Origin of the sequence: Acetobacter sp. DsW_063, from assembly GCF_002153745.1 — a bacterium.
Classification (GTDB): domain Bacteria; phylum Pseudomonadota; class Alphaproteobacteria; order Acetobacterales; family Acetobacteraceae; genus Acetobacter.
In genome coordinates, this window is record NZ_JOPL01000007.1 from 1 (window position 1) to 54,454 (window position 54,454).

Consider the following 54,454-nt stretch of genomic DNA (forward strand, 5'->3'; position numbering starts at 1 on the left):
CACAACCTCTCGCTCAATTCAATACATTAATAGGTCCTGAACCTAGTGCATAATGACCACATTCATGATCGTGTCTCGAAATATCTTACAGTGACCTAACCTTGCGCCAGATTAGGTCTTGCGCGATTAGGAACTCCAGACGGTAATTCAGGTTACCGCATCTTCTATTTCTCCCTAACGACATCAAGGATGCATCGCGATAGACTAAAGCCGTAAGAAAACAAAAACGCTCTTGAAGCATACCAAATAACAAGGCAGCATCCACTTGAACATTACGTGTGCTTACGGTCGATTATGAAAGACTCTTAATTCCCTTTCCAATGCTCTAATAAAATCATCCTAAAAAACCAACTGAGTAAATATTCATGAAATTCAAACAAATTATATGGGCATATGCTTCTTTTGCGATATTCGGCACTATGCCTGCTCTGGCTGCGCCAAACGAAACCGTCACTGTTTACGGCCTGTCACCGAAAATCGTGCTTCATGAAATCCGGAAAATGGCGTCAGGCCAATGGGACGCCCAACTGGCCCGGTGGGATTCGGCATTCTGCCCGGGGGTTCTGGGGCTGGACGAACCCTTTCAGGGCATAGTTCTCAAGCATCTGGACAGAGCTGCCCGCGCAGTCATCCCCGGATTGCCAGCTACCTGCAAGACGAAAAACGCGTTCATCGTCTTCAGCGAAAATGGCAGCGCCATGTTTGACGCAATCGACAAAGGCTTGCCCACGTTAGGCAACGGTTACGATTCAAGCAATGTCAGCAAGCAGGATTTCGAGCCGCCGGATCGTCGCATAGTCGCGCAATTACGGCAGGACCGCCCCGTGCGCTGGTATCGCAGCACCAGCGTACAGTATTTCAATGGCGCCTGGGGAGACGCCTCCGCCCAGTCGGCGAAATTTGACGAGAAGGGAACTCTGCTCCGCACGACGTTTACAATCGTGATCGTCGACCGGAATCTGGCTTCCGGCGCATCCTGGGGGCAACTTGCCGATTATGTGGCGTTCGTTGTGCTTGCCGCACCGGCGCTTGGCGAAAATTTCAACCAGAACTCGATCATGAGCCTGTACGACGAAGGACGTTTTCAATCGACGGCGCCCTCGCTTATGACGCCGCTCGACGACGCCGTGCTCCGCGCCTTGTACGCCGCCAATCCGGCGCAGGATGCTCATGCCGAACAGACTGAGATCGCTACGTCGGTCAGCAGCGAAGTCACGCACAAGACCCGCGCAACACATTAGGCGTAACGGGTCTTGACCCTCCGGCTCAAGTTAATTGCGCAAAAAAATAACGTTAAATATCAATGCTCTACAGCACAGAGCGCCGTCCTCTTGTTTTTCGATGACCGCTCCTCCATTCAGCAGGCATGCAACTGCAAAACTAAGCGCCTCGTTCTCGTAACCGAGCGGGCGTCGTCAACATCATGCCGACCAGATACGCGCAAAATGACAACCTATGGTGGTTGCGATTGCCAGCCCCCTGCCCGCCCCCATTCCATCGCGCGACGAACCGGCCCATAGTCCGGCCGCTCGCAGGTCGCAGCGCCCTGTGACGCGCCATAAATCATACGGCCCGCAGGTGGACGTCTCCCCTTGGGTCGCGCAGAAGGAGCCGCCGCATGTCCCTCGGACGTTTTCCCCTGACCCGCCTTCGCCGTAACCGCCATGACCGGTTCACGCGTCGGCTCGTGGCGGAGAACGCCCTGTCGGTGGACGATCTGATCTGGCCGATCTTCGTGATGGAAGGCGAAGGCGCAGTCACCGACGTTGTCTCCATGCCCGGCGTGCAGCGAGTCACGCTCGATCGGCTCGCGGCCCATGTGGAAGAAGCCGTGAAACTGGACATCCCGGCGCTCGCGCTTTTTCCGATCACACCGGCGGAATTGCGAGATGAGCATGGAACGGAAGCGCTCAATCCAGACAATCTGATGTGCCGCGCGGCGCGGCTGCTGAAGAAAGAATTTCCTCATGTAGGGTTAATCGGCGACGTCGCGCTCGACCCCTACACCAGCCACGGACATGATGGACTGATCCGCGACGGGTATGTAGTCAACGATGACTCTGTCGCGATCCTTGCCCGTCAGGCCACCAATCAGGCTGCTGCGGGCATAGACATCATCGCGCCCTCCGACATGATGGACGGGCGTATCGAGGCTATCCGTCGTAATCTCGACGAACATGGGCTGATCGACACACGAATAATGTCCTATGCCGCCAAATACGCCAGCGCCTTTTATGGTCCGTTTCGTGACGCGCTGGGTTCTGGCGGTCTGTTGAAGGGTGACAAGAAGACCTACCAGATGGACCCGGCCAACTCCGACGAGGCGCTGCGGGAAGTAGCGGTCGACCTTGCTGAAGGTGCGGACATGGTCATGGTCAAGCCGGGAATGCCGTATCTCGACATTATCCGCCGCGTTCACGAGCGCTTTTCCGTCCCGACCTTCGCCTATCAGGTCTCCGGCGAATACGCGATGCTGATGGCTGCTATCGTTAATGGCTGGCTGGATCGGGAACGCGCGGTGATGGAGAGCCTTCTGGCGTTCAAACGCGCTGGCGCCAACGGCGTGCTGACGTATTTCGCCGTCGAAGCCGCCGAATATCTGCGTCGGGGGTGATGCGCCCCCAACAGGGAGTCGCATCATTGGCATTGAAACCCGAGGCCCGTTATCCCACTATTGTAGAGGAGAAGGCCCGCGTAGGTCTCCAGCGTTCATAAAATCCGGGGGAAGCGTCGATCATGACCTATTCATCGCGCCATCCCCAGTTCTTCTACACAACGGCGCCCCTGCCCTGCCCCTATCTTCCCAACAGGATGGAGCGCAAGGTCGTCACGGATCTTTCCGGGCCTGACGCCGAAGCGTTACACGACAGGCTTTCCCGTGCAGGTTTCCGCCGAAGCCATACCATCGCCTATGCGCCGGTGTGTCACGGTTGCAATGCCTGTGTGCCGATCCGCATCGTCGTTCCTCAGTTCCAGCCGGACCGAACGCAGCGCCGCATCATGCGAGCAAATGCCGCCATCGACGGTTTCGACGTGCCGCCGCATGGAACGCCGGAGCAATTCGCCCTTTTTCGTCGATATCAATTGGCGCGTCACTCCGATGGCGACATGGCGTCTATGAGCTTTAACGACTATCGCGCCATGATCGAGGACACGCCCATCAACAGTTTCCTCATTGAATTCCGCTCCGAAGAGGATCAGCTGATCGCTGTCAGCCTCGTGGACGCGCTTATCGACGGATTTTCGGCGGTCTACAGTTTTTTCGACCCGGATCTCGCCAACCGCTCACTGGGCGGCTTCGCCATCATGTGGCTGATAGAGAAAGCCCGTGCGCGTGGGTTACCGTATGTCTATCTTGGCTACTGGATCGCGGAGAGTCGAAAGATGTCCTACAAGTCGCGTTTCCATCCTGCGGAGATTCTGACGCGCGGGTTGTGGCGCGAACTCCCTCCGACGTCCGCGACTCCCTGAAATTTATTTCGAATTTATGCGCCTTCCGCCCGCAGCCACGCCACGGCCGTATGGCGTATGGCGTATGTTCCGGCGCCGCGCGACGCTGACGCTCACCATCCAAACGGATACGAAAGCCGTAACTCCCCGTAAAATGGCGGCCGGAGCGCAATGCCAGTAGAATTTGGATTTTACGCAGCCACATGACAAACCCGTTCCGATGACCATTTTGCGCATAGACGAGATCGAATCCTCACCTTGGAAAAACGGAGGCGGCGTCACCCGCGAGATCGCCGTTGCCCGCGACGACGACGAACGCGTGCTGTGGCGTCTCAGCGTCGCAGACATTGCGCGAGACGGCCCGTTCTCGTCATTCGAGCAAACGGACAGAAGCATGGCGCTTCTGAACGGATCAGGTCTTGATCTTATATTTTTCGATTCCGGAAACACTCTTTCCCTGGATCGTCGCGGAACCATACTGCGCTACCCCGGCGCACCGGGGCCATTGGCGCGGCTTCGCGCAGGTCCATGCCGCGCAGTCAATTTCATGAACTCGCAGGGCGCAACACCGATGGCGTTGACCGTGTTTCGCGAACCTGAATTTCATCGCAGCAGTCAGTTTATCCTGATTCCTGCCGAGGGAGCATGGCTCGTCAACGACGGACAGGAAGTGGTCCACCCGGGAAGCTTACTCATAAGCCGAAACGGCTGCGCCGTGAGCGCTGCGGCGCCGAACGGCGATAACCTCGCCTACCTTCTGGCTTAGACGCATTGATAAGGTGAGCTGACTGACGTCGCGTGACGCATCAGGGCATCTCCGCCGGGCATATCCATAACGTATATTTAATTCGACTGAATTGGCCGGGCGGGCCGAAAGGCGCGGTTTGGCGCGCATCTTCCCGCCTGCCGCATGGCAAGGCCGTAGCGTGACACGGCGGCGACGCCACTTTACAATACCAACGTAAGGCCAGCACCGTGGCCGTCGACGTCGCTGGAGTATTTTTATGCGAATTCTTCTCGTCGAGGACGATCCGACTGTTCGGGGCTTTGTCAGCAAAGGGTTGTCTGAAACGGGGCACCTCGTCGAGCAAGCCGACAATGGCAAGGACGGGCTGTTTCTGGCGGTAAGCGAGAAATTTGACGTCGTTGTCCTCGACCGAATGCTCCCCGGCGGCATCGACGGCCTGCGAATTTTGGAAACGTTGCGGAGTCAGGCCAACGCGACGCCGGTGCTGATTCTTTCAGCGCTCGCCGACGTCGACGACAGGGTGGCTGGCCTTAAAGCTGGCGGCGACGATTATCTGACCAAGCCGTTCGCGTTCTCGGAACTGCTCGCACGCGTCGAGGCTCTGGGCAGACGTGGCCGCAACGAGTCTGCACCGCAAACACGCCTTGAGGTCGGCGGGCTTGAAATGGACCTTCTGGCGCGCAGCGTGCGACGCGACGGCCAGAAGATCGACCTGCAACCTCGCGAATTTCGCCTGCTCGAATTTCTTCTTCGTCATGCAGGACAGGTCGTCACGCGGACAATGCTGCTCGAAGGCGTGTGGGATTACCATTTCGACCCTCAGACCAACGTCATCGACGTTCATGTTTCGCGCCTGCGCCAGAAGGTCGACAAACCTTTTCCGCAGCCTCTTATCCATACGATCCGCAACGCCGGCTATATGCTGCGGGCGGAATAGGCTCGATCCATGCGCGCCGTTCCCCACGAGCGTCCAGCTGATCGTCTTTCGTCGACCGGAGACCGCTGGCGCGATGAAATGCGGGAGCGTGCCCGCCAGTGAACGGGTTGCGCCTCCCCGTGCGCGCCTTTGGGCGCAATGGAACAAAGGCGCCATGGCGCCGCCCGTCACTGCGCGCCGCTTTGCGACGCACCGGGGGCTTTCGATCCGCAAGCGTGCGGTTCGCCATCGGCTACGCCGTGCTCTTCTCCGCGTCCGCCGTGTTGTTTCTCTCGGTCATCTGGTGGGGAACCGCAGGACTGATAGAGCGACAGGTCGAAGCCTCCGTTGCGGCTGACGCCCGCGCTTTGTCAGAGCGCTGGACGGATGGCGGGCTGTCGGCTCTGGCGCTTACTATTGAAGACCGGCTTGAAGACAACGTGGATGACGACGCGATCTATCTTCTGGTCGATCCGCACGGTCAGCATGTCGCAGGCAATCTCCCGTCCTGGCCCGCCGACGTGGCGATGAGCAATGTCTGGTACCAACTTTCTGTCCGTCGCGCTGGCGCTCGTGGCGTGGCCGAAGTGCAGGGCTTCGATTTGCCCGGCGGTTACAGGCTGCTCGTTGGGCGCGACGTGCGCGGTCGGGCGATGTTGCGCAGGCTTCTGACAGACCTGCTCCTCTGGGCGTGGATCATGATTACCGCGCTCGCACTGGGTGGCGCATTGCTCGTGCGCAGTATGTTTCGCCGCATGATCTCCCAGATCGCCCGCACCACCACCGCCGTCGCGCATGGAGACATGACCCGACGCATGCCTCTGCACGGCAGGGGCAACGAACTCGATGAAGTCGCGGAAGCGATCAACGAGATGCTGGATCGCATCGCGCGTCTGATGGACGGGGTGAAGCAGGTTTCCAACGCCATCGCCCATGATCTTCGCACGCCAATCACGAGGGCCAGAGCACAGCTCGAATACGCGGCGCTTCACGGGAAGGATGAGGCCACGCTCCGCTCCGCCATCGAAGACGGCGTGGCGGATCTGGACAACATAACGGCTGTTTTCGAAGCCCTGCTGCGCATCGCCCAGATAGAAGCGGGTTCGCGGCGATCCGCCTTCGCTTCGTTCGACCTGATTCCCGTGCTGCGTGACATCGCTGAACTTTACGAACCAGCGGCTGACGAGCATGAAATCAAGGTCGTCATGCGGCTACCCGAACATCTGCCGTTCTACGGCGATCGCTCGATGATCCAACAGGCCGTGTCCAATTTGCTCGACAATGCCATCAAATTTTCTCCGCACGGCGGCTCGATTACCGTTGCTTCCGCAGTCGGTCCCAATCTTGGCATGGAGGGCAGCCCGGCGGGCCGGGTCGCCACGATAGCGATCAGCGACGAGGGAATGGGCATGAGCGAGGCCGATATCGCTCGCGCCTCCGATCGATTCTTCCGCGCCGATTCCGCGCGCAATACGCCGGGTTCGGGTCTTGGCCTCTCACTCGTTCAGGCGATCGTGCAACTCCATGGCGGTACCATGCAATTCTCCCGGCGAGATCCGGGCCTTACGGTTCGTATGCAACTCCCTCTGCCAACTGCTCGGGGAAAGACCGTCGGCGCCAACATGAAGCAGGATTCACCGCGGCCACACTCTGGCGATAGCTCCCCGGTAGTAGTTTCAGCACCATGAGACGCACATTTCTCTACGCGGTCGTCCCGACCCTTTCGATCGAACTTTGCGGAGCTGCAGTGGCGCCAGATCCGGCTCCGTCCGCAGAGCAGGTCGTTGCGAATCAGTCCGCTCCTGCTCCGGCTGCGTCCACGAGCGATGTTGGGGCCATTGAGTCATCCGCGTCGGCGGGAGCAAGCGGTGTCGGACACGCGCCCCGTGAGCGCAGTCTGGCCATTACATCGGACAGTCAGGCGTTCTGCACGCGTCTGGTTCACGCAATAGAATCCCACGGCCTGGACACATCGCGTGACGTGCAGGCCTTGCGGAGCGAGGGCGAGCAGCTTTGCGCCGAAGGTCGGGTGCGTCTTGGCGTCGCCCGCCTCAGAGAGGCTCTGGTCGCATTGAAGGAAGAAAAAGATCCATGATTCACTTGGAAAATAAATTGATTATCCAAAGAATTTTCAGACAAAATTATACCATCGCCATACTCGGCTGCGCTCTTGCATTTACCGTAACAGCCCCCGCCCAGGCCGAGACTACCGCTGCCGGAACGCAACTCGAACTGACCGGAACGGGGACCGTCGACGCAAGTCCCGATCGCCTCACCGCCACTCTCGTCGCCAGAGGAGTCGCGCCGGACGCCGCGACCGCGCAGTCGCGCGCAAACGACATTGTCCGCAAGGCCATGGCCGCTATCGCAAGCGTCGATGGAGTGAACGGTGCGGCTGACTCCTACTCTGTGTCGCCCCCGGGCGCGAATGACACTGCAAAAGGCTGGGAAGCCCGACAGACGATCCACGTCGTCGCGTTCGGCTCAGATGCGCTTCTACCGCTAGTCGGCCGTCTGCAGGCTCAGGGACTTCTTCTTGATGGACTCGGCTGGTCGCTCTCTCCTGCGCGCGAGAAGGAACTAAGTAAACAGGCAACGAAGCTCGCGCTTGACAACATGCGTGAGAAAGCTCGGGACGCGGCGACTGACCTGGGCATGAAAGTTGCCTCCATCGCCGAAATTTCCCTCGAAACGCCGTTCGGCCCACGGCCAGTCATGCTGATGGCGGCCCGTATGGCTTCCGCGCCGACCTCAACCCCGGAGGAGCAACACGTCTCTGTCACGGCGCGTGCGAAAATCATCCTCGGGCAGTAATTCAAGGCCGGGCTGCGAGCCGCACACCAGCGTAAGAAGCGGCAACTTCTACTCTCCCGACACGTTAACGTGTAAAGTGCTGGTTGCTCCCTCGTTCTGAGGGGGCGGTTTATGGCGACAACCTTGTGCAGCGGGCGGCCGCGCAATCTACGCTTGATGGCGGTTTTCGCCCAACTCAGGCGACCTCGGTTCGTGCCCTACATCGGCCAGATCATTCGTCTTCTGCCGTGGCTGTCGTCAACAACAGATCACAGAGGAGAATCTCCGTTTTGAAATTAGGCAGGTCCAATTTTCAAAAGGCGCCCGACACCGTCTACAAACCCAATTTCGATCCGGCTATGCTACGGCCCGGTATAGTTCACCTCGGCTGCGGCAATTTCCATAGAGCCCATCAGGTCACTGCGACGCAGGCCGCGATCGGAGCCATGGGCGCCGACGGGCTACAGTGGGGCATCGTGTCGGCGACCATGCGGCGACCAGAACTGGCGCTGGAACTGGTTGAGCAAGACAACCTCTACACCTTGCTCACGCGCGAGCCGAACGGCACGGTGGCGTCAATCATGGCCGCGATATCCGAGGCTGTGTTCGCAAGGGACACGCATTCGACGCTCGCCGCGCGAATCGCCGATCCGCGCACGAAAATCGTGACGCTGACTGTCACAGCCAGCGGCTACTACCTGACGGCGGACGGCTCCATTGACCCGGAAGCAGCCGACCTTCTCGCCGACCTGAAAGCCAAATCCCCACGCACAGCGCCCGGTATACTGGTGCAGGCGATGTCTCTCGTCCGTGCGAAAGGCGGCACGCCGCCGGTTATTCTCTGCTGCGACAATGTGGCGAACAACGGTCGCACGTTACGGCAAGCTGTCATGGATTTCGCCGCTTGGCGTGGAAACGACGAACTCTCGACCTGGATTGGGGAGAATGTGCAGTTTCCGGACACCATGGTCGATCGAATCGTTCCGGCGCCCCTATCTGACGACAAGGACGACGCCAGAAGGCTGCTTGGCGGGCTGGAAGACTCCATTCCCATTTCGGCGGAACCCTGGTTCCAGTGGGTCATTCAGCGCTTCGACGGCCCGCGCCCATTGTGGGAAGCGCACCCCGGCGCGCGGTTCGTCTCCGATGTCGATACATTCGAGCGCGCCAAACTCCAGATGCTGAACGGCGCGCATATGCTGCTCGCCTACGCCGGGGGTTTGGCAGGCTTGAACACCATCGCTGAAGCGGCGTCCGACCCTGCACTCGGCCCCGTCGTCGAGCGCTTCATGCGGCGCGAGCAGACAGCCGACGTTGATCTGCCGGAAGATACTCTCGACCGCTACGCAGCCGACCTCATGACCCGTTTCCGCAATCCCGGAATCGTTCATGAAGTCGAAAGGATCGGGCGTAACGGATCGGTCAAGATGGCCATGCGCGTCATCCGTCCGATGCGCGCCAATCTGGAGCGTGGTGAACCCACACCTGGAGCGATCCTGCTTATTGCAAGCTGGATACGGTGGTTCGCCCTGCATGAGCAGGAAGCTTTGGAAATCTCTCTGACCGACCCACGTGCGGATCACTTGCGACAGATTTGCGCAGACGCTCGAGATGATCACATGGCTCAAGCCGAGGCGTTTCTCGCAATGGAGGAGGTGTTCGGCCCCCCCCTCCCCGACCATGAACGTCAGGTCACCGCAGTGGCGAAAGCGCTTGGCGATCTGACGAGGCTGGAAGCGTCAGAAGTTCTGCGCAAGCTCGCGGCAACCGGCTAAAGTAAAGAAGCGCGACGGCGGCCCGTCAGGCCGCCGCATGCTCTATATAGGCCCTGACCACAGTAAGGTCCTCAACCACCGCCAACGCCTTTGCGCGGACGTCGTCTACCGGCTCGAGAAGATCGGGGACGATGATGACACGAATGCCTGCCGCCTGAGCCGCACGCGCACCGGAGTTGGAATCCTCCAACGCAAGGCAATCAGCAGGCGCCACGCCAATTTTTTCTGCTGCTGTCAGGTAAGGTTCCGGATACGGCTTTCCTTGAGACACGTCGTCCCGCGTAACAATCGCGTCAAACCGCTCGAATAACCCTACAAGTTTCAGGTGATGATCCGTGCGGTAACGGCTTGACGACGTGGCGATCGCACGAGGTATTTCAAGCTTGTCGAGAAGATCGAGTAGCGGCTCTACGCCTTTCTTGAGCGCGAGTTCACCCGCGTCCACCAAACCCCGTAGATGCTCCTCTTGAAGCGCGAAAAAACGCTCTAGAGGAAAATCCTCTCCATATGTTTCACGGACCAGCGCCCGGCACCCATCGGCAGGAACGCCAATCATGCGGCGGCAAAACGCCATGGGCATGTCGTGCCCGAGATCTTTCGCCGCGAGAATCAACGCGTCCATCGCAAGCGTTTCGCTGTCGAGCAGCAATCCGTCCATGTCGAAAACCACACCCTTGATTGGGTCCGGTCTGGCCGTGGTCAGATCGGCAAGACGATTACGTTCAGTCATTAAGCGCGCCCTTTCAATGACGTCAGGGGTATTGGGGTACTACACCGGTGCGGCAGAAAAGTTGCGTCCTCGCTCCGTCCCAGCCGCGTACGCTGTGCTGAGAAGCCAAACCGACGCAACCTCGCCTCAGGGGGAAACGGTCGCGCCCAGCACCTTGAGGAACTGCGCCAGCCAGGCCGGATGCGCGGGCCAGGCCGGAGCTGTAACGAGTTGATCATCCGTGATGGCTTCCGTCACAGCGATATCCGCATAAGTCCCGCCCGCCAATTCGACCTCAGGACGGCAAGCCGGATATGCAGAGACACGACGTCCCTTGACGAGGCCAGCAGCGGTGAGAATTTGCACTCCGTGACAGATGCAGGCGATGGGCCTGTCAGCAAATGCCCTGACGAGTTTGAGCACATTTTCGTCAAGGCGAAGATATTCGGGCATCCGCCCGCCCGGGACGACCAGCCCAATATAGTCGTCTGTCGCAACCGTGGCAAAATCCGCGTTCAACGCGAAATGATGTCCCGGCTTCTCGCTATAGGTCTGCGCGCCTTCAAAATCATGAATGGCGGTGATAACCGTGTCGCCTGCCTTCTTCCCCGGCGACACAACGTCCACCTTGTAACCGACCATCGTGAGCGCCTGAAACGGCACCATGATTTCGTAGTCTTCGACATAGTCGCCGGCTAGCATCAACAGCCTGATTTCGTCGGACATACGCTTATCTCCTGTCGTTCGTATCTTGAGCGGACGCTTCGGCTCAACGTTCCTGCAGGCGCGGCATCAACTCCACGAAATTACAGGGCTGAAACCGACTGTCGAGTTGGTGGACCAAAATGTCGTCCCAGCCGTCTTTGACGGCCCCGGTCGAGCCAGGCAGGGCGAAAAGATAGGTTCCTCTGGCGACGCCCGCGAGCGCTCTCGACTGTATCGTCGACGGCCCTATCTTCTGGTACGACAGCATCCGGAAGAGTTCGCCAAATCCCTCGATCCGCTTTTCCAAAACCTGCTCGAACGCCTCTGGCGTCACGTCCCGACCGGTCACGCCAGTGCCGCCGTTGGTGATCACGACGTCGATTTCCGGGTCGCCTATCCAGCGCTCAAGGGTCCGAACAAGCCGGACGACATCATCGGGCTCGATCGCGCGATCCGCCACTACGTGCCCTGCGCGCTCTATTCTTGCGACCAGAGTAGAGCCGGAGGTGTCCGTTTCGAGGGTTCTGGTGTCCGATACAGTCAGGACCGCAATCCTGACACGAAGGAATGGTTTTGTGGCGTCGATCTGGGGCATGCCGGAGGATATTGATCCACAATCGAAGCACGTCAACCACGTGCAAAAATGTCACGCGAAGCGCCTATTGCCGTCGAAGCCGCGAGTTGAACCTGAATTTCACTATGACACAAAATGATTAAATTGTAAGAAACTTATGCACTTGGGGTTAGTTAGAACCTCCGATGAGACAAAGAAAAGTAACAGCAATCAAGAGTCCTCGTGCTATGCTAAATAAAAATAAAAATAGCCGCACTCGGCGCTCAGTGAACGTTTTCCTGCGTTCCTTTGCCCCTGCGCCTCTGGCATGCGCAGGCTACCTTGCGCTGATCGCGCCCGTCGCACACGCACAGTCGGCCAGTCAGGCGCCAGCGTCAGTGGCTGCGACGCCGACCGGTTCCGTCTCAGATACAAAGGCGGTGTCGAAGCCGGTCCGACCTGTTAGCTATGCCCCCCCAGAGCCGCGCTCCCCTCGACGCCGCCTCAGCGACGCCGATCTCCATCTTTATGTCACCCTGAACAAGCCGCCGCCGATGACCGGCTCGGACCGTCAGGGCCCGACGGAGATGCTGATGTATGGCAACCCGCATCTGTTCGGCGATTGGGGCGGGATACAGCCTTGGCTAACCAAACGCGGCATTTATCTGACTGTCGGCATCAACGAAGAATTCATGGGCAACGTCACGGGCGGCAAGCAGCGCGCCTACTCTGACGCGGGCCAGGTCGCAGCAGAACTCGACATTGACTGGGATAAACTCGCTGGCATCAACGAGTTCTGGACGCATATGCTGGTCGTTAACGGTCACGGTAACAACCTTGGCCGCCTTATCGGCGAGAACATTGCGCAACCCCAGCAGATTTACGGCGCACGGGGAAACGTAGTCGCCCATCTGGTCGCGCTTTACGGAGAAAAAGGCCTGTTTCGTAACCGGCTGAACATCGCCGCCGGATGGATTCCGACAGGAACGTTCTTCAACTACGATTATCTGGCCTGTTCATTTGTCAACGTAACCACCTGCGGAAACCCTGCTCCCGGAAAATACGTTCCCGGCGGTCGCGATTGGCCATCTGGCAACCTCGGCGCAGTCGTCCGAGTGTGGCCAACCCGGCAAGTTTACCTGATGGCCGGTCTTTTCGCGGTCAATTCGAGCAGCAGTTACAACGGCGGCATCTCAGGCTGGGCCTGGGCGCAACCGGGCCTCGGCAAGTTCTCGTCGCAGTTTGAAGTTGGCTGGCTCCCATCGTTCGGAAAGAACGATCTTATCGGTCATTACAAGCTCGGATACTTTTACGACAACGCTCGTTACCCGCATCTCTACGAAGACATCAACGGGAACTCCTATCAGGCAACAGGCCTGCCGCGCCGATATCGCGCCGGTATGAATGTTGCGTGGTTTCTGGCTGACCAGATGCTTGTTCGCTACGGCAAAGGTCTCACAAACGGCCTGATCGCGTTTGGCGGGGCCGAGTATGCGAACGGCGCGACGGTCGCCATGCGTGATCACGCATGGATCAGCCTTCTGAGCGGAGGCTCCCCGTGGCATCGGCCGCTCGATCAGGTCGGCATCATGTACCACCACTTTGACATGAGCCACTCTGTCGCGCTGCAACAGGAGTCGTCTCAGGCCCTCGGCCTGCCTTACGTCTCAAATCAGTGGGGCGAGCCTTATGGCGTTCAGGGACATGAAAATGTCTGGGAAGCTTTCTACAGCGTGCATGTGCTGACAGGAACCTCGGTTCAACCTGATTTTCAATACATTAACCACGTAAACGCCACGACCAAATTTCGTGACGCTGCGGTGCTCGGCGTGCAGATCAACACCATCCTGTAAAGCGTGTCGCATTGCTAAAAAGCAGGGCGTCTCCACATTTATGGAGACGCCCTTTCTGTATCCGCTGCTCAGAAATATCGAGCAATGCGTGACAGTAATCTGTCATAACGCACGGTGGCTTCGACGTCGCAAGCTCATGCCGAAGATGATTACTGCGTGAAATACCCCCTGAAAATGAGCGAGCAGTGCACGCAAAGCCCCGCCCACAAATAAAAAAGGCGCAAGAAATAAATCTTGCGCCTCTTCCTTTTTCACTCCCTACGCCTCGCAGGGAGATGAACAGGGTCAGATATAATGCTCGGTCAGCGGCGCGAAACCATTGAAACGAGTCGAGCAGTAGGTCGACACATACGCCCCGGTCGATAAAAGTTCGACGCGATCGCCAGCGTTTAGTGCGTCCGGAAGCGCGTAGGGACTCCGCTCATACATGATGTCAGCTCCGTCACATGTGGGGCCAGCGATGGCTACAGCCGAAACGGCTCCACCGTCATGTTGCGTGCGGATGTCGTAACGGATGGACTCGCCCTCCGTCTCAGCCAAACCGCCGAAGCGTCCGATATCAAGATACACCCAACGCGGACCATCCTCGCGGCCACGGCGACTGACGAGCACGACTTCCGCAGACACCACGCCCGCAGCGCCGACGATGAAGCGTCCCGGTTCGACCAGCATTTCGGGGAGCGCATTCCCGAAATGCTTGGTCATGGCGGAGCAGATCGCGTCGCCGAACTGCTCAATCTCCGGCACGTCATCGCGATAACGAATGGGAAAACCGCCGCCGAGATTCACCATACGCAGATCAAGGCCAGTCGCAGACAGATCTGTCACCAGCGAAGCCACACGAGCGATTGCGGCTTCGTAAGCGTCCGCCGACAACTGCTGGCTTCCGACGTGGAACGACAGACCGTACGGGTCGAGGCCCAATTCGCGAGCATGCAGCATCAGTTCACGCGCGCTCTCGACCGTTGTCCCGAATTTGCGCGAAAGCGGCCACTCGGCGCCATAATTGTCGACGAGCAGGCGGCAATAGACCTTCGAGCCAGGCGCGTAACGGGCAATTTTCTCTAATTCCTCGAGAGAATCAAAGACATACAGCCGAACGCCGACAGCGAAGGCAGCCTGAATGGCGGATACCTTCTTTACGGTGTTGCCGAAGGAAATGTCGTCAGGGCTGGCGCCGGCGTCGAGGCAGAGACGAATCTCCTCCCACGAAGCCGCGTCGAAACGGGAGCCGAGCGACACCAACCGCTCAAGGATGGGGCGAGCGGGATTAGCCTTGACGGCGTAGTAGATCAGGGCGAGCGGGAGCGCGCCCTGCAGGCGACGAAAACGATCCTCAACCTCATCAACGTCGACGACCAGGCAAGGCGTAGCGGGCTGCTCGTCGGCGAGGAATTGTGAAATTTTGGGTGTCATCGCACTTTAATCCCTGTCTGGACCTGCAATTTGATGCAGGTGAGTTGCGAAACGGTCTAACGGACCAGCGACCAAAAACGAGCTCCATCCAGGAGCCCCGATTGCCAGAACGCTTGACGTCGTTGCGTAACCTCAGTGGGCCAGTGGCACGTGCGTTGTTGCGTGGGACGCGCATATGGGGCCAAACAGCCCCCAACGCAACAGGATTTTTATGAAATTCGAAAAAAACTGGCGAAGACGATAATAACCCTTATAATAGCTGGAGATTATTGAATTTTTTAAGACACCTTCATCTGTGCGGCCGGGCTATATGGATCGCCGCTCCAAGCGAGGCTCCTTGACCTTAACTCCCCCTATCGAAAACTCCATGCAAGACACGCCGCACGGCGATTCCGATGTGCGACTGGCCGACGACATAGTTCAGCCTAGCGCCGATAGCGCAGCACATGGCGAGGCAGCGCAGGTTATGGAGCCCGTTCCCTCACCGCTTGCACTGACAAAGCGGCAGTGGGCCTGGGCAGCCAAGGCTACGGTAAAAGCGCTGCTCTCCGGTCCGACCACCCTCGTCTCCGCCGGTTGCGCTTTTTATACGACTCTCGCGCTCTTTCCTTCGATCAGCATTCTGATTTCTATCTATGGATTGGCGTTCGACGTTCAAAGCGTCGCGACGCAGCTCAATACTGTAAGGCGCCTGCTCCCGCCCGCTGCGTTCACACTTATTGAGGACCGGATTCAAATTCTTGTATCGGAGCCACACAGCTCCCTTACGCTCAATCTTCTGATCTCAACGCTAATCGCGCTCTGGTCCGCCTCCGCTGGCGTAAAAGCGATCCTTTCCTCCCTGAACATTGCCTATGACGCTGAAGAAAAGCGCGGATTTCTGGCCTTTCAGGCTCTTGCGCTAGGGATGACGCTCGCGTCGACGATCGGTGTCTGCCTCAGCGTGGCGATCCTTGTTGCGATCCCCGTTGCACTCAAATACTTGCCTGCACTTTTACTAATAGACCCACCCGCAGGATCTATCGAATTCGCCGTGCGTATGAGCGGCTTGGGCGTCATGACCGCGTTTATGATCACGACCCTGATGGCGCTCTATCGCTTCGGCCCGAGCCGTACGCATGCGCAATGGCGTTGGGTCGCCCCCGGCGCCGTGATTAGCACGATCTTGTGGATCGTATCGGCATCGGGGTTTTCCTACTATGTTGCGCACCTCGCCAACTACACGAGCACCTATGGACCGCTCGGGGCCGTAGTGGCGATCATGATGTGGTTCTTTGTCAGCGCTTGGGTTGTGCTGCTCGGCGCGGAGCTGAACGCCGAACTTGAGGCGTTTTCATTGTCGTCCGGACCTCGCAAGGTCGGTCCCGGCGACACCCGCCTACACGGGGGACGAAAAATTTGAGCACTCCCCTTAATCAGATTATTGCATCGCTCCTACGAGATCTGGAACCAAGCGCATCACCGTTCACGCCGCACCACAGTAAGAGGCTTCAAGCTTTGTTCTGATGGGGTATGCGTCACGCAAGGCGCTCGGCAGGTTGGACGCTGTCTCAACCTTAAACGGGCGCGCTCTGTGCGTATTTTGGTTACGAGATTGCGGGCCTCAAACGTCTCAAAACGAGGTGCGGTGACCACTTATAGCCGTTTGAGGGTCGATTTCGACGAGAACAAGGCCAAGCGTATTTCTGCTTCGGAAACTAGTGCTCTGGCGCCTGCGCAACCTCAAGCGGCTCTACATCGCTTCCGGAGGCCGGAGTGACTTTCACATGTGCGACACCAGCGCCAAGCATGCCAATTCGCGCGGCGGCCGCGTGAGACAGGTCGATAATGCGTCCGCGCGCATAAGGTCCACGGTCATTCACGGTCACGACGACCGAACGACCGGTCTCTTCCGATTCGACAAGGAGTTTGGACCCTATTGGAGCGGTTGGGTGCGCCGCGGTCAGTTCAGCCTGATTGAAGCGGCCGCCCTGCGCGTTCCGACGGCCGGAAAACCGCCCGCCATACCAACTCGCAACACCTTTCTGTGTCCATGCGTGAGTGGCCGAGGCCAATTCGTGCGCCCTGCGGGAGAGAGCTTCACGTACCGAAGCGGCCCAGGACGTGTGAGCAGGCGTCGCATCAACCGAAGGGCCGCTCGCCGTGGCGTCGGCCGCCGCCAGGAAGCCAGAAAGGGCAAGGGTAAAGTAAACGCCCCGCTGAATTTTCCCGCGTTGTAACCGCACCCAACTTTCTCACACCTGTTTCAACCAGCGACCACCAAAGCCGCCCTTGAACGCAATTACAAGAAAAAAGCGTAATTACATGGTTTCAAAGGCGCTCCGGCGCGGGGTCTATCGTGGATTTTCACCATGCAGGATCGTCAATCCCAACGACGCTGTCGGCGCAAGAGAACACGCTGCTCTTGGAGTGGATCGCGCGGCGTGCTAACGGCCCGTCATCATGGAGCGCCCTCTCATCGCCGTATTCAACGGCCCCAACCTCAACATGCTTGGCCTTCGCCAACCGGAAGTCTACGGACGCGCCACGCTGGACGACGTAGAACTGTTATGCGCGCAGACGGCCGAACGCCTCGACGTGGCGATCGATTTTCGTCAGACCAACGGCGAGGGCGAGCTTATTTCCTGGGTGCAGGAATGCAGGGGACGAGCGCAAGGCATCATCATCAACCCGGCGGGCTACTCACACACATCGGTGGCTCTGCTTGACGCGTTGCTGGCCGTCGATCTGCCCGTTATCGAGGTTCATATCTCGAATATCCACCGCCGGGAGCCTTTCCGCCACCATTCATACGTTTCGCGGGGCGCGCTCGGCGTGATCTGCGGGCTTGGCGTGCCGGGCTATGCGCTGGCGCTTCAGGCCATGACTGACATCATCATTAACGAGGACCTTCAATGAGCCAGATGCTCGTGGACGCGGATGCCATACGGGCATTGGCGAACATTCTGAACGACACCGGACTGACCGAGATCGAGGTTTCGGAGAAAGACAGCCGCATCCGCGTCGTCCGCGCCGCCGCCCCCGTCGCCGCTCACGCAGTCGCCCCCGTCGCGGTGGCGGCGCCCGCCGCCCCTGCACCTGCCGCTACGCCAGTTCCAACGGCTCCGGCAGATCTGTCCAAACACCCCGGCGCCGTGAACAGCCCGATGGTTGGCGTCGCCTATCTCGCGCCCGACCCGTCGTCTCCTCCGTTCGTCGCCGTTGGACAGACCGTGACCGCAGGACAGACGCTGCTGCTTATCGAAGCGATGAAGACCTTCAACCAGATCAAGGCCCCGAAAGGCGGCACGCTGAAGCAGGTCCTCGTGACGTCCGGCGATCCGGTCGAGTTCGGTCAGCCTCTCGTCATCGTCGAGTGATGTTCTCCAAGATCCTCATCGCCAATCGAGGCGAAATCGCCCTGCGCGTGCTCCGCGCCTGTCGCGAAATGGGCATCCGCACCGTGGCCGTCCACTCCACCGTGGACGCCGACGCAATGCACGTCCGCCTCGCGGATGAAGCTGTGTGCATAGGCCCGCCGACAGCGCGCGAGTCCTATTTGAATGTCGCGGCGATTCTTTCCGCCGCCACGATCACCGGCGCCGAAGCGATCCATCCCGGATACGGCTTCCTGTCGGAAAACGCGGATTTCGCCGAAACCGTGGAAGCACACGGTCTGACCTTCATCGGCCCGACCGCGCAGCACATCCGCACGATGGGCGACAAGATCAGCGCAAAAACGACTATGCAAGCGCTTGGCGTGCCGTTGGTCCCCGGCTCCGACGGCGAACTGGTCAACCTCGATCAGGCGCGCGAAGTCGCGGCTCAGATCGGCTATCCCGTGCTGATCAAAGCCGCGGCTGGCGGCGGTGGGCGCGGCATGAAAGTCGCGCATGACGAGAGCGAGATCGCCGAAGCCTGGAGCGTAGCCCGCACCGAGGCTCTGGCCGCGTTCGGCAACGACGCTGTCTACCTTGAGAAATACCTTGATCGGCCGCGCCACATCGAGCTGCAGATTCTCGGAGACACACACGGCAACGTGGTGCATTTCGGCGAACGCGACTGCTCGTTGCAGCGCCGTCACCAGAAGCTGCTCGAAGAAGCGGGGTCCCCTGCTCTGACAGCTGCCGAGCGCGACGCGATCGGCGCCACGGCGACAGCGGCGCTGTCGAAGATGGGTTACCGCAATGCGGGCACGCTGGAGTTCCTGTATCAGGACGGCCAGTTCTGCTTCATCGAGATGAACACTCGTCTGCAGGTCGAACATCCAGTGACCGAAATGGTCTGCGACATCGATCTGGTCCGCGAACAGATACGCATCGCGGCGGGCGAGCCTCTTGGCTACGAGCAGAAGGACATCACCTTCTCCGGTCATGCCATCGAGTGCCGCATCAACGCCGAAGACCCTGAGACGTTTGCGCCGAGCCCCGGCTCAATCACCATGTTCCACCCGCCCGGCGGGCCGGGCGTGCGCATGGACAGCGCGATCTTCACGGGATACCGCGTGCCGCCGTATTACGACAGCATGGTCGCCAAACTGATCGTCCACGCCCCGACGCGCGACGCCGCCATCCGACGGATGCAGCGCGCGCTGGACGAAATCGTCGTGGAAGGCGTTAAGACGGTCATCCCGTTGCACCGCCGCATCATGGCGGATCCGGAGTTCCAGAAGGGCGACTACACCATCCACTGGCTTGAGCGGTTCACAGCCCGCAAGGGCTGACCATTGCGGTCGCCCCTGATCAGGGGCGACCGCTTAGGAAATCCTGCAGCGCCGCGTGAAACAGGCTCGGCGCCTGCAAAAAGGCGAAGTGGCTGGAATCCGGCAGGATCAACAGATACGCGCCCGGAATCATATGCGACATGGCCACCGTGTGCTCCTGATGGATCATCTCGTCATGATCGCCGTCGACGATCCAGACAGGCGTATGGATCGTCGCCAGACGCCCCGCGTCCCAATGGGGTTCCCGCCCCCACATCGCCTGCACGCTTGCCGCGAACGTGTTGAACTTCCCCGGCGTCGGCGAAAGTCGCTGATATTCTGATCGCGCCCGATCAAAAAAACATCTTACGACCGTCGATTGCCCCGCGTTCGGATCGTTGCCGCCGGGATCGACATTGGCGCCGAAGGCGAACACGCGGCTGATGCGATCCGCGTGATTCAGCGCCAGATTAAGCCCCACGATGGCGCCGTCGCTCCACCCGATGATCGCAGCCTTGTCTATCCGCAGATGATCGAGCACCGCGACCGCGTCCTCCATCATCAGGTCATAGCCTAGCCGCTCCGTTCCTGCCGTGCTCCGCCCGTGCCCGCGGCTGTCGAGCAGAATGACCCGGTAGCCATCAGCGACCAGATTCCGCGCCTGAGCCGCAAGGAAATTCGCGTTGGCCATCCCTCCGTGCAGCATCAGCACGGGCTCGCCTGTTCCCGCTTCCGCATAAAACAAAACAGCGCCGCGATTGCCCAGATGGCCGGTCCGAAATGTCGGTCCGAGGTCTGGCGTCGGCGGGAGCGTTCGCCAGCGTGGCGCCGACGGCTCGTCACAAGCGTCGGGCGGCGCCGCGAAAAGGCCGGCTGGCGCAAGGTGAAGGCCCACAACGACAGTCGCCGCGAACCGGAACAGCCGCGATTTCGGGCGCGGTGGCATACGCGGCGACAGACGCGAAGGCGGTGAAAACATTCGAAAGCTCCTGGCGCTGCGTCGACAGGGGCGTCGCCGACGTCTTCTCTCCCATGTCAGCATACCGCCGCCGCACCGGTCGAGCCGCGCAGCGGGGCAGGCGCCAGCCCATCGGCGGTTGCCACACGCAGGATGCACGGTTAAACGCCCCGTTTATTGCGCCAGATCCGCCTCCGTTCGCGCACAGGGCGGCGCGCCAGACGTTACGAAAGACCCGCCCTTATGGACCAGTCCGCACCGCTGCGCGTCTCGCGCGCTCTCATCTCGGTTTCCGACAAGACCGGCTTGATCGACCTCGGCCGCGCGCTTGTCGCGCACGGGGCGGAAATCCTGTCCACAGGCGGTTCCGCCAAGGCGCTGCGCGACGCAGGGTTACCCGTGACCGAGGTGTCCGACCACACCGGCTTCCCGGAGATCCTCGACGGCCGCGTGAAGACGCTGGTCCCCCAAATTCATGGCGGCATCCTCGGTCGCCGCGATCTTCCCGCCCATGTGGAGCAGATGCAGGCGCATCAGATCTCCCCAATCGATCTGGTCGCGGTGAATCTCTATCCCTTCGAGGCAACTGTTGCTTCAGGAGCTGGCGCCGAGGACTGCATCGAGAACATCGACATCGGCGGCCCCGCCCTGATCCGCGCAGCGGCGAAGAACCATGACCATGTCGCAGTGCTGACCAGCCCGACGCAGTACGCCGAAATCATCACGGCGCTGGAACAGGGCGGCACAACCTTGCAGGCGCGCCGCGCCCTTGCAGGCGCCGCTTATGCTCGCACCTCCGCCTACGACGCCGCGATCTCGGCGTGGTTCGCAAAAGAACGGGGCGACCTGCTGCCAGAGCGCCTGACCATCGCCGGCGAACGCGCCGAAGTGCTCCGTTACGGTGAAAATCCGCACCAGCAGGCAGCGTTCTACCGCAATGGCGAGGCGCGGCCCGGCGTCGCAACCGCGCGGCAGGTTCAGGGCAAGGCCCTGTCCTACAACAACCTCAACGACACGGACGCCGCCTTCGAAGCGGTGGCCGAGTTCAGCGAACCGGCGGTCTTGATCGTCAAGCACGCCAACCCGTGTGGCGTGGCTACGGCTTCCAGCCTGTCCTCCGCATGGGATCTCGCGCTCCGGTGCGATCCTGTCTCCGCTTTCGGCGGCATCGTGGCCCTCAACCACGCGCTGGACGAGGAAACGGCCGAGAAGATCGCCTCGATCTTCACCGAAGTCATTGTCGCGCCAGATGCCACAGAAGGCGCCATGAACGCGCTGGCGCGGAAGAAGAACCTCCGGCTGCTGCTGACCGGCGCGCTACCAGACCCGTCTCAGGGCGGGCTTGTCGTCCGTTCGCTTGCTGGCGGTTTTCTGGCGCAGACCCGCGACAACGGGCGCATCGGCGTAGCGGATCTGAAGGTCGTCACGAAGAAGGCGCCGACCGAGACCGAGATGGCCGACCTCCTGTTCGCGTTCCGGGTGGCCAAGCATGTGAAGTCCAACGCCATAGTCTACGCAAAGGACGGCGCCACGGTCGGCGTCGGCGCCGGGCAGATGAGCCGCCTCGACTCCGCGCGCATCGCCGCTAGTAAGGCCGGGGACATTGCCAGGACGTTAGGTCTGGACGCGCCGCTGACGCAGGGAAGCGTCGCCGCTTCTGACGCGTTCTTCCCCTTCGCCGACGGGCTTGAAACCATCGTCGCGGCAGGTGCCACTGCGGTTATCCAGCCTGGAGGATCGATCCGCGACGATGAAGTCATCGCCGCTGCGGATGCAGCCGGAATCGCTATGGTCTTCACCGGCATGCGTCATTTCCGGCACTGACCCGCACGCGCGGCCATTGCCTGCCGGGAGCGAAAGTGGCGAGATTGCTGGTCTCACGCGTCTGAGGCTGATCCGTTAGCGTTCTCGCCCGGATCGGCCTCAGACTTCTTGTTCGACATGCATCTTTTACCCGATCAAGGTTCCAGTCTGATCGGGTGGCGTTCTAACGGTCGCGTCTCTGCGTTTCTCAGCGAATCGCATGGATCGCGGCAAGTCGAGGCGATCATGCGTCACTTTCTCAGGTCAACGTTTACGACTCTGCTCTTGTCTGCCGCTGCGTCCGCGCTCGGCGCAGGCTACGCAAGCGCTGCGAGCGGCCCAACGGCCGATTCTGTCTACGATCTCTCTGGCCTGCCGACCTTCAGCGGGGTTGTCTCCCAATATTTGCCTTCGCCAAACGGGAAACTTTCGGGTTTCGTGCTCTCTGACGGCACTGAGGTTTTCCTCTCCCGACAGTTGGCCGAGACGCTCCCAAAGCTGGTTAAACCGGGCGAACGCGTCAGCGGGTCAGGCCTCAAGGGAAAATCCCTCCCCATCTTCCGCGCAGTCGCCGTTTCGGGCCCCCATGGGCAGGGCTCAGACGATACGGCGATCACCATGCCGCAGCACGGCCCCGAAATGCTGGCAGGACCGGATCTGGTCGTCAGCGGCGTCGTTGGGCAGCAGTTGTATAACGTGCGCGGGTTACTGGTCGGCGCCATCCTGAAAGACCATACCGTCGTAAGCCTCTCTACCGGCGCCGCCGCCAAAGTGGCTTCCTGGCTTTCTCCCGGATCGAAAATCTATGCGGTGGGACCCGGCGCGGCCGGCGATCTCGGGAAGGCGCTGTCCGCGCGGGAAATCGGCCCGAGTGCGGATCATCTTGTCACCGTGGTCGCGGACGACGCGCCGGAGGCAGGCAATCCCCCCGGCTCGCCGGGCTACGACGTGATCCCGGCCTCGGAGAGTCACTGACCTAATCTGAAGATACGCGTGAGCGGGGCATCTCCACTGGCTCGGCGACTTCGCTGGAGATGCTTCCTGCAACTTGAAGCTGCGGCGCAGCGTAAGGCCGCCCGCCACGAAAATGTAGCGACGGGGGCACGTTCTCGGCGGGATACCCGGAACGCTTCAAAATCTGTTTCGAGAGAAATCTTGCCGAGCAATCGGGTTAGGTGCGTCTGCGAAGAATACGAACTCCGCAGATACGCTCACCCCCGTGCGCCAGCGCGCCTCAGACGCCGTGGCGGCGCGTGAAGCTCCAGTATAAAGGCTGCCGCCCTGCCGCCAGAGCTTTCGCTTCATAGCGGGTGGGAGCCCAATCATCGGGTCGTGTGGTGGCTGGCGCTTCCACATTGAAGAACGTCTGGGCCGCCATCACTTCCTCAACCCAGTTCTGATAGGTCGGATCGTCGCTGGCGACGCGCCAGATCGCGCCCGGCTTAAGAGCGCGGGCGACCAGCGGCAAATTCCCCGGGTGAACGAATCTTCGCTTGGTGTGGCGCGCCTTTGGCCAAGGGTCGGGAAACATAAGGAACAGTCGGTCCAGAGACGCCTCAGGCAGCGCCGCAAGCAATTCCCGCGCGTCCTCGTCCCAGATACGCAACATCGGCGGCGTTGACGCAGTCGCCTCCTCGGCCTCCGGAAACAGACGGCCCAGTAATGAGCACAATCCGTTTTCGAAAACTTCAGAGGCGATATAGCCGACCTGCGGATGCGCCGCGATCTGCGCAGCCGTGTGCTCGCCGCCGCCGAAACCGACCTCCAGCCATACCTGCTCCGGACGGACGTCGAACGCCTCGGCAGGGTTCGTCGCATTGGAAAGGGCGAATCTCATGCGGGGCAGAGATTCGTCGATCAGCCTCTGCTGCCGGGGCCGCAGTGGATGACCACGTTGCCTCCCATAGAGGCGTATGGCGGGGGGCTTGAGGGTAACGGAGGAGGACTCAACCTCCTCCTCAATCGCGGTCCGGACCAAGTCTGCGGCCTTATTAACGGACGTGAATATCAGCGATTGAACGCGCCGCGCAGCGCGTCGACCAGATCGGTGCGCTCCCACGGGAAGGTGTCGCGCGCTTCGTCCGGGGTGCGTCCGAAATGCCCGTATGCCGAGGTCTCGGCATAGATCGGACGGTTCAGACGCAGATGCTGACGGATGCCGCGCGGCGACAGGTTCATCACCTCGCGCAGGACGCGGCCGAGCTTCGCCTCGTCAATGTCCTTGCCCGTGCCGTCGAGGTCTACGTAAACCGACAGAGGGTGCGACACGCCGATAGCGTAGGAAATCTGCAGCGTGCAACGGTCGGCGAGGCCCGCAGCCACAACGTTCTTCGCCAGATAACGGCAGGCGTAAGCGGCGGAACGGTCGACCTTCGTCGGATCTTTGCCGGAGAATGCGCCGCCGCCATGCGGGGCCGCGCCGCCGTAGGTGTCGACGATGATCTTGCGGCCGGTCAGACCGGCGTCGCCGTCCGGGCCACCGATCACGAAGATGCCGGTCGGATTGACGTAGAATTCGTCTTCCGGCGGCAACCAGCCTTTCGGCAGCACATCGGCGACGATCGTGCGCAACTCATCACGTAGTTGCTTCTGGTTCATACCCTCGTCGTGCTGCGTCGAGATAACCACGGACGTCGCGCCGACAGGCTTGCCGTCGACGTAACGGAGGGTCACCTGGCTTTTCGCATCGGGCTGCAGGCCGAAAGCGCGCTTGTCGCCCGCCCGGCGCAGGTCACGCATGGTCTTGAGAATGCTGTGCGAGTAGTACAGCGGCGCCGGCATGAAGGTGTCGGTTTCGTTCGTCGCGAAACCGAACATGATGCCCTGATCGCCCGCGCCCTCGTCTTTCTCGCCTGCGCTGTCGACGCCGACAGCGATGTCCGCGGACTGCGCGTGCAGATAGTTGCTGATTTCGGCGTTCTTCCAGGAGAAGCCAGCCTGATCGTAACCGATGTCGCGGATCGCCTCGCGCGTCAGTTCGATCAGCCCTTCGGACGTCACCGACGCCGGGCCGCGGACCTCGCCTGCGAGGACGACGCGATTGGTCGTCACCAGCGTTTCGCAGGCGACGCGGGCTTCAGGATCGGCACCAAGATAGGCGTCAAGCACCGTATCGCTGATGCGGTCCGCGACCTTGTCCGGATGACCCTCGGACACTGATTCCGAAGTAAACAGGAACTCGCCGTGCTTGAGCATGATTGTGCTGAACGCCTCGCAAAAAAAGAATTACGCCGCGACCTCGCGCGCCGCTGCAAATAAAAGACCGACGTCGTTTGGCCGAGGACGGGGGCGGGGTCAAGTTAAGACCGATGCAGTCACGCATGAGCGCCTATTCACGTATTTCTGACGTGAATAGGCGTGGACGTTCGCGTGACGCCCACAACCATCGCCAACCAGCAACCTGACAATGAGCGCCGTGTAGAGGCCGCACATGCCGGAGCGCCACCAAGAAAAGAGTCTTTCCTCTGTCCTGCCGCCGCCAATTATCACCGACGACGAGGCGCATAAAACTTCGCGCAGGCGGGCCTTACGTTCAGATCAGGCCGAGCACATGCTCCATCGAGTAGAGGCCCGCGGCCTGTTTCGCCGCCCACGCCGCCGCCATGACGGCGCCGTCGGAAAACACCCGCCGGTCGAACGCCCGGTGCGTAAGGCCGATCTGTTCGCGCGCGGAGGTAAAGAGCGCCGTGTGCTCGCCGACGATCTGCCCGCCCCGCAACGCCGCAAAACCGATTCCGCCCGTCGAACGCGCGCCGCAATGCCCTTCCCGCGCCGGCTCGCGCACGGCGTCGAGCGTGACCCCGCGCCCCGCCGCGACGGCTGCGCCTATGGACAACGCGGTGCCGGAAGGCGCATCGACTTTCTGCCTGTGATGCATCTCGACTATTTCAGCATCGTAGGTCTCCGCCGGAAGCGCCGCGCCCATCTGCCGTGCAAGACGCTCAACCAACGTGACTCCGGGCGAGAAATTGGCTGCCTGAACCACCGGCGCCCGTTCGCCGGCCACCACCACCGCAGCCTGATCAATGGCGGAGAGACCGGTCGTTCCCAGCACCCAGGCGACCCGAGCTTCTGAAACAATTTCCGCGTGACGAACCACGGTCGACACGTGGGTGAAATCGATCACGACGTCGACATTCGCGATCAGTTCGCTCAGGTCGCTGGCGATTCTCACGTCCGCAATCGGGGAATCCGCGCGCGAAGTGCCGCCGACCAGCGCATATCCGGCTTCCCTAACGCTCAGGACCAGATTTTTGCCCATCCGGCCCGTTACGCCAGCTATGGCGACCCGCAACGTATTTTTGGTCATGTCCTGAAAACGCCTTCAACCATCATCACAACCCGCGGCCCCATTGTAGCCGCCATGTTCATCGGGAAGCGCTCAAGGCGAAACAATACCCAAGGTGGCGGCGCGATCCGGGGGGAAGATCACGCCGCCGGTATTCATCCACGGTGCGATTTGGGGGGATCACCATGGACCCCTCCTCCTACGACGTTTGCCCAACACGTTCAACGCCAATACGGATCGATTTCGATATGAGGGCGACTACCGACCCAGCAGCGAGGCCAACTTTTCATTATGGAGCGTGGCTAAACGCGTCGCCGCCATAACGATCCAGCGCCCCCTGAAGCATGTAGGCGGCCGCCATCTTGTCCACGGTCTCCTGCCTTCGCTTACGCGACATGTCAGCCTCCTGAATCAGGAGGCGATTGACCGCGCTGGAGGACAATCGTTCATCCCACAACGCTGCGGCCACACCTATGCGCTGCGACAGATCCTGCGCCCAGTCGCGCGCAGCCTGCGCAGCCGGACCGAAATCGCCATCAAGCGATAAAGGCAGACCGACGACGATGCCGCCGACATCGTGCTCACGCACGATCGCGTCGACGCGAGGGGCCATGGCGCCCAACTTGTCCCGCTTGAGAACGGAGTAAGGCGACGCGACCATCCGCATCACGTCGGACAGCGCAAGGCCAACGAGGCGTGCGCCCGGATCGATGCCGAGGAGCCTCTGGCCCGGTGTGAGCTCAGCGAAGAGCCGGTCCATGTTGAACAGTGCCATAGGCTGGGGGTATGTTGCCGCTCCGCCGGCCACGCCAGCGTTTTTTTCCTCTGATGAGAGTTTTTGCTGCATGTCGCTTGATCTCGCGACCACGAGACGCATCGCCAAACTGGCCCGGATTGGCCTTGACGATCAGGAAATCGAAACCGTGCGCGCCCAGATGGGCGGCATCCTCGGCTGGATCGAGATCCTGAACGAGGTCGACGTTGAGGGCATCCCTCCGATGGTGGGCACCTCCCAGACGACCGCCCTGCCCCAGCGGCAGGACGCAGTGACGGACGGCGATCGCCAGAGCGATGTGCTGGCAAACGCTCCGGACCGTGAAGGTCCATTCTTTACCGTGCCGAAGGTGGTCGAATGATGCTGACAGATCTGACCATCGCACAGGCCGCAGAAGGCCTGCGCAAACGCGACTTCACAGCCGTCGAGCTGACGAACGCACATGTCGAGGCGATTGACGCGCTGAACGGGCGCCTGAACGCCTACATCACCGTCACCGCCGATCAGGCGAAGGAAGCGGCCGCTCACGCTGACAAAACACTCGCTGCTGCCGACGCTCCAACGCTGACCGGCATCCCGCTGGGGATCAAGGACCTGTTCTGCACGAAGGGCGTACGGACCACGGCGGCCAGCCGCATCCTCGGCGATTTCACGCCGCCTTACGAGAGCACGGTGACGGCCAACCTCCTCGCCAATGGCGCGGTGTTCGTCGGCAAGACGAATCTCGACGAGTTCGCCATGGGCTCGACGAACCTGACCTCCGCGTTCGGCGCGGTTGAAAACCCCTGGCGGCGCAACGGCGACGACACTCCGCTGGTGCCGGGCGGTTCCTCCGGCGGCTCGGCCGCAGCGGTTGCGGCGCACCTCGCCATGGGCGCGACGGGCACGGACACGGGCGGGTCGATCCGCCAGCCTGCGGCGTATTGCGGCATCGTCGGTCTGAAGCCGACCTATGGACGGTGTAGCCGCTGGGGCACGATCGCCTTCGCAAGCTCGCTGGATCAGGCGGGTCCGATGACCCGCACGGTCGAGGACGCGGCCATCATGCTGGCGGCCATGGCCGGGCACGATGTGAAGGACAGCACCAGCGCCGACATCGCCGTTCCGGATTACCGCGCCGCCTGCGGACGCAGCCTGAAGGGCCTGCGCGTCGGCGTGCCCGCAGAATATCGCGCGCCCGGCATGTCCGCCGAGCTTCAGGCGGTATGGGATCGCGGCGTCGCAATGCTGCGTGAGGCCGGATGCGAGATCGTGGACGTGTCCCTGCCACATACGAAATACGGTCTGGCGACGTACTACATCATCGCCCCCGCCGAGGCGTCGTCCAACCTCGCCCGCTATGACGGCGTGCGATTCGGAGACCGCCGCGAAGGCGCAAGCCTGGACGAGCTGTATGAGCGCACCCGCCATGACGGCTTCGGCGAGGAAGTGCGCCGCCGTATTCTGGTCGGAACCTACGTGCTCTCGGCCGGGTATTACGACGCCTACTACCTGCGCGCACAGAAGATCCGCACGTTGATCCAGCGCGACTTCACGCAGGCGTTTGAATCGGTGGACGTGCTGCTGACCCCCACTGCGCCGACCGCCGCGTTTGGGCATAACGAGAAGCCGGAAGACCCCGTGCAGATGTATCTGAACGACGTGTTCACCGTGCCCGCGAGCATGGCGGGCCAGCCTGCCCTGTCGGTGCCGGTGTCGCTGGACAGCACAGGCCTGCCGCTTGGCCTGCAGTTGATCGGACGGCACTTCGACGAAGAAACGCTGATCGCTGTCGGGTCGGCGCTTGAAAAAGCCGCCGACTTTACCGCGCGTCCCACCTTCCGCGCAGGAGCAGCGGCATGACGTACACTCTGGAAGGCTCCACCGGCACGTGGGAGATCGTTGTCGGTCTGGAAGTCCACGCGCAGGTCATCAGCCAGTCGAAGCTGTTCTCTGGCGCCTCAACCCTGTTTGGCGGCGAGCCGAACACGCAGGTCAGCCTGATCGACGCCGGATTTCCGGGCATGTTGCCGGTCATCAACCATGAATGCGTAGCGCAGGCGATCCGCACCGGGCTCGGGTTGAAAGCGCATATCAATCTGGAAAGCCACTTCGACCGGAAGAACTATTTCTACGCCGATCTTCCACAGGGGTATCAGATCAGCCAGTTCACCCACCCGATCGTGGGCTCGGGCGTGGTTGAAATCGAGCTTTCTGACGGCTCCACGCGCCAGATCGGCGTCACGCGTCTGCATCTGGAGCAGGACGCGGGGAAACTCTTGCACGATCAGGACCCGAAGCGCTCCTTCGTGGACCTGAACCGCGCGGGCGTCGCGCTGATGGAGATCGTCAGCGAGCCGGACATCCGCTCTCCAGAGGAAGCAGGCGCGTATCTGCGCAAGATGCGCCAGATTCTGCGTTACCTCGGCACTTGCGACGGCAACATGGACGAAGGCTCCATGCGCGCCGACGTGAACGTGTCGGTCCGCAAGGCGGGCGAACCGTTCCGCACGCGCTGCGAGATCAAGAACGTCAACTCGATCCGCTTCGTCACACAGGCGATCGAGATCGAGGCCATGCGCCAGATCGAGGTGTGGGAGTCCGGCGGCTCCGTCGATCAGGAAACTCGCCTGTTCGATCCCGGTCGTGGTGAGACGCGCTCACTCCGTTCCAAGGAAGATGCGCATGATTACCGCTATTTTCCGGACCCGGATTTGTTGCCGTTGGTCGTCGAACAGTCCTGGGTGGATGAGCTGAAGGCTTGTCTTCCTGAACTTCCCGATGAAAAGCGTGCGCGATTCCAGACGGAATACGGAATCACCGCGTATGATTCTGGCGTTCTGGTCGCAGAGCAGTCCATGGCGGATTTTTATGAATCCGTCGCCAAGGGTCGTGACGGCAAGATGACCGCCGCGTGGATGACCGGCGATTTCTTCGCGGCTCTCAACCGCACTGGCAAGGCGATTGAGGAGAGCCCGGTCGGCGCAGACAAGCTTGGCGGGATGCTCGATCTGATCACCGACGGCACGATCAACGGCAAGATCGCCAAGGAAGTGCTGGAGACGATGTTCGAAACCGGCGAGGCGCCGCTTGAGATCGTCGAACGTAAAGGCCTGCGGCAGGTCACCGACACCGGTGCTATTGAGGCGGCGGCTGACGAAATCATCGCAGCCAATCAGGACAAGGTCGAACAGTATCTTGGCGGCAAGGACAAGCTGTTCGGCTTCTTCGTTGGGCAGGTGATGAAAGCGACGCAGGGCAAGGCGAACCCCGCGATCGTCAACGATATCCTCAAGAAGAAAATCCACGGCTGAGGCTGGGGCGAGAGAGTTCAACCTCTCGCCGGTTCTTTTCAACGTGACGCCCGGAAGCGGGCGTCACGTGTTTCTCTCGAAAGCCTGCCCTCCCCTGGCCGCTTCGTGTCTGCACGGCGGTTACTCCTTGCCGCACGCACGCTCGGAGTAATTGCCCGGATTATTGGGCGCTCCTCACGATATGAGCCGCTTTTGACGTGAACGCGCTTCGGCAGACACCCTCAAAATTTCAGATCATTCTTCCAAAATTCATGTATTTTAAAAAATTCATTCGTCAGGCGACAGGGAAACGCCGCCTGTCCAGAAGCGCCAAATTTTCGTGTATGGCCTTGATTAGGGCCTCGACCGCCGCGTTTCCCTCTGATCCTTTCTGCTTTTCCAAAATGAAAGGCAAAGCGGGGAGCGGCGGAAGTCCGACCGCTTCGTGATCCAGCACTTCCAGTCCTTCAGGCACGAAACTACGCCCGAACACGGACAGACCTAATCCTGCAAGGACACCCGCGCGTAAACCGGTGATGCTAAGGCTCGTATGGGCGATACGGAATGGAATCGAGCACCGTTCCAGCGTCTCTATCACCATGGCGCGACTGATGCTCGGTTCGGGATGCAACGCAAGCGGCAACGGCCGCAACGTTCCGATTTCAGGCTCCTCAGGTGCGGCGACCCAGACCAGCGGATCGTCCAGCAACGGTTCAGCGTCTTTCGCGGACTGACGCGCTTTTGCGAGCACGATGTCGAACACGCCTTCATGGAGTTTCTGGAGCAGGTTCACGCTCAGACCGATCTCGATCTGCAACGTCACATCAGGGTAGATTCTTCGAAATCGCCTGAGAATATCAGGAAGACGCGATGTCGCGAAATCCTCTGCGACGCCCATATGTACGAAACCGCTCACGCCGGGCGCGTTGAACTCTCTTTCGGCGTCCTGAATTGCGCCGCAAATGCGGCGCGCATGAACCAACAGTCTCTCACCGTCCGGCAGCAAGGTGACCTTATGGGTCGAACGCTGAAGCAGCCGCCGTCCGACCTGGTTCTCCAGACGCTTGATCTGCTGGCTTACCGAAGATTGCGTGAGACCGAGGCGATCCGCCGCCTGCGTGAAACTCGCCTCTTCAACGACCGTCAGGAAACTTTCCAGAAGCGTAGTGTCGATCATGATAACAACATTAATTACATCACTCACCAAGCTGTCAAAAATTTATTCTATCACTGACAGCCCCATGAGCCTACTGTCGCCTTATTCGCTCGCCTGACAGGATTGGGAGCAATGCGGGACTGGACTAGACAAAAAACGGAACGCGCAGCGCGGATGGATGCCGCGGCGCCGTTCGCTGACGGCAAGGTCGTTGCAGCGGATGACGCTACGGATATGCTGCGGCGCGTCATAAAATCAGGCGACCGGGTGTGCCTTGAAGGCGACAACCAGAAACAGGCGGATTTCCTCGCCTCTTGTCTGGCTCAGGTCGACCCTGCCGATATTCACGATCTGCACATTGTGCAATCGGGTCTCGTGCTGCCGGAGCACCTTGACCTCTTTCGCCTCGGGATCGCGAAAAAACTCGATTTTTCCTATTCGGGTCCGCAGTCGGGCGCCATCGCCCGCGCGCTGGATCAGGGCAAGATCGAACTCGGCGCCATTCATACCTATATCGAGTTGTTCGCCCGTTACTATATCGATCTGACGCCCAACGTGGCTCTGATCGCTGGGGTATGCGCCGATCGGAATGGCAACCTCTATACCGGTCCGAACACCGAAGACACGCCGACGATCGTCGAGGCGACAGCCTACAAGAGCGGTATCGTTGTCGCGCAAGTCAACAAAATCGTGGACGAAGTTCCCCGCGTTGACATTCCAGGGGATCAAATCGACTTCGTGGTCGAGGCTCCGCGGCCCTTCTATGTAGAACCCCTGTTTACCCGCGATCCCGGCGCCGTCACGGACTCCCAGATCCTGATGGCCATGATTGCGCTGAAAGGAATATACGCGGAATACAGGCCGAAGCGGCTGAACCACGGTATTGGTTTCGCTACGGCGGCGATCGAACTGTTACTTCCGACATACGGAGAAAAGCTGGGACTGCGCGGCGAGGTCGCCACGCACTGGGCGCTGAATCCGCACCCGACGCTCATCCCCGCTATCGAAAGCGGCTGGGTGGAGCAGATCCACTGCTTCGGCAGCGAAGTCGGCATGGACCGCTATATGTCGGCGCGACCGGATGTCTATTTCACAGGCAAGGACGGAACGCTGCGCTCCAACCGCCTGATGTGTCAGAACGCCGGACTTTACGCCTGCGACATGTTCATCGGCTCCACGCTGCAGATCGACCTTGCGGGAAACTCCTCGACGGTAACTCCTGACCGCATTGCGGGCTTCGGCGGCGCGCCAAATATGGGCTCAGACGCTCATGGCCGCAGGCACGTTTCCGACGCCTGGCTGAAAGCCGGACGGGAGGCGGCGGGCGATAGCGGGCCACTCGTGCGCGGGCGTAAGCTTGTCGTGCAGATGGTTGAAACTTTCGGCGAGGGTATGAAGCCCGCATTCGTGGAAGAACTGGACAGTCTCGCTCTGGCTCGCAAGTTGAACATGGAACTTGCGCCGGTCATGATCTTCGGAGACGACGTCACACACATTGTGACGGAAGAGGGCATCGCCAACCTCCTTCTGTGCCGCAACGCTGACGACGTGGAGCAGGCCATTCGCGGCGTCGCCGGCTATACGCCAGTTGGCCTGGCCCGCGACAAAGCGAAAGTCGAGGCCCTGCGCCAACGCGGCGTGATCCGTCGTCCGGAAGATCTGGGCGTGGACCCGATGGAAGCAAGCCGCAATCTTCTCGCCGCGCGCTCCATTCGTGATCTCGTGACCTGGTCGGACGGGCTTTACAGCCCGCCGTCGAAATTTCGCAACTGGTGAGAGGTTATGGAAACATTCACCATTCGCGCTCAGGCGCGAGCACCACTTCCCGGGGCCGGACGGCAGGCGATTGTCGGCGTCGTGGCGTCCGGAAATCTTGAGGTGCTGCTTGAGCGCAGTGAAACTGGCGACGCCGTCGTTGTGGACGTGACCACATCGGCCCGAGGATTTCGGGCCGTGTGGGAAGCTGTGGTCGCGGATTTCATCGCCCGCTCTTCGCCCGGGGGAGTGCGGTTCTCCATCCATGACAATGGCGCGCGGCCCGACACGGTCACGTTGCGTCTGCTTCAGGGCGTAAAACTTCTGGAGACGCAGCCATGATCCCGGAAGAAATCGTCCGTAGCCCAAGTTGGTACGAATCCAGCGCCCGCAACCGTATCTCGGGTTTGCTCGACGCCGACACATTCCGGGAAATTCTCGGTCCGGCCGAGCGGGTCATGAGCCCGCATCTCGAATTGTTCGACCTGCCGCCAGCTTTCGACGACGGTGTGATCGTCGGGCGCGGCCAACTTGATGGCAAACCTGTTGCGGTCATCGCACAAGAAGGCCAGTTCATGGGCGGGACGTTCGCGGAAGTCAGCGGCGCGAAAATCGTCGGGCTGCTGCGCGCCGTCGCGGCAGCGGCGGGAACGCCGAACGGCGTCAGCGCGGTTCTTTTGCTTCTCGATACGGGCGGCGTACGTCTGCAGGAAGCAAATGCAGGAGAACTCGCTGTGTCGGAGACCGTTCGCGCGCTCATCGACGTACGCGCCGCCGGTGTCCCGGTCATAGCCCTTGTCGGCGGACGCGCGGGGGCGTTCGGTGGTGGTGGCATCGTTACGGCCTGTTGCTCTCACGTCGTCATTTCCGAACAGGGGCGCATTTCCGTTACCGGGCCGGAAGTCATCGAAACCAACAAGGGAGCGGAGGAATTTGACTCACGCGATCGCGCTCTTGTCTGGCGCGTCACCGGTGGTCGCAGCCGTGTGCTGCTGGGCGGAGCTGACAGCTACGTAAAGGGCGACGTCGCCAGCTTCCGCGCCGCCGCCGCCCGCTCCCGCAATGCTGCGCCGCCGTTCACGCTGGAGACGATGGCGGCGGAACAGGAGCGTCTGGAAAAACGCCTTTCAAGTTACGGAGATTGCCGCGACACTCCAGAAATCTGGGCGCGCGCCGGGCTTTCAGACCCGACATCGGTTCCCGACATCGACGACGACGCCTTCCTTGCGCTTCTTTCCGAACGGGAGATCAAACATGACGCCCGTTGAGCTTCTTTCACGTCTGTTTCCGTCCGGCCATGACGTAGTCGCGGGGCCTTCCAACACTCTCGCCGGTCGAGCCAAGCTTACGGACGGAGCCGCGGTCGAGGTTGTCGGGGTCACGGACGGCGCGCCGCTCAGCCCCGAAACCGCTATTGAACTGGCAGGCGTTATTATCCGCATCGTTCAGGACGGCAAGAAAACGCCGATCGTGCTTCTGATCGACACAGCCAGCCAACGCATGACACGACGCGACGAGATGCTCGGCCTGAACGAATATCTCGCCCACCTGGCGAAAGTCGTGACGCTCGCCGGGCTGTCGGGACATCGCACTGTGGCGGTGCTCTATGGCGCAGCGGCGGCGGGTGCGTTCATCGCCACGGCGCTCGCGGCGCAAACCTTGATCACGGTCGATGGCGCACACCCCAGCGTTATGGACCTTCCGTCGATTGCTCGCGTGACCAAGCTGCCTCTGGAAGTTCTGGAGAAGAAAGCCGAAACCACGCCCATATTCGCGCCCGGCGTAACGCCTCTCGCCGCGACCGGAGCGGTCATGGAAAACTGGACGGTGGCGGACAATTTTTCAGACCGCATCGAATCAGCCCTGACGCTGGACGCCTCCTCCGACACGCGCGACACACTTGGCGAGGAGCGCGGCGGCCGCAAGGTCGCCCACTCCGTCGCGTTGAGAGTTGCTGCGGAATTCGGGAAAGCAGCGCGCTAAATGGTGCTTGTCCGGCGCCATGCGTTGGTCACCGTCTCGCCCTCAGCATGGCGTGAGGTCGCGGGAGACCATCCACTTAAGGAGGTCCGCGACTGGGCTGCCCTGCGTCGGCCTCTGGTCTGTCGGCGCCCTGCTCCGGACGAGGACGCTGGCGTCGCCCTCGGGCTGCCGCTGCCGCCTTCGCTCGGAAAACTCAGGCTGCCTTTTCTCTTGCCGGTGGATTGCCTTGCACCGTTCGACGGCTCCACGGCTCTGTCCGCACTGGACGCAAAGCCAGATTCGTTCTGGCGGCCGGACGTTACGAAACTGCTCCAGCTGGCGACTCGTCACGACATCGCTCCGGAGGCGACCGGCAGCCTGCTTTGGCAAAGCATCACTGGTCTGGATTATTTATCCGCGACCTCCGATCTGGACATCCTGTGGCGCGTCGATCCCGTGCGGCATGACACGACCTCCCTCCTTCGCGATCTGGCCGCCCTGACCGGCGCATTGACGATGTGTCTTGATGGCGAAGTCATATTTCCGGATGATCGGGGCGTTCAGTGGCGGGAGTTGCACGATTCGGCGAAGCACGGCGGCGGCGAGACAGTACTTGCGAAATCACTGTGCCATGGCGTGGAGATTACCACGGTCGCGTCTCTCTTCACACGCGACGCGGCGCCATCGCGAGAAGTTATGGCGTCATGAATTTCCTGAGCGCCCCTCCCCTTGCTCAGCCAGAGCTCTCCAAAGCAAAAATCGTAGCCCAGTCTGCGCATGATTGTCTGATCGATGAAATAATGACCTGGCCTAAGCCGGGATTGGTCAGCCACGTCGACAGCGGCAGCCACCGAGACATGTCGGTGACAACGTTCATAAAAAGCGCTTCGGCAATAGAGCCCTTTTTTGAATCTTTATACGCTGCAGGGCATCGGAATGCCGCTCTTTCCGAACTGCGCCGTATAGGACTTGCCGCCGAACGCGCGATGCTGGAGGCGACCAACGGCGTCAACACGCATCGCGGCGCAATCTGGGGACTGGGTCTGCTATGCGCCGCCGCAGGCTGGCGCGCCGGAAACGACGCCACGATGTCGTGTGGAGAAGTCGTGCGGACCGTGTGGGGCGAGGCCATTCGGGCCACGCCGGTCGTGGCGACCAGCAACGGCGGTCGCGTCTGCGCTCAGTATGGTGTAGGCGGCGCCCGCCTTGAGGCGGCGAACGGCTTTCCGGTCGTGCACAAAATCGGGGTCGCCGCGCTGCGCAGCAGCCGTCACGCTAACCCGACGCATACGGAAGCGGCGCGCGTGCAATGCTGCATGGCGTTGATCGCCGCCGTAGACGACACAAACCTTCTTCATCGTGGCGGCGTCGAAGGGCTGCGCCACGCTCAGGAGAGCGCACGCGCGTTTCTTTGCGACGGCGGCGTCAATGTTCCGGGGTGGAAAATTCGCGCGGCGGCTATGCATGCGGATTTTGTGGCCCGTAACCTGTCCCCCGGCGGCGCCGCCGATGGACTGGCGATGAGTCTATTTGTTGAAAAAATCGACCCATTCGACGAGCGTTTTTAAATAAATAAAAACTGTCACAAACAGAGGTCAGAAAATGATCCAGGTGCTTCTTACATCTCTCGTTCCAATATTCGCTATCATGGCCGCCGGTTATGTTGCTGGCAAACAAGGAAAAATTGACAACCGCAATGTCGCCAGCCTGAATGTGCTGACAATGGAGTTCGCTCTTCCCGCTGCTTTGTTCGCGACGACAGCCCGGGCTTCCCGTCAGGTTCTGGCCGAACAATGGCCGCTGCTCCTGACACTGCTCCTTGGAATGCTCCTCATATTTGCGCTGGTGTGGTGTTTGGCGCGGTTCGTGTTCGGCGCATCGGCCGCGGTCTCGGCGGTTATGGCGCTCAGCGTATCGTTGCCGAACTATGCGGCCGCCGGAATACCGCTCGCCTCCGCCGTGTTCGGAATGACCGGAAAACTCTATATTACAACTGCGATTGTCTCCGGCGCCATCGTCATGTCGCCATTGACCCTCGCCTTTCTTGAAGCCTCCAAGGCTCAGGGGGACATCAGCGGCGTGCGGCTGCTCTTTCAGTCCATCGGTCGCTCGATGCTCAAGCCCCTCGTCGTGGCGCCGTTTCTTGGCGTGGCGGTCGCCCTTGTCGGGCTTGAACTTCCGGTTTTTATAATCCGGTCGTTCGATCTTCTCGGACAGGCGACCGCCGGCGTCGCGCTGTTCGTCACCGGTCTGATCCTGAGCGCGCAGAAAGTCTCCTGGTCACCGCGCATCATCGGACTGTCGGTTTTGTGCAATATCATACAGCCGCTGCTCGGCGTGTTGCTTGTCAGCGTCATCCCTATGCCGGCAGAAATGGCGCACGCCGTCATTCTGCTGCTCGCATTGCCTGCAGGGTTCTTCGGTCTTCTCTTCGCCTTGCGTTATCAAGCCGACAGCCGGGACGCTGGTTCGATCATGGTGGTAAGCACATTGCTCAGCCTCATCACCCTGACGGCCGCGCTATGGCTTACGGCAACGCCACTGGCTCACGCCGCTTCTTGACGACGACGAGGCGTCCATGTCCGATCCGTCGCCGCCAACTTCGGCAGCACACCGGGAGGACGCCGGATCTTGACTATCGTCGCCATACTTTGTTCCGGGCAGGGAACGCAGCATCGAGAGATGTTTTCGCTTGTCGAGAGCGATCCCTCCGCGGAACCCGTGTTTCAGGCCGCTAGGACACTTCTTGGCGCCGACCCCCGCGCCTTCGTTCGCACAGCCCCAATGGAGCAACTGTTCTCCAACCGAACGGGGCAGATTCTATGCTGCTCGATGACTTTGGCCGCGCACGCGGCGCTCGGACCAGTCGACGCTCGCATCGTTTGCGCAGGATATAGCGTAGGCGAACTCGCCGCCTGGGGCGTCTCCGGGTGTCTGAAGCCCGAACAGGTTCTCAAACTGGCCGCCACACGGGCGGATTTGATGGACGCCGCCAGCCCCCGTGACGCGGGACTGGCGGGAATTGTCGGTCTTCAACCCGACCGGCTGCAACGCATTCTTGCCCAGACGGGACTTTTCATCGCTATACAGAATGCCGCAGACAACGTCGTGATCGGCGGACCCATCGCCGAGTTGGATGTCGCGCTGGCTCGGGCCATGCAACAAGGCGCGTCGGTAGCCCGCCGGCTGCGCGTCTCGGTCCCATCGCACACGCCATTGCTGCGGAACGCCGTCCAGCCGCTGAAGCAATCCATAATGGAATTACAGCCGAAAGCGCCACGAACAGGCCTGCGTTTGCTGAGCGGCCTCGACGGGGAGCCCATACTGCGCCCGGAGGATGGTTGCGAACGGCTCGCCCGGCAGGTGGCCGAGACAGTCAGGTGGGACGCCTGCCTGCAAGGATGCCGCGAGTCTGATGCGCAGGTGATTCTTGAGCTCGGCCCCGGATCGGCGTTGACACGTATGGCGCGAACCTCCCTGCCCGACATTCCCGCGCGCAGCATTGATGACTTTCATGGCTTGGATGGCGTGCGGCAATGGCTGCTCCGTGCGTCTTAAGAACCAAACGTTGCGACAGGCGACGCCTTTTAAAGGCCTGCCACAGCGAAGCCTTGCGTCATCAATCCGCGACCACATCGCGAACAACAGCCTCTCATTGATCTAGATCATTTTAGCCCGTCAGCGAACGCGGTAGAGCGATGACGGGCGGCGCTGTTATCTGGGCGAACAGTTTGCGCCGCCCGCCACCCCGACTTTCCGGCGCCAATTAGACCTATGGTCCACATCGCAACATCGGCATGGCGCGTCGAGGCTGACGCCAGAGTCATCGAGACGCTTTCGCTTGCTCCGTGAAAAAATCTCATCCGCAATTTCGATTGGCCGTCGATTTTTCACGTTGATTACCGACATATTGTCGGGCTCGAAACCCACGGACCGAATAGTCTCGCCGTATGCCGAGGCTGCATCTCGCCCCCGTCTGGATATTTCCGAACCCACTGAGGGCAATCTTGGCATGGGCGCAAGGGTATGTTCGAGCCACAGATGAACGCCCCACTGCGCCGGACGCCCCCAACCTGCGGCATGCTTTCGAATTGGGATTCCTGGCGTTTCCCGGAGACGAACCTCCCAGTGATCCGCCTGATATTCGCGAGGCCTAGCTGACCGGAGAAAGAGCACGGGAATGGGATGACCGGCATTACTGGTGACAATGTCGGCGACTTCTGCCGATGAAAGTTATCTCGTTTCGAAAACCCCTCGCCCGCCGCTCCATGCCCGTCTTACCGTTTCTCCTGACGGTCGGTTTTCCGTTGAGCTTGGTGGTGACGGAATGCGAGCCCTTTCGCCGGTTGGCGTTGTATGAGTCGCGCAGTCATAGCCATAGACCCCGGCATCACGGGGGCCATCGCTGTCCTGAACGACCTTGGCGGGCTGATCGAAGTTCTCGACATGCCAACAAGCCCTGTCACGGTTTCCGGCAAGGTCCGCAACGTTGTGTCTGCGCCGCTTCTGGCGACGATGATCCAGGCGCACGATCCGTCAGAGGTGTGGCTTGAGAAGGTGAACGCACGACCGGGCGAAGGACCGGCAGGCGCGTTTTCATTCGGTCGTGGCGTTGGCGTGATCGAGGGCGTTGTCGCAGCGCTTGGCCTGCCTCTGTCCACGGTGCCGCCAGCCGAGTGGAAGAAGGCCATGCGGTGCCCCGCCGACAAGGACGGGGCGCGGACGCAGGCCATGCAGTTGTTCCCCGCCAGCGCTGACCTGTTCAAGCGGAAGAAGGATGACGGTCGGGCCGAGGCCGCGATGTTGGGCCGGTTCGCTCTTGGAAAAACTCCGTCGACAAATAATTGACTCTCGAGCGAACGGACGAAAGGAAACCAAGAAAACCAAGGTATTTATAGAAATAATGGCGCAACAGAATGGAGAAATATGGATAACGAAATTTCCATATAGCAAATATTTGTCGGATCTATCTTCGCCGTTTCGTGAAAACGCAAAACGATTTATTGACGCTATAACTAGCGCCGGTGCGACAGTTACAATCACCAACACATACCGACCACCAGAACGCATCTATTTAATGCATTGGTCGTGGATGATCTTTAAGAGAAAGTGCCAACCAGCCGATGTCCCGCCAATGACGGGCGTCGATATCACTTGGAACAGCGGGAACGTTGGCACAGATATAGCGGCAGCTACGCAAATGGCGGTCGCGTTCGGTATAGCCAGTTTGGCCGTTGCTCCCGCTCTGAACGCTACAAGTAGGCACCTGACCAAGAGCGCCATCGACATGAATATTTCATGGGCAGGCAATTTGACCATAAAGAGTCAAGCGGGTCAGGAAGTCACAATCTCTTCTGCGCCTCGAACCGGGATGAATAAGGACTTGCAGGCTGTAGGCCGTTCATATGGAGTCATCAAATTCCATGGCGGTGATAAAGATAGACCACATTGGTCAATCGATGGCTGGTGAAATATGAAAAATTATCTCTACGCAGGTATGCTGTGCTTATCGGTTCTCGCCTGCGCGCCGACAGCCGTTGCCGCTCCACCTGCGGATGTTAAGAAATTTCTCAACGCCGCATACACTTGCCAATTTCTCAGTGGTGAATACGATGATTCGCTGGCTGCAGACGACAAACAGAAAATGCAGAAAGATGTTAAAAAATATTTTCACTACGTCAGAGATAATAAATCTAAATTGAAAGAGAAATATCACAACAACATCAAAATAATAAATAAAATCAGCAAGTATGATTCACTCGAAATCGATTAGATTTATTGGTGAAACTCGAAATTTTAGACTTTGTGACGAGATGCGGTGTTCCATTTTATTTTGGGTGACTCATCTCGTAAACTGCGTGATGCATCCCAATCGCATTCATGCGTTGTTATGGATCAGGGTTACGCAGGCATCGAGCCTGCGACTCCACGCCACTGACGAAACAGGCGACGTGGAAATTTGCATTTCGGCCAATTCACCGCCTGGCTCTGTTCCTGCCTCGCCGCCCTCCCGCCGGTTAATCGGGCATGAGAGAGAAATCTGCAAGAGGGACAACACGAGGGACAGATTAGCGAACAAACACGCTAACTATTTGATTTTATAAGGAATTTTTGGAATTTGTGGCGGACCCGAAAGGATTGCGTCTCCCGAGTCAGATCAACGGCTTAGGTGTGTTAAACCATGTGTGTTGACACACGGCAGAATCAGCGAACTTTTCCAGTGTGTTAAACCTTTCCCCTTGTACCCCTCCTCCATTCCGTGCGATTCTGCGCGGGCTGCGGCGGCGTGGATGGACACGCGGGAACTTATCGGCTTGGGTCGCCTGCGCGACGGTCAAGGTAAGCTCTCCGCTCGCGAAGAGAGCCGGTATCAAGCCCGGCCCGCAGCAACAGGTTCCGGTCTTTTGCCTCGGCGATGGACTGGCGGGCGCCGGACCCGTGCTGCTCTGCATAGCGCATCAGCCTCTCCGGTAGTCCTCGGGTGCACACGGGGCAGAGGCGAACGACTGGCTATCCTGAAGGACTACCAGCGCCGCAGCCGGTGGAAGCCCGGCAACACTCCAGACACAATCTCAGCGCACGCTCAGGCCCATGGAAGTCCGCGCCCACGTCCGGCAGATCATGCAGTGGGGCGGCAGCACGATGCACTGAGGCGCTTGACTCTCGCCGCGTGTTCTCGTTCTGTTCTTCCATGCTTGGAAGAAGCAACCACACTCACCATCCGGCGCTCGATGCAGCGCTGAGCGAGACGGACGTAGCAACTGCGGCCCGTCTGGGGCTGAGTCTGCACGCCGCCTGCGCGTGCGGGAGATCGGGGGTTGCACATCTAGAATTGGTGATGCGCGACAGGCCATCGGTTCGGCGCATGACCGTGCTCGCGCTGGCCGAACGGCTGACGTGCAGCAAGTGCCGCGAGCCGTATGCAAGCGTGAGCCTGTCCGACACCGGGTGTGGCCCAGATTGCCCCGGCGTTTACCCGGTGACGTGGGGGCTCACGCTCGTGGAGCGTAAAAAGCTGGGCTGATTGGGCCATAAGGACTGGGCGTGAGAGTCGAGGGGCTCGTGTTTTTTCTGCTTGACCAATGCACCCAATGGGTGTATTTAGATCGCATCAGGGCAATCCTGATAGGGGTGCCGCTGCGGGGCGCAGGGAATATAAATGATGAGCAAAATCCTCGAAATCGCGAAGAACTCTGACCACGTCTCCAGGGTTTCCCCGTGGAAAGACCGGGTCTATCTCAGCCTTGAAGGATTTGACGCGTCCGTGCGCGGCGACCGCAACTTAAAGGTTTGGATCAAGGGCGACATCCTGACAGTCGAGTGCGCCAACGGCTCACCCACCAGCGGTATCCTGGCATCTCTGCATGGCTTGACCGACGCGATCATCGCAGCAGGAGGGGAGCGCAAGGGTTACAGCGACAGCATCAACGCCACCTACACGCTCTGAGGACGAGGACGCATGTGGTACGCGATACGATCTCACTCCAATCAGGTCGCCTATGGTTGGACCGACGACTTGGCAGTCGCTGACGCGGCTGCGGACCACCTGTGGCGCATAAAGATTGACCTTGGCGATCAGCGCATCGGCCTATGCAGATACGCAGCTTACCCTCTCACAGATGCCGAGGCCGCCTCACTTGGGCTGGAGAATTGGGGGGAGCCTCTACTCTTTACGGCGGACTCAACTGTCGATGACTTTGCGACCGACGCGGCATGACCTACCTCAACCACCTGACCCTCAACACTGCGCACATCAGGCGATCGATGCGCGACGAGGTCGCTGACGAGGTCGTAACGCATACACGGGATTTGCTCGACCGCGCGCTGGCAGCGGTCGGCGACGCCGATATGCCGATCCCAGGGTACAGACTGCACGTCGAGTCCTTCGGTAAGCGCCGCGCCATGCTCTGCACGATTTTTGAGGACACTGATCCCGTCGTCACGTTTGGCGTCGCATCCCGGCAATCCCCGGCGTTGTGGCGCGCTCTGCGATCTCTCCAGGCAGAGGCTTGGGACGCAGCCCCGATGCTCGCTGAGCCGGACTCTCCATGGATCGCGGCCCTGATGCTGCCCGCCCTGATGCGAAATCCGGCATCAGGCCTGTGGATCGGTGATTTTGAGCGATGCGCCGCATGGGCGTGGCTTGCCGCCGATGACAAAAAAGCGACGCCCAATGACAACAACACCGACGCCTGACGAGATAAGGGCGCGCCGCCTCGCTATCGGTCTCACGCAGACCGAGGCGGCGGAATTGATCTACAGCCGCATGCGCAGTTGGCAAAACTGGGAAGCGGGCGAGCGGACGATGCACCCCGGATTGTGGGAGCTTTTTTGCCTCAAAAGTGCGACCGCTAATCCGGCCACTTCCGCCGCAAATGCGCCCTGACTGCAAGTGCGATGACCACACCAGCGACGATGGCCCCAAAGACGCCACCACCTGCGAACCCCGCCTGAAACTCCGTCATGCTGCGCTCGCCCGCATCTCGGCGACCAGCGCATCCAGCGCCTCACCGTTGGGCGACGCACCGTTGATTCCGGTCCAGTTCTGACGGAGCACATTAACATTAGTACATTTATGGTACATGCTCATGTAACTTGTACTTTTTCTTTGAGTGTCGGAAAATAAAACGGCCCGCAATAGTGTTTCAGCACTATGCGAGCCTCACCGATGACTTGAGGATAGCAAGCCAGTGGCTAACGAAGAGATTTACGCCAACGACCCGGGCGTGCAAGAGCGTTTTTGGGCGAAGGTTAATAAGGAAGGCCCTCAGCACCCTTACGAGCCCAGTAAGGGCAATTGTTGGGAGCGCCCAGCTTCGGTCAATGACGGATATGGTCATTTCAAAGTAAATGGGCGAATGCTCAAGTCACACAGGCTGTCCTGTGCGCTTGTTGGGAATCCCCCTCCCAAAGGTATGCTGTGCCGTCATACATGCGATAATAGAGTCTGCGTTAATCCAGAGCATATATCGTTCGGAAGTCCGAGGGAAAATACAAACGATATGATCTCTCGCGGCAGGCAGGCTCGTGGAGAGCGAGCATCAAAATCGAAGTTAACGGCAGAAGAAGTCATGTCTATCATGAAAGACTTTAGAAAATACCCACAAATAGCCGCCGAATATGGAGTTGGTGATGAAGCTATTGGCCGCATAAAGCGCGGTATCACATGGCGTCACATAACGCACCTCTAGCGTCCCATTAAATAAGATGAATTGTCGGCGCGCAGCTTGTCCCAATCCTGCCCCGACAGCAGGCCGGATGCGGGGGCGATCTGGTTCCACGCGACGGCATGGAATTCGTCCGCTCGAGACCGGACCCATCGCCACGTTGCCTTCTGAATCCCGCCCCACGTCAGGACATCGACTACGTCTGAATCGTCAGTCCCGGAATAGCTCCACAAAAGCGCGCAATGGCCGCCCCACGATCCGGGCGTCTGGTCTCCTGGCGTCGTCGTGTCCCAGACCGCGTCGACAGACGCCTCGTCGGCTTCGGCCAGCGCAAACCCACAGTAGACTGTCCCAAAGGCAGCCATACAGAGGCGCACGCCATTGAGGTTGGTGAGGTCGATGTTGCCCCAGATAGGGTAAAGCGTCTGGGCCGCGAGCGCGTATCCGTCCCGAGCGGCAATCGCCAGCACGTCCACCTCGACGCCACCTCGATCGGTTGCGGCGTTGCCGGGAACGTAGCCCGTGCTCTTGGAGTAAAACGAGATCGCCTCGGCGTCTGTCACCGAGACCTGAAAACCCGCGAGCGACGCCTGCGCGCGGAAGCTGTTGCCCAGACCGGCGGACGTGCAATTTCCGAGCGTATTATTGGCAAGCATCTGCGGCGACGGATCAATATGGTCTCGGATCAGCCGCGCCGGAGCCTGACGACCAAACAGCGACAGCGCCGCCATCTTCGGAGCGCGCGCGTCATGGCGTGCGGGGAGCTTGCCGAGTTTCATTCTCATGGATTGGCTTTCGAGAGATACCGCCCTGCGTCGTAATCCGCAGGCAGCGTCGTGTGATCAGGGTGCAGGAGGCAGTCGCGCACGAGCGCCGAGCACGCGGCATGTGCGCCGAAGATCAGCGAGGACGTGCCGACGTAATGGATCGAGACCACGCGCCCGGACTGGATGCGGGCCGACATACGGCACTGCATGGATGCGCTGGCGGAGACGGTCGGTTTGACCAGATCAGCAAAGAGCGGGACGGATCCGGATATAGACGGCGTGGAGGCGTTCGCGCCCCACGATAGCACCCAATCATCCGGCCCGACGCGCATCCGCTCGGACGGTTGACCGGCGCAGGACACGAGATCCGGCAGTGTGGTGCCGGGGAGATCATGGCGTGCCTGCTCGGGGAGCGAGGCACAGGCTGTCAGACTCAATACCAGCGCCAGAGCCACCACAGGACGACGGCCATAGCCGCCATCCCGCCGACGATCACCGCGCGCTGGCACGACACAGGCCCCACACGAACAGCCAAATGCCGAAGGCTGGAGCCGCGACGATGAGAGCCGCGCCCCACATCAGCGCGACACGCCCAGTGCCTTGAGCGCCTGCGCCTCGGTCATGCCCAGACGCGCAGCCGACGTGGAGCCGAGCAGCGCCTCGAACAGAGACACGACCGTCGCGAGCGCGTTCGCCGCTGTGGTCGCATCACTCTTGACGGTGGACGAGAGAGACGAACCAGCACCGGAAATTGCAGCCGCAATCGTCGAACTTACGGACTCGATATCCGAAAGCAGACTGTCGACGCGCGTTTTCCAGTTCGTGTCGTCATAGCTGACGGTCACGCTCGAACCGGCGGCGGCAGAGAACGCCGTCAGTGCCGTCGCAAGCGCGGTCTCGGCGGCTTCAATCGCGGCGAGATACGGCGTCAGCGCGGAGATGCCGGATGCCAGGCTGATGATTGTCGCAGCCGCGTTCACGCCCGCCTGCCCGTAGGCCGTGATCTTAGCGACGTTGAGCGTGATCGTGGTGACATTACCCGACGTGGTGACGGTGCAGGCGGCGAGCGCAGTCCCGGCGGCAAGCGCGCCAAGGCCACGCAGGGCGGCGCGACGGGATACGTTACGCATTGGCGGCGGTCTCCGTGTTGGTGATGCTGCCTTCGGCGGCGCTGATGACGGCGGTGATTCCGTCGAACGCTTTCGACAGCCCAGCATCGATGCCGGACAAATCCACGCCGGGCGCGAGGTTGGGCACGAGCGCGTTGACAAGCAGCGACAGGGCGTTGCCCGCAAGCGCGATGTCAGCCTTCACGGCAGCGCTCTCATGCTTGCCTGCCACGGTCGAGATCAGGGTTTCGAGCGAAGTGATCGAGGCCAGATCGGCCATGAGCTTTCTCCATAAAAAAAAAGCCGCCCGGTTAGGGGCGGCTGTGCGTGGGGCGTGGGCGGTGTCTATCCGCCAATGTGAAAGGTCACTTCGGGCGCGTGTCGTCCGGATGCAGTCCGAGCTTTTCCGCCGCCTCAGTTCGATCGGTCGCAACCGGAACCATGACTGCTTTCTGGCCGGGCTGATACGCATTGGCATTCCAGCCGCGTGCCTGAGCGATAGCCGAGACCGCCATGTAGACGAGCGTCCACTTACTGCCTGCGGCAGGCGGTTTCCAGAACCGCATCGCTAGCGCGCACGAAGCGATCACGAACGAGACAAGCGCCATTGCGTCGCCCGCATACTGCGCCGGGACCAGCGCGAGGATTGTCGTGAGGTCCATTGCTGGGCTCCAATAAAAAGCCGCCCGGGTGGGGCGGCTGCGTCACGTCACCACGTCGCGCCGTTGGCGATCCTGTGCCACGTATTCGTCGCGACGCACGAATAGATGTAGGTGGCGTCGGTCTCTACCTGGCCAGCCGTGCAGGTTGCAGAGGATGACGCCGGAGTCCCAAACGGGAGCACTGCGGCCCCTCCAACCTTGAGGCCGCCTGCGAGACTCAAGCCGCCGCCGCCACTCTGTTGCGTTCCGATGTTAAAATTTCCGCTGGAGTCCGCAGTCAGGTAGACGGCAGCAGTGCTTGAGGCATTAGGAAAAAACAGCGCCTTGCCACTTGTCATATGCACATCGCTATCCGCCGTGACCGCGCCGGATGAATTAACGTGCAGGCCCGCGCCTGACGAACCGCCGAACAGCCCGAGGCCGCCAGCGGCGTCTGCATTGAATACGACGTCTCCCTTGGCCGTGCTGGCCGTCACCTTGTCGCCGCCGGTTAACGTCGAGACCAGTGTCGTTGTGCCGCCAACCAGTTCGGACCAGTGGAGGGCGACATTGCTCGCGGTGTTCGCACCCATATTGGTAGATGCTGCGATCAAACTTTCATAGGCAACGAGTGATATTTTATCACCTGAACCCGATCCGTCAGGCTGCACGGCGCTAGCGCCGATAAACTCGGCAAGTTCGTGGGTATCGCCTGCCGTTCCTACAACAACCGTCCCGTCCGTGCTGAGACCAGAATTAACACCGTTGTTTCCGTGAGCGTAGAACCCGTCCGAAATGAAGTTATTTGCCTTGGTGCCATTCCACGCGACGTAGCCATTCCAAGTGCTGCCACCGGCCATAAAGTCGTAGCTATCAAGCGACGGTTTATTCGGGCCGTTCATGGTCACAAGAATTCCCTTGGCGCGACCCATATAATCTGGAAGCCCCTGATGAAGGTCCATCTCGGCGATCTCGCAATCCGTAACAGGCTCAGGATACAGGCCAACCTCTGGCGAATTGGCGTCGCCTGACGTCTTGATCGATCGCGCTTCGAGGAAGCACATCGAATTATTCGAGATCGCGTGGGTGTAGACGCCCATGAACAGGTCCGCGTGGGTGTATGTCGGCCACATGGTCGTGTCGTAGGTCGTGCCCGGCACCTGCGTCGTGTCGGTATCCCCAGCGCCGAGAACGCGCCAGCCGCCGACTGTGATCGATGACCCATCCGACGCAATCGCAGTGATCTCGCCTGCATAGTCGTTGTTGGGCTGCCAGTATTTAGTCGCGTTGGTGCGCGTCGAGCCGACTGAATTGGTCATGACGTGCATGCCCACGCGTAGCAAGGCGATGTCCTGCGCGGCCAAAGACGGGCTAAAATAGGCGTGCGTGGAATCGTAAGTGACCGTCCTCACAGTGCCGTCGCCTGATGTTATGTCTCCACCAACCGACACCCACGGGTAGGACGAATCAGCAAAGATCCATGTCGCAGCCGCATCCATTTCCGGGTAGCCCGAGATTCCGCCCGATCCATCCGTCCCAGATGGGGCGAGCGCCGGTTGTGCTCCGCCGATGCCCGACTTGGTGAGGCCGACCCCGAACGTCGCGCCGAGACCGGACCCGCCATAAGGAGCCGCATAGACGAACGTTGGAGATGAGCCGCCGTAGCGGCGACCGCCCAGCATGACGGAGCGATTGTCGAGGATGCCGTATCCGAGATCATCCCCGATAGACACGCGCTGGGCAGCCGCAATGCTTATCTTGCCTGCGTTGTAGGTCGTGGCGGTGTCGCTGCCCGCATGGATCTGCCCCGTTGTGCTGACTGGAGCCGTCACGTTGCCGCTGGTGTCGAGACCCGCGACGCCGGACGCCACGCCCTTTTGCGTCAGCGGGATCGCGGCGCTCGCGGTGGTCTGGGCGGCGGCGGCGGCGGTCGTTGCGGTGTTGGCGGTGCTTTGCGCTGCTGCGGCTGCTGTCGTATTGTCGGCGATGGCGGTAACAGCTTGCGAGCCCGTCATGTCGCTGCTGAGCTTGGCATTGGACAGGTCGCCGGTCACTGGAGCCGTGATGTTGCCGCCACTGTCCAACGCCGCCACGCCATTCGCCGTGCCTATCTTGCTCGACGTGATGAGTTTGGCTGCGAGATTGGTCTCTGCTGTTGATATCGTCGTCTTTATCGCTGCGGCTACTCCGCCTACAGCAGACGACGATCTCCCTACCCCAGACGGCGCGGAGGCGTAGCCCCATCCCTGATTGGTCAAGGACAATCCCGACACCCCCCATAGCAGCGTCACGGTCGGCGGCGTGCAACTTGAGAGCGTGGACGTCAACGTCACCGGGTTAGACGGCACGCCGGACGCTGCAACCGAGCCGCCGCTGGTGATCGTGACCGTCGAGCCGGAACCACCATCGCCGTCCGATACCGTGAACGTGGCCCCGGAGTCTGGATCAGTCAGAGCGATTCCAGCCGGGCACCCGGTCCCGGATGCGGCAACGGACGCGGCAACGACCCCGTAGGAGGAAACGGACGCAGCGACGCTCTCGCCATTAGATGGCGCGTCGAATGTGATCGTCACCGGAAGATCGGCGGGTTTATAGACGCCGCCTGTCGTGATCGTCGCGCCTGACACCTGTCCGGCATAGATTGTGGTGTTGAGGTTAAGGCCGCGCGGCGGGATGAACTGAGCGCGCGCGGGAAGCGCCGAAACCGCCAACGTGGCGGCTGCGACGGCGGCAACTTTCGTATGGCGCATTGGGACTCTCAGGATGCAAAGGCGAAGGTAGGCGAGCCGGAGTTGTTCCACCAACCTCCATCTTCTGGCGCGCTTGTCGGGAGGCTTTCGATCCACACGTCCATCGCTGTGCTGTTGACGGTCGGAATCGTTTCGCCAGGTGCGGATGGCGCAACGGGCGTGAGAATACTCGCCGTGGCGCTGACGTTGATCGATACTATCGCCTGATAGGTCGCGCCGAGAGACGACAGGACCGCCACCGGGATCATGAGAGAGCCGCTCGCGGTCCACGAAGCCCACATCGTCACGATGTTGCCAAAGCTGGTCGTCCACGCCTGCGTCGCGTTGGTGCCGGTGCCGAACGCAAACGACGATATCGTCTCTGCGCCCGTCAATACGTTCGAAAAATCGACGCTATAATCATTGCCAGAGCCAAGATACGTCGAAGGCCACGTCGGAATCATAGACGACGTGAGCCCGCGCAGTCGCAAGCTATTGCATCCGCCAAGCGTCACAATGCGTGCTGTTGGACGCCAACTCATGCGCTCACTCCATCAAGTAGCTCAAGCGCCCTCGCCTGCCGCCGCGCGAGACGTGCGAGCCAGCCAGCGCCGAATTGCGTAAAGCCGTCGAGACTGCGGTAATGCCGCTCCTGCAGGCGCGAGACGTAGAGGATGCGCGCCGCCTGCTGGCCGGACTGGCTCTCCACCAGCGCCGCCTCTGTGATCGGGCCGTAGACACCATCCACATCGACACCGAGCCACCGCTGCAGCACCATCAGGCGAGACCGGCCCATGTTCAGGGCCTGATACGCCAAGCGAGCAACCGCAGAATCACTAAGCGCCGTTAGAGACGCGCCAACTCCTGCATTGACGCCATAGTCAAACCCCATCAGGTCAAGGCCGGACGGCAACGTGTCGCCGCGCACTTCCTGCCAATAGTTCTGGCGATAGATCGCGCCCGCCGTCTCGGCAGTCAGGCCGCGCATGTCCGACACTTCGACGCCGCGATGGAGCCATGTGGCGAGCGTGTTCGCGCTGATGCCCATGTTCGTGCCGATCAAGCGCCCGCGATACCAGTTGCCGGGGTCGCCGGAGATGCGCTGATAGCCGCCCTCTTCCTCCAGCGCGAAGGCGAGGCAGGCCTCGAAGTTTGTGGCGGTCATTGGTGCGGCCAGAAAAGCTTGTAGAGAGCAGCGGCAACAGCAAAGAGTCCGCCGGTACCGAGCGTGTTCGCGACCCACACGGTAAGCTTGATAGCGCCGTCGCGTTGATGCTCACGCTTTTCTCTAGCCTCCATCATTGCCTTTATGACTTTGATGTCGCCGCCCATGTCGTCCATGCGCGTCGAAAGCCGTTCGATCTGACGGGATTGCTCTTTCAGGTCGCTGTCGTGCTGGCGAACGAGATGAGTGATCACCTCTGGTGGCAATGGATTGGCAGCCGTCGCCATCCCGATTAGATCAGACATTCATTTGTTCCAGATACAAAAAAACCGCCTCAAAGGGCGGCAATTACTTGTTGCGGAGTGCAGCAACGAGTTGAGCGATGCCGGATATTAAATATCCAGACGCAGCCAAGGCCAACACGAACCACAGTGCGGCAAAACGCCAGACATCAAGTGAATTCATCGCTTGTACAAGCCCGCGCAATCCGGTAAAATCCGGCATGTTCATTCCTGGTGTCGTCAGGGGTGGACAAAAGAAACCCCCGCGCTGTGTCACCAGCCGGGGGTTTCGCTTTTCAGATCAATTTCGCCCCAGAAGGCGGCGTCAGGAGGCGGTATAGGTGCTGCCGATCGGATAATTGCTGTCAGGGTCAGCGACGGCGGCGCTGCCAGATGGCGGTGACCACGACGACGTACCGTCCCAAATGACAATGTTGTAGACGTATCCAGACGCCTGCGTAGACGTGGCGGAAGTGAGGTAGACCGCGTAACGCTCTGCGGACATCACGAAATCTCCCATATTTCAAACCAGGCAGACCCACCAGCGCCGCCCGTCGTCGCTGTTGTTGCGCTCAACGCATTGACTGTGCCGCCGCCGCCTGAGCCGCGCGATCCAGCGCCACCAGCGGCCCCTGCTCCACCCGGCGCTCCACCGGGAGCCCCAAATGGCGACGCGCCACCCGATCCGCCCTGACCGTAGAAATTAGTTGTGATGTTAAAGACTAATCCAGGCGTCGACGGATTTCCGGACGCGCTGCCCAGATCCGTAACAGACGAAGCAATCGTCGGATACGCGCCACCGGTAACAGCGCCTGCCATCATATTCGAATTGGCGCCTGTGGTGTTCACGCCGCCGAGTCCTCCGGGACACGAAACCAGCGACCCGAATGTCGAGGTGCCGCCTGAGTTGCCGGTCATCGCGCCGGTAACCGCTGCGCCGCCCGCCGCGATGGTGATCGGGATTATGTAAGTCCCATCGGACTGCAATGTCGCTGCGGCGAGAAGGGCGGCCCGCGTGATTTTGACGTAGGCGTAAGAACCTGAACTGCCGCCGGAAGAAACCGACGCTTGCGTTGATGATGTTGTGGATGCCCCAGCCGCGCTCGCACCGCCGCTGCACATTTTCAGCAGAATATAGGAGCAAATCATGTTTACGGTATAGTTTTGCGATACGCCACCATCTATTATATTGAGAACGCGCCCGGACTTTAGCTGCGGAATCGTCGGATATAGCGTCTCTGCCGCGATATAAGACGTCGTTGAGAGATTAGTGACTGAGGACGGCACAGTGACCGTGTAGAGCAGCACGACCGCACCCCCGGTCGGCGTAGTTGGCGCGCTGGTCGCGGCCTCAATCGTAATAGTCGAACTGCGGACGGTCGGCATAGCCGTTGCGTCGTTACCTTGCCCTGAAAGGGTCTGAGACGGGTTCGATGAATTAAAAAACGCAGCCACAGTGTTGGTTGTGTCGCTGTCGCTGCACACTGCGTAAATGCCGTATGTCGTCCCGGCTGATAGCGTAAGAGTCGATGCAGCCGTCAGGAGATATTGCACTGTCACGGCCGTGCTGTCCGCAGCAAGTCCGGCTGTCGTCGCGCCGATAGCCGTCACATCAACGACGCCCGGAGCGAGTACCGAACCAGCGCCGACCGTCAGCGTCATGGCTGTAGTCGAAAACGTCAGCGCGAAACCTTCAGCCGCCGAGACACCATCTCCGTAAACCTGAGATGCGAGTTTGCCGAGGCCAACCTTTGCGAAGCGCCCAGCGTACAGCATATCCGTGTCGAGCGGCACCGCGCCCGCATAGATGATGTTCCGGTCCATGATTATCCTACGAAGATTCGACCTGAACCCACGCGATGACGCCATCGGCTTTTGTCCGATTGATCGCGCTGTAGACTTCAGATGCCGATGCGGCGGCAGCCGCCGTTAAAAGGAATTGGCCACCCGAGAGATGCCCGTAATGCAGCCCGTTATTGTAGCCGTAGCCACCACCCATCGCCGGATACGCTGACGAGCCATACCCTTTGCAATCTTCTGCGTTGGTTGGCTCTATGATCGTCGGCGTGACGCCTGTCGCAGACTCAACAGCCGCGATGATCGCCGCCCGCGTGTTCTTCTCCGCTACAAGCGCGGCCTGTATCCGCGCCAGATACGATGCGTCGGTCTCGTCCGCGTTTCGCGGGAACCCGTCTGCACCAAACAGGTCCGCTGCGTGCATGTCCAGGGATGCGCCTGTGCTGGTCTGCAATCGCGTCTGATCGTTCACGTAGTCAAAAAGCGACCAGATCCACGCGAAGACGCTGGCGAATCCCGTCAGGATGCCGACAAGGACAGGAGCCTGTTCGTCTTCGTCAACGCCGGGCGCATCCGGAAACCACCTGTCCGGCAAAAGCTGCCGCAGCCGCCGAACAAAATCGGACTGATCTCCGGTCGCCATTATGCCGCCACTACGGTTATCGAGATCGTGCCCGCGCGGATAACGCCCGTGCTGGAAGCCGGAAGATCAGCCTGCGCGCCGTTGAGAAGCACGTCGGTGATAGATGTCGGCGTGACTGTCGCGTTGTTCCACGCGACGACGGAGAGGCGGCTGTAGGCGTAACCCGCGCCGACCGACTGTGCATCGATGTCCGTCGTCACCGCCGTCTGGATCGCGGTCTCAACAGCCGCAGTAGCCGTCCCGGACGGGACATTAACGGTCATCGACACGTTAGCCACCGTCTCGACGGGGCCAATGGTCGCAAACCCCACGCCACAAGCGCGAACTGCGTCGATCGCCGCGTAAACGTCTTCGATCAGCGTGTCGGATGGATCGCCCGTGCCGTCATCAACGACAGCGGTGAAATACCCCGCTCGCGTCGTCCCGTCCGCAGCCTGTCCGTCCATGATGGCATCGGTGAGATTGGTCTGCACGCCCGCGATTGCGCTCTCTATCGCCGCCTCACAGGCTGTCGCCTTCGCGGCCAGCCAGTCAGGAAACCGCGCGATCAGGGCTGCGTCTGTCTCGCCGTCCGATCCGTTCACAAC

The 54,454-nt window shown here is 60.5% G+C and carries 63 protein-coding genes (1 of these 63 cut by a window edge); 35 read left to right on the plus strand and 28 right to left on the minus strand.

The window, feature by feature from the left end; all coding sequences use genetic code 11:
- The first annotated feature begins 365 nt into the window (after nt 1-365).
- The 9 genes from HK28_RS01550 (at nt 366) to HK28_RS01590 (ending at nt 9,682) form a co-directional block, all read left to right on the plus strand.
- Entirely contained in the window at nt 366-1,241 is an 876-nt protein-coding gene (locus HK28_RS01550; protein WP_086642868.1) for a hypothetical protein, read from the plus strand.
- Nucleotides 1,242-1,618: 377 nt separating this feature from the next.
- Entirely contained in the window at nt 1,619-2,614 is a 996-nt protein-coding gene (gene hemB, locus HK28_RS01555; RefSeq protein ID WP_086642869.1) for a porphobilinogen synthase, read from the plus strand.
- A 122-nt stretch (nt 2,615-2,736) separates the two neighbouring features.
- Complete coding sequence (locus HK28_RS01560; RefSeq protein ID WP_086642870.1) at nt 2,737-3,471, plus strand: arginyltransferase; 735 nt, start codon at nt 2,737-2,739, stop codon at nt 3,469-3,471.
- Between the two features lie 199 nt (nt 3,472-3,670).
- Nucleotides 3,671-4,216 (plus strand): HutD family protein, encoded by a 546-nt coding sequence (locus HK28_RS01565; RefSeq protein WP_086642871.1) that lies wholly within the window; start codon nt 3,671-3,673, stop codon nt 4,214-4,216.
- A 238-nt stretch (nt 4,217-4,454) separates the two neighbouring features.
- Nucleotides 4,455-5,135 (plus strand): response regulator transcription factor, encoded by a 681-nt coding sequence (locus HK28_RS01570; protein ID WP_086642872.1) that lies wholly within the window; start codon nt 4,455-4,457, stop codon nt 5,133-5,135.
- A gap of 170 nt (nt 5,136-5,305) precedes the next feature.
- On the plus strand, nt 5,306-6,802 hold the full coding sequence (locus HK28_RS01575; protein WP_198945763.1) for a HAMP domain-containing sensor histidine kinase: 1,497 nt from the start codon (nt 5,306-5,308) through the stop codon (nt 6,800-6,802).
- A complete protein-coding gene (locus tag HK28_RS01580) occupies nt 6,799-7,209 on the plus strand; it encodes a hypothetical protein (RefSeq protein ID WP_086642874.1) in 411 nt (136 codons plus the stop codon). Before HK28_RS01575 ends, HK28_RS01580 begins: the two co-directional genes overlap by 4 nt.
- Nucleotides 7,206-7,928 carry an SIMPL domain-containing protein gene (locus HK28_RS01585; protein WP_086642875.1) on the plus strand — a complete coding sequence of 241 codons (723 nt, stop codon included), beginning with the start codon at nt 7,206-7,208 and terminating at the stop codon, nt 7,926-7,928. Before HK28_RS01580 ends, HK28_RS01585 begins: the two co-directional genes overlap by 4 nt.
- Nucleotides 7,929-8,197: 269 nt before the next feature.
- Nucleotides 8,198-9,682: a mannitol dehydrogenase family protein gene (locus HK28_RS01590; protein ID WP_233140288.1), complete on the plus strand. Its 1,485-nt coding sequence runs from the start codon at nt 8,198-8,200 to the stop codon at nt 9,680-9,682.
- A 25-nt stretch (nt 9,683-9,707) separates the two neighbouring features.
- On the opposite strand, the gene HK28_RS01595 is transcribed toward HK28_RS01590, so the two are convergent.
- From HK28_RS01595 to moaB, 3 genes are all read right to left on the minus strand, one after another.
- Entirely contained in the window at nt 9,708-10,412 is a 705-nt protein-coding gene (locus HK28_RS01595) for an HAD family phosphatase (protein ID WP_086642876.1), read from the minus strand.
- A gap of 126 nt (nt 10,413-10,538) precedes the next feature.
- Nucleotides 10,539-11,117, minus strand: a complete 579-nt coding sequence (locus HK28_RS01600; protein WP_086642877.1) for a DJ-1/PfpI family protein — start codon at nt 11,115-11,117, stop codon at nt 10,539-10,541.
- A gap of 43 nt (nt 11,118-11,160) precedes the next feature.
- Nucleotides 11,161-11,691: a molybdenum cofactor biosynthesis protein B gene (gene moaB / locus HK28_RS01605; protein ID WP_086642878.1), complete on the minus strand. Its 531-nt coding sequence runs from the start codon at nt 11,689-11,691 to the stop codon at nt 11,161-11,163.
- A gap of 512 nt (nt 11,692-12,203) precedes the next feature.
- Here moaB and HK28_RS01610 point away from each other — a divergent pair.
- Entirely contained in the window at nt 12,204-13,502 is a 1,299-nt protein-coding gene (locus tag HK28_RS01610) for a carbohydrate porin (protein WP_086642948.1), read from the plus strand.
- Between the two features lie 102 nt (nt 13,503-13,604).
- Here the strand turns inward: HK28_RS01610 and HK28_RS13895 are convergent, their stop codons facing one another.
- Both HK28_RS13895 and HK28_RS01615 read right to left on the minus strand, forming a co-directional pair.
- Complete coding sequence (locus HK28_RS13895; protein WP_158093352.1) at nt 13,605-13,757, minus strand: hypothetical protein; 153 nt, start codon at nt 13,755-13,757, stop codon at nt 13,605-13,607.
- 30 nt (nt 13,758-13,787) lie between these two features.
- Nucleotides 13,788-14,918 (minus strand): type III PLP-dependent enzyme, encoded by a 1,131-nt coding sequence (locus HK28_RS01615; protein ID WP_086642879.1) that lies wholly within the window; start codon nt 14,916-14,918, stop codon nt 13,788-13,790.
- A 367-nt stretch (nt 14,919-15,285) separates the two neighbouring features.
- On the opposite strand from HK28_RS01615, the gene HK28_RS01620 reads away from it, so the two are divergent.
- Nucleotides 15,286-16,320 carry a YihY/virulence factor BrkB family protein gene (locus tag HK28_RS01620; protein WP_233140289.1) on the plus strand — a complete coding sequence of 345 codons (1,035 nt, stop codon included), beginning with the start codon at nt 15,286-15,288 and terminating at the stop codon, nt 16,318-16,320.
- Between the two features lie 295 nt (nt 16,321-16,615).
- Here HK28_RS01620 and HK28_RS01625 read toward each other — a convergent pair whose 3' ends face one another.
- Nucleotides 16,616-17,143 carry a septal ring lytic transglycosylase RlpA family protein gene (locus HK28_RS01625; protein ID WP_086642880.1) on the minus strand — a complete coding sequence of 176 codons (528 nt, stop codon included), beginning with the start codon at nt 17,141-17,143 and terminating at the stop codon, nt 16,616-16,618.
- 217 nt (nt 17,144-17,360) lie between these two features.
- Between HK28_RS01625 and aroQ the strand changes: the two genes are divergently transcribed.
- From aroQ to accC, 3 genes are read left to right on the plus strand one after another with little or no spacing between them, the layout of a single operon-like run.
- A complete protein-coding gene (gene aroQ, locus HK28_RS01630) occupies nt 17,361-17,816 on the plus strand; it encodes a type II 3-dehydroquinate dehydratase (protein ID WP_026396474.1) in 456 nt (151 codons plus the stop codon).
- Nucleotides 17,813-18,277 carry an acetyl-CoA carboxylase biotin carboxyl carrier protein gene (gene accB / locus HK28_RS01635; protein ID WP_086642881.1) on the plus strand — a complete coding sequence of 155 codons (465 nt, stop codon included), beginning with the start codon at nt 17,813-17,815 and terminating at the stop codon, nt 18,275-18,277. Before aroQ ends, accB begins: the two co-directional genes overlap by 4 nt.
- Nucleotides 18,277-19,620: an acetyl-CoA carboxylase biotin carboxylase subunit gene (gene accC / locus HK28_RS01640; RefSeq protein ID WP_086642882.1), complete on the plus strand. Its 1,344-nt coding sequence runs from the start codon at nt 18,277-18,279 to the stop codon at nt 19,618-19,620. The genes accB and accC overlap by 1 nt, the downstream gene beginning before the upstream one ends.
- Before the next feature lie 19 nt (nt 19,621-19,639).
- Here accC and HK28_RS01645 read toward each other — a convergent pair whose 3' ends face one another.
- Nucleotides 19,640-20,578 carry an alpha/beta fold hydrolase gene (locus HK28_RS01645; protein WP_198945757.1) on the minus strand — a complete coding sequence of 313 codons (939 nt, stop codon included), beginning with the start codon at nt 20,576-20,578 and terminating at the stop codon, nt 19,640-19,642.
- A gap of 222 nt (nt 20,579-20,800) precedes the next feature.
- On the opposite strand from HK28_RS01645, the gene purH reads away from it, so the two are divergent.
- Nucleotides 20,801-22,381, plus strand: a complete 1,581-nt coding sequence (gene purH, locus HK28_RS01650) for a bifunctional phosphoribosylaminoimidazolecarboxamide formyltransferase/IMP cyclohydrolase (protein ID WP_086642883.1) — start codon at nt 20,801-20,803, stop codon at nt 22,379-22,381.
- 264 nt (nt 22,382-22,645) lie between these two features.
- On the plus strand, nt 22,646-23,335 hold the full coding sequence (locus HK28_RS01655) for a hypothetical protein (RefSeq protein ID WP_233140290.1): 690 nt from the start codon (nt 22,646-22,648) through the stop codon (nt 23,333-23,335).
- Nucleotides 23,336-23,594: 259 nt separating this feature from the next.
- On the opposite strand, the gene HK28_RS01660 is transcribed toward HK28_RS01655, so the two are convergent.
- The 4 genes from HK28_RS01660 to ruvX all read right to left on the minus strand — a co-directional run bounded on the left by HK28_RS01660 (nt 23,595) and on the right by ruvX (nt 27,423).
- The gene (locus tag HK28_RS01660; protein ID WP_086642952.1) at nt 23,595-24,323 is read right to left on the minus strand and encodes a tRNA (guanosine(46)-N(7))-methyltransferase TrmB; all 729 of its coding nucleotides are present in this window, start codon (nt 24,321-24,323) and stop codon (nt 23,595-23,597) included.
- 44 nt (nt 24,324-24,367) lie between these two features.
- On the minus strand, nt 24,368-25,555 hold the full coding sequence (gene metK, locus HK28_RS01665) for a methionine adenosyltransferase (RefSeq protein ID WP_086642884.1): 1,188 nt from the start codon (nt 25,553-25,555) through the stop codon (nt 24,368-24,370).
- A gap of 337 nt (nt 25,556-25,892) precedes the next feature.
- The gene (gene dapB / locus HK28_RS01670) at nt 25,893-26,669 is read right to left on the minus strand and encodes a 4-hydroxy-tetrahydrodipicolinate reductase (protein WP_086642885.1); all 777 of its coding nucleotides are present in this window, start codon (nt 26,667-26,669) and stop codon (nt 25,893-25,895) included.
- A 268-nt stretch (nt 26,670-26,937) separates the two neighbouring features.
- Nucleotides 26,938-27,423 carry a Holliday junction resolvase RuvX gene (gene ruvX / locus HK28_RS01675; protein WP_086642953.1) on the minus strand — a complete coding sequence of 162 codons (486 nt, stop codon included), beginning with the start codon at nt 27,421-27,423 and terminating at the stop codon, nt 26,938-26,940.
- A gap of 70 nt (nt 27,424-27,493) precedes the next feature.
- Here ruvX and gatC point away from each other — a divergent pair, with 70 nt between their 5' ends.
- From gatC to gatB, 3 genes are read left to right on the plus strand one after another with little or no spacing between them, the layout of a single operon-like run.
- Complete coding sequence (gene gatC / locus HK28_RS01680; RefSeq protein WP_086642886.1) at nt 27,494-27,784, plus strand: Asp-tRNA(Asn)/Glu-tRNA(Gln) amidotransferase subunit GatC; 291 nt, start codon at nt 27,494-27,496, stop codon at nt 27,782-27,784.
- On the plus strand, nt 27,781-29,265 hold the full coding sequence (gene gatA, locus HK28_RS01685) for an Asp-tRNA(Asn)/Glu-tRNA(Gln) amidotransferase subunit GatA (RefSeq protein WP_233140291.1): 1,485 nt from the start codon (nt 27,781-27,783) through the stop codon (nt 29,263-29,265). The genes gatC and gatA overlap by 4 nt, the downstream gene beginning before the upstream one ends.
- Entirely contained in the window at nt 29,262-30,716 is a 1,455-nt protein-coding gene (gatB, locus tag HK28_RS01690) for an Asp-tRNA(Asn)/Glu-tRNA(Gln) amidotransferase subunit GatB (RefSeq protein ID WP_086642887.1), read from the plus strand. Before gatA ends, gatB begins: the two co-directional genes overlap by 4 nt.
- A 274-nt stretch (nt 30,717-30,990) precedes the next feature.
- Here the strand turns inward: gatB and HK28_RS01695 are convergent, their stop codons facing one another.
- A complete protein-coding gene (locus HK28_RS01695; protein ID WP_086642888.1) occupies nt 30,991-31,872 on the minus strand; it encodes a LysR family transcriptional regulator in 882 nt (293 codons plus the stop codon).
- Nucleotides 31,873-31,983: 111 nt separating this feature from the next.
- On the opposite strand from HK28_RS01695, the gene mdcA reads away from it, so the two are divergent.
- The 11 genes from mdcA to HK28_RS01750 all read left to right on the plus strand — a co-directional run bounded on the left by mdcA (nt 31,984) and on the right by HK28_RS01750 (nt 41,341).
- On the plus strand, nt 31,984-33,627 hold the full coding sequence (gene mdcA, locus HK28_RS01700; RefSeq protein WP_086642889.1) for a malonate decarboxylase subunit alpha: 1,644 nt from the start codon (nt 31,984-31,986) through the stop codon (nt 33,625-33,627).
- Between the two features lie 6 nt (nt 33,628-33,633).
- Nucleotides 33,634-33,948 (plus strand): malonate decarboxylase acyl carrier protein, encoded by a 315-nt coding sequence (gene mdcC / locus HK28_RS01705; RefSeq protein ID WP_086642890.1) that lies wholly within the window; start codon nt 33,634-33,636, stop codon nt 33,946-33,948.
- On the plus strand, nt 33,945-34,874 hold the full coding sequence (locus tag HK28_RS01710) for a biotin-independent malonate decarboxylase subunit beta (protein ID WP_086642891.1): 930 nt from the start codon (nt 33,945-33,947) through the stop codon (nt 34,872-34,874). The genes mdcC and HK28_RS01710 overlap by 4 nt, the downstream gene beginning before the upstream one ends.
- Entirely contained in the window at nt 34,861-35,589 is a 729-nt protein-coding gene (locus HK28_RS01715) for a biotin-independent malonate decarboxylase subunit gamma (RefSeq protein ID WP_086642892.1), read from the plus strand. Before HK28_RS01710 ends, HK28_RS01715 begins: the two co-directional genes overlap by 14 nt.
- Nucleotides 35,590-36,276 carry a malonate decarboxylase holo-[acyl-carrier-protein] synthase gene (gene mdcG, locus HK28_RS01720; protein WP_086642893.1) on the plus strand — a complete coding sequence of 229 codons (687 nt, stop codon included), beginning with the start codon at nt 35,590-35,592 and terminating at the stop codon, nt 36,274-36,276.
- A complete protein-coding gene (gene mdcB, locus HK28_RS01725) occupies nt 36,273-37,136 on the plus strand; it encodes a triphosphoribosyl-dephospho-CoA synthase MdcB (RefSeq protein ID WP_086642894.1) in 864 nt (287 codons plus the stop codon). Before mdcG ends, mdcB begins: the two co-directional genes overlap by 4 nt.
- 34 nt (nt 37,137-37,170) lie before the next feature.
- Nucleotides 37,171-38,130, plus strand: a complete 960-nt coding sequence (locus HK28_RS01730) for an AEC family transporter (protein WP_086642895.1) — start codon at nt 37,171-37,173, stop codon at nt 38,128-38,130.
- 69 nt (nt 38,131-38,199) lie between these two features.
- Entirely contained in the window at nt 38,200-39,126 is a 927-nt protein-coding gene (locus HK28_RS01735) for a malonate decarboxylase subunit epsilon (protein WP_198945759.1), read from the plus strand.
- A gap of 798 nt (nt 39,127-39,924) precedes the next feature.
- Nucleotides 39,925-40,416 (plus strand): hypothetical protein, encoded by a 492-nt coding sequence (locus tag HK28_RS01740; RefSeq protein WP_086642897.1) that lies wholly within the window; start codon nt 39,925-39,927, stop codon nt 40,414-40,416.
- Nucleotides 40,388-41,038, plus strand: a complete 651-nt coding sequence (locus HK28_RS01745) for a hypothetical protein (protein ID WP_198945760.1) — start codon at nt 40,388-40,390, stop codon at nt 41,036-41,038. The genes HK28_RS01740 and HK28_RS01745 overlap by 29 nt, the downstream gene beginning before the upstream one ends.
- Before the next feature lie 3 nt (nt 41,039-41,041).
- The gene (locus HK28_RS01750; RefSeq protein WP_143217274.1) at nt 41,042-41,341 is read left to right on the plus strand and encodes a hypothetical protein; all 300 of its coding nucleotides are present in this window, start codon (nt 41,042-41,044) and stop codon (nt 41,339-41,341) included.
- Nucleotides 41,342-41,874: 533 nt separating this feature from the next.
- Here HK28_RS01750 and HK28_RS13900 read toward each other — a convergent pair.
- A complete protein-coding gene (locus HK28_RS13900; protein ID WP_158093353.1) occupies nt 41,875-42,027 on the minus strand; it encodes a hypothetical protein in 153 nt (50 codons plus the stop codon).
- A gap of 232 nt (nt 42,028-42,259) precedes the next feature.
- Here HK28_RS13900 and HK28_RS13645 point away from each other — a divergent pair, with 232 nt between their 5' ends.
- The 5 genes from HK28_RS13645 to HK28_RS01770 all read left to right on the plus strand — a co-directional run bounded on the left by HK28_RS13645 (nt 42,260) and on the right by HK28_RS01770 (nt 43,954).
- Complete coding sequence (locus HK28_RS13645; RefSeq protein WP_143217275.1) at nt 42,260-42,592, plus strand: hypothetical protein; 333 nt, start codon at nt 42,260-42,262, stop codon at nt 42,590-42,592.
- A 135-nt stretch (nt 42,593-42,727) separates the two neighbouring features.
- Entirely contained in the window at nt 42,728-43,015 is a 288-nt protein-coding gene (locus HK28_RS01755; RefSeq protein ID WP_086642900.1) for a hypothetical protein, read from the plus strand.
- A gap of 12 nt (nt 43,016-43,027) precedes the next feature.
- Nucleotides 43,028-43,285, plus strand: a complete 258-nt coding sequence (locus HK28_RS01760; RefSeq protein WP_086642901.1) for a hypothetical protein — start codon at nt 43,028-43,030, stop codon at nt 43,283-43,285.
- A complete protein-coding gene (locus tag HK28_RS01765) occupies nt 43,282-43,764 on the plus strand; it encodes a hypothetical protein (RefSeq protein ID WP_086642902.1) in 483 nt (160 codons plus the stop codon). The genes HK28_RS01760 and HK28_RS01765 overlap by 4 nt, the downstream gene beginning before the upstream one ends.
- Nucleotides 43,742-43,954, plus strand: coding sequence for a DNA-binding transcriptional regulator (locus HK28_RS01770; RefSeq protein ID WP_086642903.1), 213 nt, complete (start codon nt 43,742-43,744; stop codon nt 43,952-43,954). Before HK28_RS01765 ends, HK28_RS01770 begins: the two co-directional genes overlap by 23 nt.
- 75 nt (nt 43,955-44,029) lie before the next feature.
- Here HK28_RS01770 and HK28_RS14385 read toward each other — a convergent pair whose 3' ends face one another.
- The 15 genes from HK28_RS14385 to HK28_RS01835 form a co-directional block, all read right to left on the minus strand.
- Nucleotides 44,030-44,158: a hypothetical protein gene (locus HK28_RS14385; RefSeq protein WP_255376442.1), complete on the minus strand. Its 129-nt coding sequence runs from the start codon at nt 44,156-44,158 to the stop codon at nt 44,030-44,032.
- 597 nt (nt 44,159-44,755) lie between these two features.
- A complete protein-coding gene (locus HK28_RS01775; RefSeq protein ID WP_233140294.1) occupies nt 44,756-45,520 on the minus strand; it encodes a hypothetical protein in 765 nt (254 codons plus the stop codon).
- On the minus strand, nt 45,517-46,011 hold the full coding sequence (locus HK28_RS01780) for a hypothetical protein (protein ID WP_086642904.1): 495 nt from the start codon (nt 46,009-46,011) through the stop codon (nt 45,517-45,519). Before HK28_RS01780 ends, HK28_RS01775 begins: the two co-directional genes overlap by 4 nt.
- A gap of 69 nt (nt 46,012-46,080) precedes the next feature.
- Nucleotides 46,081-46,632, minus strand: coding sequence for a hypothetical protein (locus HK28_RS01785; protein ID WP_086642905.1), 552 nt, complete (start codon nt 46,630-46,632; stop codon nt 46,081-46,083).
- Complete coding sequence (locus HK28_RS01790) at nt 46,625-46,891, minus strand: hypothetical protein (RefSeq protein ID WP_086642906.1); 267 nt, start codon at nt 46,889-46,891, stop codon at nt 46,625-46,627. The genes HK28_RS01785 and HK28_RS01790 overlap by 8 nt, the downstream gene beginning before the upstream one ends.
- 85 nt (nt 46,892-46,976) lie before the next feature.
- A complete protein-coding gene (locus HK28_RS01795; RefSeq protein WP_086642907.1) occupies nt 46,977-47,273 on the minus strand; it encodes a hypothetical protein in 297 nt (98 codons plus the stop codon).
- Nucleotides 47,274-47,320: 47 nt separating this feature from the next.
- Nucleotides 47,321-50,002 carry a hypothetical protein gene (locus HK28_RS01800; protein ID WP_086642908.1) on the minus strand — a complete coding sequence of 894 codons (2,682 nt, stop codon included), beginning with the start codon at nt 50,000-50,002 and terminating at the stop codon, nt 47,321-47,323.
- Between the two features lie 8 nt (nt 50,003-50,010).
- Complete coding sequence (locus tag HK28_RS01805) at nt 50,011-50,523, minus strand: hypothetical protein (protein ID WP_086642909.1); 513 nt, start codon at nt 50,521-50,523, stop codon at nt 50,011-50,013.
- Nucleotides 50,520-51,146, minus strand: a complete 627-nt coding sequence (locus tag HK28_RS01810; RefSeq protein ID WP_086642910.1) for a glycosyl hydrolase 108 family protein — start codon at nt 51,144-51,146, stop codon at nt 50,520-50,522. Before HK28_RS01810 ends, HK28_RS01805 begins: the two co-directional genes overlap by 4 nt.
- On the minus strand, nt 51,143-51,451 hold the full coding sequence (locus HK28_RS01815; protein ID WP_086642911.1) for a hypothetical protein: 309 nt from the start codon (nt 51,449-51,451) through the stop codon (nt 51,143-51,145). Before HK28_RS01815 ends, HK28_RS01810 begins: the two co-directional genes overlap by 4 nt.
- Nucleotides 51,452-51,494: 43 nt before the next feature.
- Nucleotides 51,495-51,650 carry a hypothetical protein gene (locus HK28_RS13905; protein ID WP_158093354.1) on the minus strand — a complete coding sequence of 52 codons (156 nt, stop codon included), beginning with the start codon at nt 51,648-51,650 and terminating at the stop codon, nt 51,495-51,497.
- Nucleotides 51,651-51,752: 102 nt separating this feature from the next.
- Entirely contained in the window at nt 51,753-51,932 is a 180-nt protein-coding gene (locus tag HK28_RS01820; RefSeq protein ID WP_086642912.1) for a hypothetical protein, read from the minus strand.
- Entirely contained in the window at nt 51,932-53,251 is a 1,320-nt protein-coding gene (locus HK28_RS01825; RefSeq protein ID WP_086642913.1) for a hypothetical protein, read from the minus strand. The genes HK28_RS01820 and HK28_RS01825 overlap by 1 nt, the downstream gene beginning before the upstream one ends.
- Nucleotides 53,252-53,258: 7 nt before the next feature.
- Nucleotides 53,259-53,867 carry a hypothetical protein gene (locus HK28_RS01830; protein ID WP_086642914.1) on the minus strand — a complete coding sequence of 203 codons (609 nt, stop codon included), beginning with the start codon at nt 53,865-53,867 and terminating at the stop codon, nt 53,259-53,261.
- Nucleotides 53,867-54,454, minus strand: the 3' portion of a protein-coding gene (locus tag HK28_RS01835; protein WP_086642915.1) for a baseplate J/gp47 family protein. 552 nt of this gene lie beyond the right edge of the window; the window shows 588 of its 1,140 coding nt (coding positions 553-1,140); the start codon falls outside the window, past its right edge; its stop codon occupies nt 53,867-53,869. The genes HK28_RS01830 and HK28_RS01835 overlap by 1 nt, the downstream gene beginning before the upstream one ends.

What these genes read in the sequence shown, in the direction of transcription:
- HK28_RS01765 (WP_086642902.1), top strand. Translation starts at nt 43,282, where the DNA reads ATGACCTACCTCAACCACCTGACCCTCAACACTGCGCACATCAGGCGA.
- ruvX (WP_086642953.1), bottom strand. Translation starts at nt 27,423, where the DNA reads ATGGCACTGTTCAACATGGACCGGCTCTTCGCTGAGCTCACACCGGGC.
- HK28_RS01600 (WP_086642877.1), bottom strand. Translation starts at nt 11,117, where the DNA reads ATGTCCGACGAAATCAGGCTGTTGATGCTAGCCGGCGACTATGTCGAA.
- HK28_RS01610 (WP_086642948.1), top strand. Translation starts at nt 12,204, where the DNA reads ATGACCGGCTCGGACCGTCAGGGCCCGACGGAGATGCTGATGTATGGC.
- HK28_RS01595 (WP_086642876.1), bottom strand. Translation starts at nt 10,412, where the DNA reads ATGACTGAACGTAATCGTCTTGCCGATCTGACCACGGCCAGACCGGAC.
- HK28_RS01795 (WP_086642907.1), bottom strand. Translation starts at nt 47,273, where the DNA reads ATGGACCTCACGACAATCCTCGCGCTGGTCCCGGCGCAGTATGCGGGC.
- HK28_RS01790 (WP_086642906.1), bottom strand. Translation starts at nt 46,891, where the DNA reads ATGGCCGATCTGGCCTCGATCACTTCGCTCGAAACCCTGATCTCGACC.
- HK28_RS13900 (WP_158093353.1), bottom strand. Translation starts at nt 42,027, where the DNA reads ATGCGCTATGCAGAGCAGCACGGGTCCGGCGCCCGCCAGTCCATCGCC.
- HK28_RS01565 (WP_086642871.1), top strand. Translation starts at nt 3,671, where the DNA reads ATGACCATTTTGCGCATAGACGAGATCGAATCCTCACCTTGGAAAAAC.
- HK28_RS14385 (WP_255376442.1), bottom strand. Translation starts at nt 44,158, where the DNA reads ATGAGCATGTACCATAAATGTACTAATGTTAATGTGCTCCGTCAGAAC.
- accC (WP_086642882.1), top strand. Translation starts at nt 18,277, where the DNA reads ATGTTCTCCAAGATCCTCATCGCCAATCGAGGCGAAATCGCCCTGCGC.
- purH (WP_086642883.1), top strand. Translation starts at nt 20,801, where the DNA reads ATGGACCAGTCCGCACCGCTGCGCGTCTCGCGCGCTCTCATCTCGGTT.
- HK28_RS13645 (WP_143217275.1), top strand. Translation starts at nt 42,260, where the DNA reads ATGCTTGGAAGAAGCAACCACACTCACCATCCGGCGCTCGATGCAGCG.
- HK28_RS01570 (WP_086642872.1), top strand. Translation starts at nt 4,455, where the DNA reads ATGCGAATTCTTCTCGTCGAGGACGATCCGACTGTTCGGGGCTTTGTC.
- HK28_RS01830 (WP_086642914.1), bottom strand. Translation starts at nt 53,867, where the DNA reads ATGGCGACCGGAGATCAGTCCGATTTTGTTCGGCGGCTGCGGCAGCTT.
- HK28_RS01695 (WP_086642888.1), bottom strand. Translation starts at nt 31,872, where the DNA reads ATGATCGACACTACGCTTCTGGAAAGTTTCCTGACGGTCGTTGAAGAG.
- gatA (WP_233140291.1), top strand. Translation starts at nt 27,781, where the DNA reads ATGATGCTGACAGATCTGACCATCGCACAGGCCGCAGAAGGCCTGCGC.
- metK (WP_086642884.1), bottom strand. Translation starts at nt 25,555, where the DNA reads ATGCTCAAGCACGGCGAGTTCCTGTTTACTTCGGAATCAGTGTCCGAG.
- HK28_RS01820 (WP_086642912.1), bottom strand. Translation starts at nt 51,932, where the DNA reads ATGTCCGCAGAGCGTTACGCGGTCTACCTCACTTCCGCCACGTCTACG.
- HK28_RS01775 (WP_233140294.1), bottom strand. Translation starts at nt 45,520, where the DNA reads ATGAGAATGAAACTCGGCAAGCTCCCCGCACGCCATGACGCGCGCGCT.
- HK28_RS01805 (WP_086642909.1), bottom strand. Translation starts at nt 50,523, where the DNA reads ATGAGTTGGCGTCCAACAGCACGCATTGTGACGCTTGGCGGATGCAAT.
- HK28_RS01710 (WP_086642891.1), top strand. Translation starts at nt 33,945, where the DNA reads ATGATCCCGGAAGAAATCGTCCGTAGCCCAAGTTGGTACGAATCCAGC.
- HK28_RS01770 (WP_086642903.1), top strand. Translation starts at nt 43,742, where the DNA reads ATGACAACAACACCGACGCCTGACGAGATAAGGGCGCGCCGCCTCGCT.
- mdcG (WP_086642893.1), top strand. Translation starts at nt 35,590, where the DNA reads ATGGTGCTTGTCCGGCGCCATGCGTTGGTCACCGTCTCGCCCTCAGCA.
- dapB (WP_086642885.1), bottom strand. Translation starts at nt 26,669, where the DNA reads ATGACCAAAAATACGTTGCGGGTCGCCATAGCTGGCGTAACGGGCCGG.
- HK28_RS01760 (WP_086642901.1), top strand. Translation starts at nt 43,028, where the DNA reads ATGTGGTACGCGATACGATCTCACTCCAATCAGGTCGCCTATGGTTGG.
- HK28_RS01715 (WP_086642892.1), top strand. Translation starts at nt 34,861, where the DNA reads ATGACGCCCGTTGAGCTTCTTTCACGTCTGTTTCCGTCCGGCCATGAC.
- HK28_RS01560 (WP_086642870.1), top strand. Translation starts at nt 2,737, where the DNA reads ATGACCTATTCATCGCGCCATCCCCAGTTCTTCTACACAACGGCGCCC.
- HK28_RS13905 (WP_158093354.1), bottom strand. Translation starts at nt 51,650, where the DNA reads ATGCCGGATTTTACCGGATTGCGCGGGCTTGTACAAGCGATGAATTCA.
- hemB (WP_086642869.1), top strand. Translation starts at nt 1,619, where the DNA reads ATGTCCCTCGGACGTTTTCCCCTGACCCGCCTTCGCCGTAACCGCCAT.
- HK28_RS01645 (WP_198945757.1), bottom strand. Translation starts at nt 20,578, where the DNA reads ATGTTTTCACCGCCTTCGCGTCTGTCGCCGCGTATGCCACCGCGCCCG.
- HK28_RS01585 (WP_086642875.1), top strand. Translation starts at nt 7,206, where the DNA reads ATGATTCACTTGGAAAATAAATTGATTATCCAAAGAATTTTCAGACAA.
- HK28_RS01815 (WP_086642911.1), bottom strand. Translation starts at nt 51,451, where the DNA reads ATGTCTGATCTAATCGGGATGGCGACGGCTGCCAATCCATTGCCACCA.
- HK28_RS01755 (WP_086642900.1), top strand. Translation starts at nt 42,728, where the DNA reads ATGATGAGCAAAATCCTCGAAATCGCGAAGAACTCTGACCACGTCTCC.
- HK28_RS01730 (WP_086642895.1), top strand. Translation starts at nt 37,171, where the DNA reads ATGATCCAGGTGCTTCTTACATCTCTCGTTCCAATATTCGCTATCATG.
- HK28_RS01785 (WP_086642905.1), bottom strand. Translation starts at nt 46,632, where the DNA reads ATGCGTAACGTATCCCGTCGCGCCGCCCTGCGTGGCCTTGGCGCGCTT.
- mdcC (WP_086642890.1), top strand. Translation starts at nt 33,634, where the DNA reads ATGGAAACATTCACCATTCGCGCTCAGGCGCGAGCACCACTTCCCGGG.
- moaB (WP_086642878.1), bottom strand. Translation starts at nt 11,691, where the DNA reads ATGCCCCAGATCGACGCCACAAAACCATTCCTTCGTGTCAGGATTGCG.
- mdcB (WP_086642894.1), top strand. Translation starts at nt 36,273, where the DNA reads ATGAATTTCCTGAGCGCCCCTCCCCTTGCTCAGCCAGAGCTCTCCAAA.
- HK28_RS01810 (WP_086642910.1), bottom strand. Translation starts at nt 51,146, where the DNA reads ATGACCGCCACAAACTTCGAGGCCTGCCTCGCCTTCGCGCTGGAGGAA.
- gatB (WP_086642887.1), top strand. Translation starts at nt 29,262, where the DNA reads ATGACGTACACTCTGGAAGGCTCCACCGGCACGTGGGAGATCGTTGTC.
- HK28_RS01620 (WP_233140289.1), top strand. Translation starts at nt 15,286, where the DNA reads ATGCAAGACACGCCGCACGGCGATTCCGATGTGCGACTGGCCGACGAC.
- mdcA (WP_086642889.1), top strand. Translation starts at nt 31,984, where the DNA reads ATGCGGGACTGGACTAGACAAAAAACGGAACGCGCAGCGCGGATGGAT.
- HK28_RS01615 (WP_086642879.1), bottom strand. Translation starts at nt 14,918, where the DNA reads ATGACACCCAAAATTTCACAATTCCTCGCCGACGAGCAGCCCGCTACG.
- HK28_RS01740 (WP_086642897.1), top strand. Translation starts at nt 39,925, where the DNA reads ATGAGTCGCGCAGTCATAGCCATAGACCCCGGCATCACGGGGGCCATC.
- gatC (WP_086642886.1), top strand. Translation starts at nt 27,494, where the DNA reads ATGTCGCTTGATCTCGCGACCACGAGACGCATCGCCAAACTGGCCCGG.
- HK28_RS01825 (WP_086642913.1), bottom strand. Translation starts at nt 53,251, where the DNA reads ATGGACCGGAACATCATCTATGCGGGCGCGGTGCCGCTCGACACGGAT.
- HK28_RS01750 (WP_143217274.1), top strand. Translation starts at nt 41,042, where the DNA reads ATGAAAAATTATCTCTACGCAGGTATGCTGTGCTTATCGGTTCTCGCC.
- HK28_RS01550 (WP_086642868.1), top strand. Translation starts at nt 366, where the DNA reads ATGAAATTCAAACAAATTATATGGGCATATGCTTCTTTTGCGATATTC.
- accB (WP_086642881.1), top strand. Translation starts at nt 17,813, where the DNA reads ATGAGCCAGATGCTCGTGGACGCGGATGCCATACGGGCATTGGCGAAC.
- HK28_RS01580 (WP_086642874.1), top strand. Translation starts at nt 6,799, where the DNA reads ATGAGACGCACATTTCTCTACGCGGTCGTCCCGACCCTTTCGATCGAA.
- HK28_RS01800 (WP_086642908.1), bottom strand. Translation starts at nt 50,002, where the DNA reads ATGCGCCATACGAAAGTTGCCGCCGTCGCAGCCGCCACGTTGGCGGTT.
- aroQ (WP_026396474.1), top strand. Translation starts at nt 17,361, where the DNA reads ATGGAGCGCCCTCTCATCGCCGTATTCAACGGCCCCAACCTCAACATG.